Genomic DNA, 54662 nt, shown 5'->3' with positions numbered 1-54662 from the left:
ACATCATTCCCTGGCAAAATATCCTTTATATTTCTTACGTTATGATGAGTTTCACGAAAACAAACTGGATCACTTTTATAAATAAACCTCAGTTGTATTTTGAGTTGTCAGTGAAAGCAGTGGATCATGAACTTTAATTGCCATTTTTCTTTTCCTTAATATACAGCATGAAAAACTAATTACCGTTAACAATATTACGTACAACAGTTGTTGATTGCCCCATGAATTCATCAACCAACTCATCAATTTGATCTGTTGGAACACCATTAGGAAAGCGTTTAACTATTTGCTGATAAAATTCACCACGCCATGTCTTACCATGTAATTGAAACCGTTCACGTAAAATTTTGACAACATCAACCGGGTTCATAAGCTGTTCAATTCGTGGACTATGTACCGTAGAGGCTTGTCCACGTTTTGGCATATACGTTGGTGCATCATTACGTTCAATATCCAAATATGGATCAAACCGACCATTGAGGGGAAGTGTTTTCAATTTACGTGCTATTTCAGTTTCAGCCGTGTTGTTTGTCCCCATGATTTTCTGTTCAACTTCGGCTAAATTACATTGTGCAATTGTTTGAGGAATGGCTTGGAATTCACTACCAATTACAGGTGCGCCGATGGCAAAGCCGTACTCATCTTTAGTGACTTCATTAACAAGATGGAAAGCCTCAAAGCCATCTTCACCAGTAATGACTACCTGTGCCTCTTCGTCACGCCACGGATTGCGGGTGATCATGATAGAATCACCAACACTCACGCTAGGAACAGTACTGACGTCATACTCACGTCCCCTGAAAGATACTCGCAAGGTTGCCTGTATTTTACGGCTTTCTGGGGTGCTAATTGCCAATTCACGACAAATGTTAATGGCAGGTGCTTTTACTAACTGTTCTGCTGTGATTTTTAGCCAGCAATCTGTACGGGTTTGTCCATGTCGGCTATGTATTGCACTGCGATTAAACTTCATACGCCATAGCCGTGCCAGGCGGTTAAGTTCATCAATATCATCAACCTGTCGAAAGCGTAAACCAGATTCGAAATTGCGTTCGATGATGTCACGTGCTTTTTCAACAGACCCCGTAGCACGGGCGTTACGGGCCTTGTGTTGTATCATTTGAATGCCTAGGGCCTTACACAAGTTACGTAGTGTAGGTGCTGTCAAAGCAGAACCGGGGTCAGTAAATAAAATTTGGGGTACACCGTGTAATACATCTGCGTCACCACGATCTTGCATTGCGTTAATCAACACAGAAGTAAAATTCTGACTGGTTTCACCGCCAAATAAGTATTCAACATATATCCAGCCACTTGTGTGATCTGTTAATTCAAACGACCAGACGCGATCATTAATGATACGAGCCAGATTTTTCGGCTTATTTTTATTAAATTCAGCCACAGGCATCATGCGTAATCCACTGTCAACCCCATTGTTTTTATTAGGGTTTTTTAGGTAATACAACACACAAATTGAGGCGTCTAATTCCCAGACATGATTGGGATGCAGGCTAGCCAATTGTAGGCTGGGCGCAGGCATTTTCAACTGTTCAGGATGAAGTTTGTACTGGCGTAATGCACGACTAATAGCGTCAATGGATAACGGAGAAAATTCACCTGTTTCGGTATCAATATGGCCTGCATTAATCAGGCCATTTGAACGCAGATCATTAACGGCCTGCTCGAGGCTATATAACCGTTTCCCTGTATTACGAGTGGCCTCCATCAATACCCCTGAGATCAAAGTTGCTTCTTCACGTGTCAGCGCGCTATTACCTGCATCAGAACGTTTCTTGCGTGGCTTTTTGCCAGAAACTTCACCAAGTTTTTTAATCAATGTTGAACGTGACATACACAGCTCTTCACAAGCCGCCCGATATATTGCTTCTTTACTGCCATGTCCGGCTTTATGTGCTGCCTGTGCAATAGAAACTAATCGTTCGGTCATTGTGGTATTCATGTTATTGCCCTTATTTCTTCAATTTCTTTTCAAGCATTTTTTTCAATTCAGATTTATTCATGTGCCTCTTCCTTATCCATCCATTCTGGTCGTTCGAATCTTTCCTCTTCTGCTTCCGCACCTTCTTTAGCCCAATCAGGAACAATGCTGTGTTCTCTGTACTCAGGCAGATTAAAGTGATTACGTAGGTTACGAATTTTGACTTCAAGGTCATCGAGTACGCCTGCCATAAACCCAACATGACTAATATCGGTGCGTGTGGTATGGTCATTAAGCGTTTCAAATCCATTGAAAAGATTGGTGATAGCGGCATCAATAGCAAAAGACAATGAATTAACCTCTTGTGTCAAAGCTGCACCTTCTTCTTCCGGTTTTTCATGATTGATTCGGCGCTGAAGTTTGTGCTGGATTTCAGATTTCTCCTCAATCAAACTACTAACAAGTTCCTTTTTTTCTTGTACCGTCTGACGTGAAATATCCAGATCAGCACGTGTATCACGCAGGGCTTTACGTAGTTCGCGGACAGACATGCGATCAATATCATCTAATGTCAGACCAGCTACAGTGCCACCTTCAGCCAATTCAGACAGTTCATCATCGTCTTCAAGCATCAATTCATACAGTTTGGAACGTCCCAAAAGCGAAAACGTTTTCGCTTTTGTTTCTAATCCAGGTGAAAGAAATTTGAGTGCAGCTTGTGCCATTTTTTGGGCAATACGGGGTTCCAGACCGAGTTGATCCTTAACGATGTTAACAAACTCGCCATGAGGTTCATTCTCTTTAAGAATAATGAGGCGCTTCCCAGCTTCTAACATCGCTTCAGCACTCTGAGCCATGTAGAAACGGGTTTCATGGACGATGCGATCACGTTCATACGGCAAACCATCACCAAACTGTTCCATGATTTGCAGACGGTGTGTTGTCATAGCGTTGAGATTGACCTGTAGATCGTCGGCAAGTTGAACATCTTCGGCCAGTTTTACTGATGTTGTATTTTTTGAGCGTGCCATTATATAAATCCCCTGTTAATTAATTTCTGCTATCCGCTAGAACGCGCTGATTCATTTCTGTAATTCTGGCTTGAGTGTTAGCCATTTCATTAGAAAACGATTGTGCTATTTGCAGTAATTGCATACCTGGTGCATATCTGCCGCTACTCAGTTTTTGCGCCAGCCCTTCTTCTATTAATGTATTTAGTGCACGATTAATATTTGCGGGATATTCCCCCAGTAATTCCGCTAATTCACCATTACTCAGCCCAGACAAGGAATGACCACGTAGAGCCTTAAGAACCCGTAATATGCGCGTACCAGAACTGGAAACGTTAATTTTGCGCATGTCACACTCTCCCTTTTCAATATGTGATAATCTGTTACATAAAGTGATAAAATAGTTAGGCTAAATTTAAATGCCTAAACTTGGCGTTTTCAAACCTAGCTTTACAGCTATTTCATGGGCCTTTCCGTAATTAGCTTTGGATTGTCCATTAAGAACTCGGTATACAGCTTCGCGGGAATACCCGTTCTCCTGTGCCCATTGGGTAATAGTGATGCCGTGTTGATGAAAGCGGCTTTTAATTTTCTCGGGTGTCATGCTATGGCCTCCGGTAATGCAATGATGTTTGTACAATACATGACATTATTGTCCCATTAATGGGACTTGTAAAGGGTTTTGGTGACAAAAATGTCTCTTGGTGAGAGATTAAAAAAAGAGCGTGAGCGATTGGGGTTTAGTCAGTCCGATTTCGCAGAGATGGTTGGCGCATCAAGAAAATCACAGATAAGGTGGGAAAAAGACGAATCTGCACCAGGGGCTGATGCTATAAGCCTTTGGGCAAAAGCTGGTCTTGATGTGTTGTACCTAATAACAGGGCAAGTTCAACAGTCAGCCTCTACCATTTACAAAAACAGTGAGATAGATACAGAATTACTGGGAAAAATTGTTCATAAACTAGATTCGATGGCACAACAGGCTAATCGCCGCTGGACGCCCGATGAACTCGTCCTGCAATCATCAAAAATATATAACTTTTTAATTAAAGAGTCGGTTGTCGATGACAGTAGAATTGACAGAGTATTAAAGCTAGTTGTTAATCATTAAAAAAAGTAAAGGATTTGCATGAACAGAAGAGATGAAGAATTACAAACATTAGCAGAACAAGTTTTTGATAGCCTTAAACAACTTCCCCAAGATGGGCAGGAACGACAAATAACCATCAGCGTTGGTGGCAACAATCATGGTTCTATTCATGTAGGTTCAGTCGTCAATATTAACCCCATGCCATCTCGCCCGCGTGAGCTTCATGAAAGGGATAGTCGGGAGTTACTTGCTATAAAACGAGAACTACTTATAAAAAATAAAGATGCTAAATGGCGTTATTACATAAATACACCTTGCCTGCTATTACTTAGCCTCGTGCTTATAGCATTCACGTTTGCCCTATGGAACGCTTATATGATGTTTTTCGGTGGAGGATTTACTAATGTATTGGTACTTAATGATAAGTCATTGATAATCTTTATTTCTTGGGTCGTGTTGATAACGCTTTGTGGAAAAAAAATGGACAAGCACAGGAAGATAGAAAATAGAATAATAGATGAAAATCAGAATGTTATTGATACCATAGATGTCATCTTACAACGTAGAAGTTCTTAAAAATATAGTTATTTTCTATTTCATATAAGGGTATGGACTGTGCGTAACTTATTAATTCCCACAAATGCCAAACTTCCCAATGATTATATAGCTAATGGAAATAATTGTTTTCTTGATATAGAGGATAACGAAACAGTTTTATCTATACCCGCTTAACTTGAAGATGCAGGATTCAAAACTTGGAAGTTGTCATTAATACGGCACGACAGGTTCCCGGCAAGTTCCGGTAATATTTCCGTAAAAAAGCGATGTATTGCCTGCCTGAACAAGGCCGTCGAGGCGAAATAATGGTTATTTCTGACCTGTTCATTCATCACCTTCCACAGCCTTTCTATCGGGTTCAGATTCGGGCTGTATGGCGGTAAATAATGAAGGTCGATATTCATTACATAAGCCCAGTCTTTTACCAGCCTACTCCGGTGGTAACCGGCTCCGTCAAGGATAATATGAATCTTCTGACTGACCGGATAGGTTTCACGCAGGGCAATGAAAAACTCGGCGATGTGATAACTGTCGATACGGTCATATTCGCGCACCACCGTTTGACTGATATCGGCCAGATTCAGGGCCCCCATCAGGTTCAGACGGGTATGGCTGCCCGTTGTTTTCACCGTAGTTTTCTGGCCTTTGCGCATCCAACCATAAGCGAGTTTTGTCCCCTGTGTGGGATGGACGCCATCAATGAACAGGATAGGCTCATGGTCTCCGGCTTCCTGCTTCAGTTTCCCGTAGGCTTCCATAAAGGCCCGTTGCTGTTCCGCATTGAATTTGTGTGGTACGCCGGTCGGTTTTTTATAGCTGAAGCCATTGTGGTGCAGCCATTTATTCATGCCGGGAACGGTGTAACTGATATCCCACCTCTCTTCGACAAGACGGGTAACCGCCTGTGTGGTGGGCAGAAGATTGGCGGTCAGATAAGCGATAAGTTCCTGAGTCTGTGTTTCGCTGAGATAGCTCTGAGAGCCGCCATTTTCAGGCTTGATTTTGCGGTGATTAAGGTAATCGCTGATATGACGATTAACGGTCGTTTCATGAAGACGCAGGGCCTGAGCGATCATGACTGAACTCCAGCCCTCAGAGGCCAGCAGGACCGCTTTGATGCGATCACACTCTCTCTTATCACGGCAGGTGTGATGGAGGTGTTCAAGTTCGGCCTTTTGTTCATCGGTAATGAATATTTTCATGACTGATACCATGAGCTTCATTTGGGCGAAAATCAAGCAGTTTCAATAATTACGGGTATATATCTATATCAGCTTGCCAATCTGTTTGTTTAGATCAACAGAATGTACCTAGTGGAACGTTGAAATTGAAAATTTAGAAACAAATAGGATATTTATGTCTACTACAAACATAGAAAAGTTTAATGAAATTGTAGGTATTATATTTGGGAAGCTATATGAGTCATTTCCTTTAAAGATAGATCTTTTATCTATAGAGGTAATCGGTGAACCCCTTCAATATTCTGATGGAATATACTCTGACGAACTTTGTATTACAGTAGAAGATCATAGATTCTTTCTGGATACAGTGGATTGGCTTATGACAAATGGTTACTTGGCAGGGACTATGAGCTCAGCAGGTTGTCATAGAGCCGTATTAACTGCTGAGGGTTTAGAAGTTCTCAAAGCAATCCCTGATAGCTTAGAAACCCCATTAGGTGATCGCATTAAGGAAACATTGAAGACTGAAAGTAAAGAAGCGTTAAGGTCTTTAGTGAGCCAAACTCTCGGAATAGGCTTACAGTTTGTATCCCGTTCTATTGGCTTAGGTTAAAGGTAAAAAATGGCAAAGCAAATATATTGCCTTGCCATTCTCGGTTATTAGAAATTACAAATAATCAGCTCTTTACTCTGTTTAGCTTTCCCCGTAACTTTCAAGTTGTAACCGATATTGACTACTTGCGTTTTCAATCCTTTGAATGCCTTACGCATTTCTGGAATATCGTTCACCGAAATTACCATTTCCCCTCGAATGGTATGTGCTAGTTCTGCTAATAGATCATAGTTCTCAAGTCCGAAATCTATGCCATATCCTTCGGTACCCCAATACGGCGGATCACAGTAAAACAGCGTATGTGGCCTGTCGTACCGTTGGACGCATTGTGCCCAGCTCATATTTTCAATGATCGTTCTTGCCAGTCGCAGGTGGGCCATTGATAGCTCTTCTTCTATTCTGAGTAAATTAAATCGCGGTGGGCTGGTGGTGGAAGTACCGAAAGTATGTTCAGCAACCTTGCCGCTAAACGCCTGCTTTTGGAGATAGTAGAAACGTGCTGCTCTCTGAATATCGGTTAGCGTTTCTTCGGGGGTCATCTGCAACCATTTATAAATTTGGCGACTGACCAATGCCCATTTAAATTGCCGGACAAACTCTTCCAAATGATGTTTTATCACGCGATAAAGATTCACCAACTCACCATTAAGATCATTAATCACTTCACATTTGCTCGGTACTTTTAGGAAATACAGCGCGGCAGCACCACAGAACGGTTCGACATAACAGGTATGCTCAGGAAATAACGGTAAAATATGTTTTGCTAATCGGCGTTTACCACCAATCCACGGAACGATAGGTAAAGATTGTTCTTTCATTATCCGTAAGCCTTTTCCATTAGTTGAAAATGAGTTCGGCTTTCCCGGTCATCAATAATCAATAACTGAAAGAGCCTCGGTTGACTCACAGTACATACCTGTGAGTTGATAGCCTACCCAGTATTCGAGTGTTAGGCAGGTCGCTCTTATCCTGTCTTTTACTTTTCTGATGCGCTCTTAACGCCCTTTAAAATCCTTTTCCCGATAAATTGGCAAAACTGTTTCCATCAACGACTACGGAGATAGTTCAGTGGAAACTTTCAAATCGTTTGTATCACTTATCAAAAAATTACGCCTCGGTGGCTGGTTGTTAACAGCTGTTCTATTGCTGATCACTATCGGTTTAGTTTCCCCTCAACAAGTCCCTGTTGTGATCTACAAATTGTCGCTTATTGCTCTGTCTGTTGTCTTGGGGTACTGGCTTGACCGCAGTTTATTCCCGAAAGCAAGGCCCGGTCAGTATCTGAAATATGATGAAATACTCATGAAAGAAGGAAAATACCCCGTTCAGGCTAGCTACCATATGGTGTTTGCAGCCGTTCTGATACGCCGTGCACTGATTGTTGCCGCCACCTGTCTGAGCGTAGCTACAGGGTTGTGATTATGAATTGGCGGCAGATTATCGGAATTGTTCTGTTGTGGTGTAGCGGTATGGTCAGCCCAGCATTGGCTGACGAACTGCCACACCGTTCGCGGCAATACCGCAATGACCTGATACGTGCTTCTCGTGTGATCTGGGGATTGAATGCGCCTGTAGCTGATTTTGCCGCTCAGTTGCATCAGGAGAGTGACTGGAAATCACGAGCTATTTCGCCTATTGGTGCTCAGGGTATGGCCCAGTTTATGCCCGCAACAGTGGATTGGATTAGTCAACGCATTCCTGAATTATCCAATAAAGATCCCTTCAACCCAGTCTGGTCTATACGGGCAATGGTTCACTATGACCATTGGCTATGGCAACGCATTAAAGCTGCCGATAAGTGCCAAAGAATGGCGATGGTGCTGTCTTCCTATAATGGAGGCTTAGGCTGGTTACTACGGGATAAGAAGAAAACCGAGGCAGTTGGTCTCAATCCGTGGGTCTGGTTCGGTCATGTTGAATCTCAGAATGCTGGGCGTAGAGCGTCAGCATGGAAAGAAAATCGACATTATTCCAAACGCATATTACTGGAACTCGCGCCTCGTTATTTGGCTTGGGGAGGTACCAGCTGTGCCAATTAAATTATGGGCTAAACCTGTTGTATTGATTTTGTCGCTAATTGGCATGTTCGCTTTGGCCTACTGGAGAGGCCATACCATAGGCTTTCAGAAAGCAACGGAGACAGGAAACACCGCATTAGCACAGCAGAAAACTGAATTTCTTCAGCTGGAAAAGCAACGGACAGAGCGGGAACTGTCAGCACTCAATGCCTTGCAGCAACGTTACCAAATGCAGGTCAACTCAGCGCATCAGGCAGAATCCAATTATCTCAACGATATTGAACAACTCCGCACTCAAAACCAACAACTGAAGAGGAAAATTGGCCATGTTACCCAGAGTTGGATGGATGAAAAACAACAGTTTCATCCTGTTAATTGTGTGTTTACTCGTGGCTTCATGCAGCAATACAACGCTGCCCTCGGCCTGTCCAGTGAACAAACTCGCTCTGCCTCCGTTACCTCCGGCGCTGATGAAACGTTCCGTGGAAATGAAAGCTCTGATGCCCAACTACAGCCATCCGGTATCACGCAACGAGATATCCTCGCCAATATCATTGACAACGGAGAACAGTGTCTTGCATTGAAAGCGCAGGTCAATGGCCTGCTGGATTACATCGAAGGACTACAACAATGACACTACAGATTGAATTTTGGGCTGCCGTAGGTTTTCTGCTCTCTTTCCTCGGTTTCGTTTTTGGTATCGCAAAGTGGTTATTCAGCAAAGCCGAAGAGCGACAGGAGGAAAGACATACCTCATTAGAACAGGCGCTTAAGAATTCCGTAGACAATTGGTCTCAACTCGAACGTGAGTTTATGCAGTTTAAGGCTGACTTGCCGCTGAATTACGTGCGCCGTGAAGATTACATTCGTGGTCAGACAGTAATTGAAGCCAAGCTGGATGCTCTTTACAGCAAATTAGAGGTGGTGCAGCAGCACCGAATTGCCGGAGGTAAAAATGATTGATGTTGCTCGTGTTCGTCGTGAATCATTGCGCTGGAGTCTGTTGGTCGCACTGAATAAAACCCGCCCATATACCGCCAGTGAAACTCTGTTATTGGATATATCTCGCGCGATTTATCCTGACGTCACTGCATTGGAATTACGGAAGGAGTTGGATTATCTGGCAGACCGTAAATTAATTGACCTCAATAAACAGCCATCGGGTAGTTGGTTTGCTGACTTAACTCGTATTGGTGTTGATGTTGTTGAATATACGATCGAATGCGGCCTTGGTATTGCTCGTCCTGAAAAGTACTGGAGTGAATAATGGCGCGTCGAAGCACAATCGATAAACTCCCAGAAGACGTTCGGCGTTGGTTGGAACGGGCGTTGACTGAATCAGGGTTTAGTGGATACCAGGAACTTGAAACCTTGCTACGTGATCAAGGTTATGTAATCAGTAAGTCCGCTATTCACCGCTATGGACAAAAAATATAAAAGCGATACGGTGCAATACGGGCGGCAACAGAAGCAGCACGGATGCTCACAGAAGGTGCAGTGGATGATCAAGATGCACGTTCTGAGGCAGTGATTGCTTTAATTCAGACTGAACTTTTTGAAAGTATTATTCAACTTCAGGAAGCTGAAGACGGAGAAATTGCGCCAAAAGAGCGTGTCACACTGCTTTCAACGGTGGCAAAAAATGTAGCTACACTCTCTCGCGCTAGCGTGAATCTGAAAAAATTCCAATCTGAAGTCCGGGCACGGACTGAAGCTGCCGCAAGTAATGCAGAGAAAATTGCACGCAAAGGTGGATTATCTGCCGAAGCAGTTGCTGCATTACGTCGGGAAATATTGGGAATTGCTACATGAGTCAGCTTGCACCTGTTCTACCAGATACTTCCTCAATAGCAGCACCTGTTGTCTTATTGCCATACCAGCAACGATGGGTGGCCGACTCGTCTCCTCTTAAAGTCAATGAGAAGAGTCGTCGAACGGGAATTACTTGGGCTGAAGCGTCAGATAATGTACTCATCGCCGCATCTTCTGCCGCTGCGGGTGGTATGAATGTGTATTACATCGCCTATAACCAAGATATGACCATTGAATATATTCAAGCCTGTGCAATGTGGGCTCGTGCTTTCAACTATGCGGCCAGTGAAATTGAAGAAGGGTTCTGGGAAGAAGACGAAGATGATAAGCACATCAAAACTTTCACTATCAAATTTCCAGATTCTGGATTCCGTGTAGTGGCGCTTTCTAGCCGTCCGTCTAATTTGCGTGGCCGTCAGGGGATCATTGTCATTGATGAAGCTGCTTTCCACGAACAGCTCGATGAATTACTGAAAGCGGCGCTAGCCATGCTTATCTGGGGCGGTAAAGTGCGAGTGATCTCCACCCATAACGGGGATAGCAACTTGTTTAATGAGTTGCTGAACGATATTCGGGCAGGACACAGAGACGGCGTTATCCACCGTATTACCTTTAAGGAAGCTGTGGTTGAAGGACTATTCCACCGTGTCTGCTTACGTACCGGACGTGAATGGTCACAAGAGGCTGAACAACAGTGGATGATGTCGGTGTACAAGTTCTACGGAGCTGGAGCATCAGAAGAATTGGACTGTATTCCTGCTAATGGTGGTGGAGCATGGTTGTCCCGCGCTCTGATTGAATCTCGGATGTCTCCCGATACGCCACTGCTGCGACTGACTTGTCCGAAAGGATATGAGCTTAAATCCGATGAAATACGCCGCACAGATACCGAAGAGTGGCTAAAAGCCAACCTGAAACCGTTGCTAGATGCATTGCCTTCTGATGCTCGTTCGTTTCTGGGACGCGATTTTGGCCGCAGTGGAGATTTGTCCGTGGATTATCCATTGCTGCAACAAAGAAATCTGGTACGTAGAGTGCCGTTCGTGCTGGAGCTGCGCAACGTGCCATTTAAACAACAGGAACAAATCACTTGGTATCTAATGGATGGACTTCCTAATCTGCTGGGTGCAGCCTTTGATGCCCGTGGTAACGGTGCTTATCTGGCCGAATATGCCATGCAAAAATATGGCGCCAGCCGTGTGCAGCAAGTCATGCCCACAGAAGGTTGGTACCGTGACAATATGCCCCCGGTGAAGGCTGCGCTGGAAGACGGCAATCTGGAGGCACTGCCAAAGGATGAAGACACTTTGGATGACCTGAGAGCAGTACAGGTCATTAACGGTGTTCCCCGTGTACCTGATCAGCGCTCAAAAGCAAAAGCGGACGGCGGCAAGCGCCACGGTGATGCAGCGATAGCCCTTGCCCTAGCATACTTCGCCAGCCGTGAAATTAACAAAGGTCCGGTGAAGGCAAGTTCCCGCCGACGCCGTCAGTCTGCACGTATGCTGGAGGGATACTAATGGCACGTGGTATCTGGGTTTCACCAACAGAATTTATTAACTTTTCCGAATCAAAGCAGTTGTTCACTGAGCAAATTGCATCACGTAGCCGTTCCATTGACTTCTACGGTCTGGGGACATATCTACCTAACCCTGATCCTATTCTCAAAGCCCAAGGGCGAGATATTCGTATCTATCGTGAATTACGTACTGATCCTTTAGTTGGTGGATGTATTCGCCGCCGCAAGGCCGGAGTGAAAGCACTGGAGCGTGGTGTAGAACGCAGCAATGCCCCTGTGCAAGTCTTTAACTTTATCCGCGACATGCTCGCGGACTTGGATATGTCACGTATCATTGGCGAAATGCATGACGCTGTTCTATACGGCTATCAGCCTTGTGAATTGATGTGGAACCAGAATCAATCATGGTCAGTGACGGATATTGTTAGCAAACCGCCTGACTGGTTCCACTATGACCGTGATAACCAACTGCGTTTTCGTGCCCGTGATGCAGGCGTTGAAGGAGAACTGGTTCCTCTCTATAAATTTGTAACACCACGTCAAGATGCTACTTATGACAACCCTTATGGATTTCCAGATTTATCCATGTGTTTCTGGCCCGTCACCTTTAAGAAAGGCGGCATGAAGTTTTGGGTGCGCTTTGCTGAGAAGTATGGTTCACCGTGGGTGATTGGAAAGCATCCACGAGGTACGCCACAAAGTGAAATTGATCTGTTATTGGATTCGATGGAAGCGATGATTGATGATGCAGTTGCCGCCATTCCTGATGATTCCTCCGTTGAGATTAAAGAAGCAGCAGGTAAATCAGACAGCAGTGATATTTACCAGAATTTAATTACCGTTGCTCGCAGTGAGATCTCCATTGCGTTACTGGGACAAAACCAAACGACCGAAGCAAACAGCAATAAAGCCTCTGCACAAGCGGGATTGGAGGTAACGGATGATATTCGTGATGCTGATGTTGACGTTATCACCAGCGCCATTAATCAGGCTATACGCTGGGTCGTAGAACTGAACTTCGGTAACGTTGAATGTCCAGTCTATCGTCTTTGGGAACAGCAATCGGTTGATGAAACACAGGCTAATCGTGACGTTAAGTTGAGTCAGGCTGGTGTCAGATTTACTCCGCAATACTGGAAACGCGAATATCAATTGCAGGATGGGGATATTGATGAAACGACCTTGTCAACCACACCTATTCCATCACTCCCACTGGCGTTCTCTGAAGCTGTTCACGCAGATTTAGCAGCACAAGACACCTTAGATGAAGCACTGGATATTTTGATGAATGAAGGATCATTGAATGAATCATTGGAATCTCTGCTGCTCCCTTTGTTCCATCGTATTCAAAACGGTGTTAATCCCAGCGATCTAATAGGAGAGTTAGCCGAGCTTTATCCACAAATGGACGCAGAGGGTTTGCAAGAGCGGCTAGCACGGGTTTTGTTTGTGTCTAACATCTGGGGGCGCTTGCATGAACATAACCACGCCTGAACTGGCGTATTGCATGACATTACCTCCCAAGCGAGCCATTGGTTATCTGCAATCTAAGGGTTACAAGATAACGTGGGATTGGGAAGAACTTTGGCAAGAGACTCATGCCCGTGCATTCACGGTGGCGAAAGTCACGCGTCTGGATATTCTGGAAGATATTCGCCAGGCGCTACAGCAGGCACTGGATGAAGGCAAGACTGATCGTTGGTTTCGTCAGAAGCTGGAGCCAACATTAAGACGTAAGGGGTGGTGGGGAACGAAAGAAACCGATGACCCCGTTACAGGGGAACGTGTCACTGTTCAGCAAGGTAGCCCGTGGCGCCTTGAGACTATCTTTCGTACCAACATGTCGGTGCTGTACAGTGCGGGCCGTTGGGCCGAACAAATGGAAAATATTGATGACCGACCGTACTGGATGTATACAGGGATCAACGATAACCATACACGCAAGAGCCATCTCGCATTGCATGGTTTGGTATTTCGCTCTGACGACCCATTTTGGCAAGCCTTCTACCCTCCTAATGGCTGGCGTTGCCGTTGCAGTGTAATTGCCCTCAGTCATGATGATGTTCGTGCCAGAGGGATAAAAGTTATGCATTCAGGTAAAGCAATGGGCTGGGAGTTGAAATTGGTTTCACAAAAAACAGGTGAGATGCAGCCCGTTGTTACATTCAACACCGGCATAACAAAAGTGGCGACTGATGTAGGTTGGTCATATTCGCCGGGGGCAGCATATCGTCCCGATTTGGCCAGGTATCAGGGGGAGCTATCTGGACTGGCCCGCCGCGAACTGAGAGGACAGAATGAGTAATATCACTGTCACTATTAATGATGGAGACCTAAGACGTGGACTGCGGGCATTAGAATTGGCTACTAATGATCTGACACTTGCCATGCGTAAAATTGCTGGAACATTGTCAGCAGAAACCGCTTTTAACTTTGAAGCTGAAGGACGCCCTGCATGGATACCCTCTGTGGCTGCAAAGGAACGTGGTGGTCAGACACTGCAAAAAACTGCTCGTTTGATGCGTTCAGTCAGTACCCGATATGATTCCCACACGGCAGTTGTCGGTACAAACTTAGTTTACGGGCGTATTCATCAATTGGGAGGTAAAGCTGGCCGCAATCAATCTTTATTGCTACCAGCCCGGCCTTATCTGCCCGTAACAGAACAAGGCGAATTATCACCAGAAGCAGTAAGAGCCGTATTAAGTACCATTCAACGACATCTTGAATCAGCGGCGCATCGTTAAACTGTGCTTCCCTATGCGGGTGATTTATCATTCTCATCCGCAAAAAACTTTATAAAGCGTTTACAGACTCAAATTTTCGGTATCTAATTGCATGCAGTTCTCCACTTTTCTATTTCCTTCCCCAATCCTTTTCTAAAGCAGATTAAAAGTCGTTTTTTCTGATTGTAGTGAAACTGTCTCTATTAACGTAATAGAGGCAGTAAAATGAAGTCACTTCACATTTTCAAATCCGGTACACATACCGATATGAATGGCAAACAATTGCCGTTCAGCCCCGCAGATTTGCAAGCTTGTGCAAAGGCTTATGACTCATCGTTGCATGAAGCACCGATTGTGATTGGGCATCCAAAAGACAATTTACCTGCCTATGGTTGGGTTAAATCGCTGACGTCTTCTGGTGATGACTTGATTGCAGAGCCTCAACAGGTTGATGTTCAGTTCGCCGAACTGGTCGATGCAGGCCGCTATAAAAAAATTTCTGCTTCTTTCTATTTACCTGATTCCCCAAACAACCCTAAACCCGGCGTGCTCTATTTGCGTCATGTCGGCTTTTTGGGGCGAAGCCGCCCGCCATTAAAGGATTGAAACAGGTTGAATTTAGTGAACAAGAATATGGTGTCGTCGAGTTCTCTGATTGGAGTGATATCACCAACGCCTCACTTTGGGGGCGTTTGCGAGAATTTTTGATTAGTAAATTCGGTATGGACGAAGCAGACAAAGCGCTTCCTTCTTGGCAGGTGGATTCATTACGTGAAGAAGCTTATAGCACGACTCAGCCTGCTCCTGCCTTTCATGAACCCAATAACACACATCAACATGAGGAAAACATCGTGACAAATGAAGAAAAAAAGGCGCTCAAAGATGAAAACACTCGCCTGAAAGAACAGCTTGTTGCCCGTGATGTTGCCGACGCAAAGCGCAAACAAACTGAGCAACATGCTGGAAACATGGCATTTGCCGAAAAGCTGATCGCAGACGGCAGATTGGCACCTGCTGCTCAATCTGTCGTGGTCGCCTTGCTGGACGCTATAACCCAAGGAGATTCCCCTGTCGAGTTTGCTGAAGGTTATGTGAAAAAACCATTGGCTACTGCGTTTAAAGATCTGCTGAGTTCTACCCAGCCTATTATTGATTTTGGTGAACATGCAACAAAAGACCGGGTTGACCAAAACACATCATCAGATATTGCTGAGTTTTCTGATGCAGATCCTGAACGTCTGGCGTTGCATCAAAAAGCCATCGCTCTGGCGAAGAAAGAAGGTATCAGTTACGACGTAGCCGTTACCCGCTGCCTGTAACACTGTGACCGTAACTATTGAGGAGAGATAAGTGTCTGATTATTTGAAAGGCAAACGTATTGTTGACCCTGTGCTAACCAGCGTGGCGCGTGGCTATAAAAATGCGGTGTTTATTGGTGAACATATTTTTCCCATTGTCGAAATGGAGAAAGAAGGTGCTAGTGTGCCGACATTTGGCAAAAGTGCTTTTGTGGAATATGACACCACGCGTGCCGTTGGTGCCAACAGTAACGTTTTGATCCGTGAGAAAGGCTCTTCGTTAGATATCGTGCTCAACGAACATGATCTAGCTGCACCTGTTGATTATCGTGAGAAATCGGAATCTTTATTTAATGAAGAAGCAAAGGCAATCCGTCGTTCCACCAATGGCGTGAATCTCAAGCGTGAACTGTATGCCGCTCGATTGGCACAAGACCCTGAAGTTTATCTTAATGACTCGGTGAAGAATCTGACAGCTAATGAACGTTGGGCTGGTGGCAAAGGTAATCCAATCAAAGTCATTGAAGCTGGAATTGATGCTGTTCGTACTACCATTGGTGTACGTCCAAACCTCATGACAATGGGGGCTAGCGTGATGTCACTGTTAAAATTTCATCCTGAAATTCAGGCAGCTATTGGAGCCAACGAACGTAAACGTATCACAATAGAAATACTCAAAGACCTTTTCCAAATCCAAAACGTTGTCGTTGGTGAACCTGTTTCTACCCCAAGTATTAAAGAAAATCCCGTTGATATCTGGGCTGATAATTTGATGTTGCATTACGTATCACCTCCGCAGGCAGGAGCAGAAAGCGCTGATGAATATGAACCCTCCTTTGGCTATACATTTCGCCGCAAAGGGATGCCTGTAGCGGATAAATATGAAGGTGTGGGCGGTAAGGTCAATTACTGTCGTTATACCGATATTTATAAAGTTGCGGTTGTTGGCGGTGATGCCGGCTATCTGATTACCAATATTGTGAAGTAAGGGAGACATCACCATGGCAGTAACACAACAATCCGTATTGACGACAACAATTATCGCCAGTGCAAACATCATCCAGCATCGTTTAGTTAGTACTGATAATGCACCGTGTCAGGCTGGAGCCGTTGCACTTGGTATAGCAGAGGTGGATGCGAAGGCTGGTGATGTCGTTCCAGTTAATGTCTTGGGCATTATTGCTGTTGAAGCTGGTGGGCCAATAACCCGTGGGCAAGTCGTACAGTCGGATAAGGATGCCTGTGCAGTACCACTGAGTTCGGCTGAAAATGCTGCCGGCACATCTGTCGGGTTTGCGCTGGATGATGCCATAGCGGCAGGTAATATCATTCGCATCTTACGTGGCATATGACATGTATTGCTCATTGAAAGACTTGCAAGAGCAGATACCAACGCAATCATTGATATGGCTGTCCAACGAAGAGCCTAATGCCCAGACAATCAATGAGACTGTGGTTAACAATGTCATTCGCTATGCCGATGAACTTATCGATGCCCATTTACGTGGACGTTATATCCTGCCTCTGGCGGAAGTTCCCACGGTATTACGTGATGCCGCCATTACGTTAACACGCTATCGGCTGTATGCCCGCCGTCCAGAGGGTTCTATTCCTGAAGCCGTGATAGATGATTACAAAATTGTTTTGCGCCAACTGGCTGACATCCGAGATGCCAAACTGACACTGGGCCTGCTTTCCACAGGAAAAGATACCCCTGAACCGGGGGAGTTTCGTGTTCGGGCGCGTCGTCCCACCTTTGGGGGGAGTAAAGGAATGTTGGAGAAATACTGATGGATGTTTCGCCGATCATTGATGCCATTGTCATGAGGCTAAGAGAAAAACTACCTGGCTTACAGGTGGAGTATTTCCCTGAAAGACCAACTGAATTCAGGCTGAACCATCCGGTAGGAGCCATTTTAATCAGCTATCCCGGTTCTCGCTTCGACAAGCCTGAAGATGTTGGGGCGGTATTGCAGACACAAACTGTCATGCTCAATGCCACCATAGTTTTTCGTCAGCTTAATGGACGTCACGGTGCCGTTGCCACATTAGATGATGTATGCCGGGTTCTCGGCGGATTCCAACCACCGAACTGCCAACGAAAATGTTGGCTGGTACGGGATACATTTCTCGGTGAGATAGCTGGTTTGTGGCAATACACGCTGGATTTTGCGCCTGAAAGTGTATTTATCGAAGACTGTGAGTTACCGAATGGTTCGCCGTTAGCCCAAATCAATTATGAGGGAACTGAACAATGAAATACCTCTATACAGGCCCAGCAAGCGGCGTCACTTTAGCTGATGGCACTGAAGTCTTGCTCTGGTCAGGAAAAACTGTTGATTTACCGCAGCAGCATGATTATGTGAAGACATTGATAGCGCTGCGATATCTTCATCCACTGTCAGAACAGCAAAAAAATATTCTGAAGAAAGAAAAGCCTGAGGAGGTCACTGATGGCCGCTAATTATTTGCATGGCGTCGAAACTATCGAAGTCGAAAAAAGCTCACGTCCTGTCAAGACAGTGAAATCCGCCGTGATCGGCTTAATTGGTACTGCACCGATAGGGCCAGTAAATGCAGTGACACTTTGTCTGTCAGAAAAAGATGCCGCTCAATTTGGTACTCAAATGAATGGTTTTACCATCCCACAAGCACTGGATGCTATTTATGATCATGGGGCGGGAACTGTGCTGGTTATTAACGTTCTTGATCCTGAGGTGCATAAAGCTAATGTTGCCAGTGAAAGCATTAGCTTTGATAAAACCACAGAAACAGCGAAACTGGCTAATCCCGTGGTCAGTAATGTCTTACTAAAAGCCACCTCTGGTAGTGCCCCTTATGTAGAAGGGCAAGACTATTCTCTGGATGCTCAAACAGGCAGCCTCAAGAATATCGGTAAAAACATTGCTGCCGGCGCAACCGTGATTGCCAGCTATGACTTTGCCGACCCTACATTAGTGACGCCTGCTGACATTATTGGCAGCATCAATGCAGCGGGTAATCGTACAGGTATGAAGTTGCTGAATGATACTTATAACCTGTATGGGTTCTTTGCCAAGATTTTGCTGGCTCCTGTCTACTGTACCCAGCTAAGTGTGACAACAGAACTGATTGCCCTTGCAACTAAATTGGGTGCTATGACTTATATTGATGCCCCGATAGGCACCACTTTTGTTCAGGCTATCAGTGGCCGCGGCCCGTCTGGCACAATCAATTTTAATACCAGTTCTGATCGTGTCCGGCTGTGTTACCCACACGTCAAAGTCTATGATGCGGAAAGCAATAGCGAGCGCTTGGAACCCTTGTCATCTCGTGCAGCAGGGCTGCGTGCCAAGATTGATGCAGACAAAGGTTTTTGGTGGTCATCCTCCAATCAAGAAATTATAGGGATCACAGGTATTGAGCGCCAGCTATCCGCCATAATTGACGATCCACAAAGTGAAGTGAACCAGCTCAATGAACAAGGGATTACTACAGTGTTCAATAATTATGGCTCTGGTTTGCGCTTATGGGGCAACCGTACCGCCGCATGGCCAACTGTGACACACATGCGTAACTTCGAGAACGTGCGCAGAACGGGCGACGTGATTAATGAATCCCTGCGTTACTTCAGTCAGCAATATATCGATATGCCGATCACGCCAGCGCTGATAGATGCCCTGACAGAATCTGTGAATGCCTATGGTCGTAAATTGATTGCTGATGGCGCTTTGTTGGGATTCAAATGCTGGTTTGATCCGACCCATAACGAAGAAACGGAGCTGGCATCAGGTCATCTGTTACTCAGTTATAAGTACACACCTCCACCACCACTGGAACGGCTGACATTTGAGACCGAAATTACCTCTGAATATTTGCTGAATTTAAAGGGAAATAATTAATGGCCGGAAAAATAGAGATTAACCGCATCACCAACGCCAATATTTATATTGACGGCAATAACCTGTTGGGACGTGCTGAAGAAGTGAAACTGCCAGACGTTTCCATGACCATGCAGGAGCATAAGGCGCTGGGGATGGTCGGCAAAGTAGAGCTACCGGCAGGCTTCGATAAGCTGGAAGGCGAGATCAAGTGGAACAGTTTCTACCGTGACGCTATGTTATCCGCAGCCAATCCCTATAAATCTCTGGCATTACAGTGCCGTTCCAGCGTCCAGAAATTCAGTTCACAGGGGCGCATTGATGAAGTGCCATTGGTGACATATCTGACCATTTTATTTAAGAAGAATCCGCTGGGCACATTTAAACAACATGAAAATGCTGATTTTTCCAGTAGCTTTACCAGTACCTATATTAAGCAAGTATTGGATGGGGAGGAACTGTTAGAACTGGATTATCTGGCCAATATCTTCCGTGTTGGCGGCATTGATCAACTGACCGATTATCGCATCAATATTGGAGGTTAAACTAAATAATGACTGCACTCGCTCCAAAGCCAGAAAGCTTGCCGACTTGATTGATAAGTGGATTCCTCCGGAAGGTTGGTTTTCCGATATCGGTGCAGCGAAAGGGAAAGAATATCTGATAGACTTTTTCCGTAACTGTAGAGGCTTTCGCACTCACTAATGACAGGGGCATCAGCCCCTTTCTTCTTTAATCCCCTTTAATATTTCCGTTTCCATACATGGATGATACTGAATGAAACTTACAGAGGAGTATCATCATGTCAACCACGACTTACCATCTTCAATTTCCCTATACCACGGCTGCTGGCGTTCGCATTGAAGAGCTTCAGTTATCACGTTTGAAAGTTAAAGATATCAAGGCTGCCCGGCGAGCCAGCGAAAATCCTACTGACTGGGATGATATTTTGATAGCACGTTCGACAGGATTGTTACCAGAAGATATCGAACAGATGGATGTCGCTGATTATCTGGCATTACAGAAACGATTTCAGCAAGTTATCGGATTGGATCAGGGAAATAAAAACAGTGTGGCAAGCATCGGCGATGTTGGCACGATGGTTCCGGTTCCAGCCGAGCGAGATTGATAATCTGGCGCTGGATGAATTTGAATGTTGGTTGAATGAGGCTAACACTCAAATCAAACGAGAGAATGAAGACGGTTAATTAATACAGACAAATATTGCCATTAATAGTGTCTGGAATACTGGAAGTGAATTTTTCATTTTATTTCCCATTTAATGAGAGCTTAATTCGTGTCAACAGAATTTTCCATTGGTGTCATTATTGGTGGAGCCATTAGTAGTGCGTTCAGTTCTGCCATGTCTGGTACACGCCGTACTCTAGGAACACTGGGAGAAACGACTCGCCAACTGGAGAACCGACAGCAGGCACTGAACCGTGCTGTTGAACGTTACGGTCAACTTGGTTCCCGTAGTGCCCAGCGTTTGAATGCGGATCTACAACGCATCAGTCGAACACTGGAACAGTTGAACCGCCAGCAACAGCGCTTACAGTCTGCGGCTAGTATGAGTGATGCAGCCAAAACGAATCGTATGGCGCTATATGCACGGGGAGCCGAAACCTATGCATTAACTCGCACGATATCCTCTCCCGTTGTTCAGTCCGTAACAAAGTATGCCTCTTTTGAATCAGGATTAAGGGATATAGCTGTCACGGGCAATTTGTCTCCGAAAGAAGAGCAAAAAATCGGAATCATCTTGCGCCAGAACGCCAAGCAAACAAACCAATTACAAGAAACTCTGCTGGAAGGTATTGGTACATTGGTTGCCGCCGGAAAATCTCCCATGAAATCGACCGATATGAGTAGATTATTGGGCCACGTCGCCACGGCATCCAAAGCTAATATTAATGACTTAGCCAAAATGGCTCTGTCCTTTGAGTCCCTGAAAATTGAAGGCGATCAAGCGCTCAAGGAAGCCTTTAACCGAGCCGTTTTCGGTGCTAAATCGGGTCGTTTTGAATTAAAAGATCTCGCCCAATACTTTCCAGAAATGGCGCAGCAATTTGCTGGTAAGGGAATATATGGTCAGGAGGCAGTTTCACAGATTATAGCCAGCTTGGAAGTTGGCCGTGAAGGCGCAGGAACGGAAGGTGAAGCAGCTACCAATATGAGGAACTGGCTAGCTTCAATGGGACGTGGTGATATTGCCAAAAGATACGCTGAAGCTGACGTCGATTATCAAACCTCAATGAGCAGATATGTTTCTTCGGGGTACTCACAATATGAAGCTTCAATCATGATCGCAGACCGCTTTATCAAGAGTAAAGGCGCTGATCTCATGAAAGAGTGGAAAAAAGCGGGAGCCAGAGGTGATGAAGATGCACAGCGTATGCTCATGGAATCCTTCGGGCTATCCTCTATTTTCACCGACGTACAGACAGTCAACCATCTCTTGGCCATGCGGCAACGTTGGGGAGATTATCAGCGTATCAAAACAGGCATGGGGACTGATTCGGCACAAAAATCTGTTGATACCGATTTTGATAAACAGAACGATACCTTAGAAGCACAGTGGCGGCGTACTCAAATTGAGTTTAATGATTCGGCTATTAGCATTGGTCAGTCGCTGCGTCCAGCATTAATACAGTTAGCCGAAACCTTTATTCCATTGATGGACAAGACCGGAAAATGGCTGGCCGCTAATCCTGAACTCATCAGCAATGTTGTCACGTTGGTCGGCGGGTTCTTGGCATTCAAAGCAGCTTCAATCGGTGTCAGATTAGGTCTTAATCTTTTGCTTTCCCCTATAACTGATATCTGGAAAGGCGCAATGTTAATGCGCACACGGTGGTTACTGTTTCGAATGGCTATCGGCAGTGGCGGTAGATTTGGTGTCGTTGCAAACATCTTGGGAAAAATAGCCGGAGCAGCTCTCTGGTTGGGTAGAATCCTCGGTAGTGCTCTCTATAAGGGCTTGATGTTAGCTGGCAGAGCTATTTTGTGGATTGGACGCACACTATTAATGAATCCTATCGGATTGATCATCACTAGTATTGCAGTGGCCGCTTATCTTATCTATCGCTATTGGAAGCCCATCAGTAATTTCTTTAAACGGCTTTGGGTCTTAGTAAAATTCGCTTTCCAAATGGGATGGCAGGGAATCAAAAATATTTGGTCTAACGTCAAAGGTTGGTTTACAGCTCGATGGAATGACATTACTAATGCGTTTGATGGCGGAATATTTGAGGTCAGTAAATTAATTTTAAATTGGTCGCCATTGGGATTGTTCTATAAAACATTCGCTGACGTTATGAAATGGTTTGGCATGGATATGCCCGATAATTTTACTGACTTTGGTAAAAATATCGTTAATGGGTTGGTTAATGGTATTTCTAATATGCTGACCACGGCTAAGGACACCATTAAAAACTTTGGTGGCAAAGTTTCTAGCTGGTTTAAAGAAGCATTAGGTATTCAATCTCCCAGTCGGGTATTTATGGGATTTGGCGATAATATTGTGCAAGGTACGGTTGTTGGTATTGATCGTACTACGCCGTTGGCTGCTCGTGCCTCTCAGCGTCTGACTGAGGGAATGACCCCTGATGCCCCACAAATCTCACCTCCTGAGATGATGTCGGGCAATCCAATTAAACGAACAGGTTATAAAGATGCCAGCAACAGCAATAATGGTTTTTCTATCTCTTTCGCCCCGCAAATATACATTGGTGATAAACAACAAACGGCTATACCCGATATTAGTCAAGCCTTAAACCTGAGTATGCGTGAATTAGAAAAACTGCTGGAGCGTATTGTTATTCAGAGAGAACGCCGGAGGTACGGATAATGTTTGCTGTATTAGGTGATATTGAATTTGAGCTAATCACATATTGGGATGGTTTTGATGTAACGTTTGGTGTTGATTATGCTGAACATGCCCGAATTCAGGGTAAGCCCGGCTTGCAGTTCGTAGGTGAGAAACTGGATGAAATTCAAATTAGCTTGGTCTTTCATCAACATTATTGTGCGCCGGATATTGAATTGAATCGGCTGCGTGAAGCAATGCGGAAACATCAAGCACTCGCGCTAATATTCGGAAATGGTGATTACCGTGGCTGGTTTGTTATTACTGATGTGACAGCCTCCAGTGAACAAACGGATTCAGTAGGTAATATATTTGCCCTCAATGCCTCGGTGACATTACGTGAATATATCGGTGATCCTAAAAAACCACTGAAACCGCCTGCCATTAAATCTCATGTCCCGAATACAAAGGCGTTGTCTAATGCAATACCGAAACCATCAGGTATGGCTAAAAAAGTCAGGGATGGAGTGAATTATGCCAAACAAGCACAATCAGCACTGCAAACGACTATCAGTGCGGTACGTATTGCACAGAAGATGAAAGACAACCCGGCCGTAGCGTTAACCCGCGTACCAGGTCTTCTTACCGGACTCAACAATATTGCTGGTCCATTAGGGAAAAGCTATCCGGCTTTTCAATCACTCAGTGACTCATTGCCAGATGCAATTCAATTGACCAGAGCAACGGGGCAAGCAGTAACATTTGTTAACAATGCTCAATCGTCATTAAGCCGTGCAGATAACAGTAATATCTCTGCTGCATTAGATTCTGTATCAGCTCAACTTGAATCGGCAAGTTCAACATTTACATCAATATCACCCGCGCTCAGTAAGATGGCCGCGCAAATTACCACAAGGACACTTTGATCATGTTTCTTGAACACATAACGAAAGAGGGAGATAGATGGGATTTATTGGCTCACCATTATTATGGTGACTCTTTAGGTTATGCTCGCATAATTGCTGCCAATCCGCACGTTGCAGTTACACCTGTATTGCCATCTGGGATCGTATTGTTGATACCTATCATTGACGCTGACAATGTAGTAACTGAAGAGGATACACCACCGTGGCTGAGATAATTTATCCTAAGCAAACACCATCTATAACGGGTGTCTCAGAGATTTTAAGTCCAACATTCACGTTACGATATTTGCAAAAAGATATCACAAATGACATCACTCCTTATGTCACTCGTGTCAGCTATACCGACAACATCAAAAGCGAATCTGATGAAATAGAGGTAGAGTTGGATGATACTGATGGTCGCTGGTTGGATAAATGGTATCCGGGCAAAGGTGATACGTTGACATTGAAGTTGGGCTATTTCGGAGAACGATTACTGAATTGTGGCTCATTCTATATTGATGAAATTGAAGTCAGTATCCCTCCTTCTATTGTATCTGTTCGAGGTGTAGCAACGTCTATCAATACAGCATTGCGTACCAAATCTAACCGTGGATTTGAGAATACAACTCTGGCAGCTATTGCTAACCGCATCGCTAAGAAACATCAGTTAAAGCTGATCGGCAGTATCGAAATCATCAAGATTGACAGGGTGACACAATATTCTGAAACCGATGTGGCGTTCTTGAAACGACTGGCCGGTGAATATGGTTATGCCGTTAAGGTTGTCAGTGAACAGCTAATTTTCTCCCACTTAGCCAGTTTGCGCTGCCAAGAACCCATAAAAAAATTACACCCTCGTGATGTTACCCAATTTTCACTGCGGGACACGATTAATAAAATCTATAAAAAAGCTAAAGTGAAGCACCAAAAGGCTGATGATAAAAAGTTGATTGTCTATGAAGCTGATGGCACGACCAGTGTAAGTAATCAGTCCAATCCAAAAGACAAAAGTAGCGGTAAAGAAACCAGCGCAGATACCTTAAAAGTAAACAGCCGGGCTGCTAACAAAGATAGCGCTGAAATAAAGGCCACGTCAGCACTGGATTCACATAATGAGTACCAGCAGAACGGCTCACTTTCATTGGTGGGTACCCCTCAGTTAACCGCCGGAAATAAAATTGAGTTGGTTGAATTTGGCAAGTTATCTGGGCAATGGTTAATTACCTCAGCTCACCACTCTTTTGATCGCAACAGTGGATATATAACCGAACTTGAAGTTGCTCGTGGCCCTGTTACATCAAGTAAATCTAAGAAAGGTAAAAGGGGTAAGACTCAGAAATTGGTTGTATATAAGCCCGATGGTTCTTCCGACACAATCATCAAGGAGGAATCTAAATGAGCAGCATAACTCGTCAAGTCGGCACAATTAGCGCCGTAGATCCTGCTACTGTTCGTGCCCGCGTGCGATTGCCTGAATGCGATAATATGCGTACTAACTGGCTGAATGTGTTGCAGCGTAATACCCAGAATAACAAGGACTATTGGTTGCCTGATGTTGGAGAACAGGTTGAAGTACTATTGGATGCCAATGGTGAAGATGGTGTTATTTTAGGTGCTATCTATTCCAGTATTGATAAACCGCCACCAACTAACAATAAAGACGTTCGTGGTATGACTTATGCAGATGATGCAGCTTTTTACTATGATCGTACCTCACACACCCTGACTATTAATGGTGGCATTCAGCACATTAAGATCGCGGTGGGAGCCAATGTTGTTATTCATGCACAGCAGGCAACTATTGATGCGCCGGAAACAATCGTAACCGGAAATATGTTAGTGAAAGGTCAATTAACTTACCAAAATGGACTGTCGGGTTCTGGTGGTAATGGTACTACGAACATTCAGGGTAATGTCAGCGTCGATGGCAACATCCATGCAACAGGTAGCATCATGGATGAAGGCGGTAACTCGAATCATCATTCTCATGGGTTTCTTTAAACGTCTTTAATATTAGATATACCTACAGGGGATGATACTGTTCCCCATGAATACGAACTCACACTCTGTTTTTTGGCAACCCGCTCTCCAGAACTCAGGCAAAATTGCCTGTGGGCTGGATGATATCGCCCAAGCAATATTCATTATTCTACGTACACCACGTGGCAGTGATCCACATCGACCAGAATTCGGCAGTAACTTGCACCTTTATATGGATTACCCAATAGACCGCGCTATTCCCCACGTTGTCAGGGAATCTGTTGATGCTATTACACGTTGGGAACCTCGTTGCCAGTTGTTATCGGTGAAACCGAATGTTGAGGCAGAGCACCTGACTCTGCGTGTGAATTGGACAGCAGTTGATGGCATTACACAATCTACGGAGTTGCTATGGCGCTGACAGAACCTGATTTTATCGAGCGTGATGTAGAGAAAATCACAACCGAAATGATCGCAAAGTATGAGGCTGATGTAGGTAAGACTTTGTACCCAGCACAGGCAGAACGCCTGCTGATCAATTTATTTGCATATCGTGAAGCACTGACCCGAATGCAAGTTCAGGAAGCCGCCAAGCAAAATCTGGTCGAGTTTGCCCGTGCGCCCATTTTGGACTACTTAGGGGAATTGGTCGGAGTATATCGGCTACCCGCCCAGCCTGCACATACAACACTGCAATTTAGTGTTGATGAAGCATTAGAGCAAGATGTACTCATTCCAGTTGGAACTCGTGTTAATGCATCGGACAGTATTATTTTTGCTACTAATACAGATGCTGTTCTGAAAGCAGGCACACGTTTCGTTAATGTCACAGCTACTTGTACAGATGCTGGATTATCAGGGAATAGCTGGCAACCAGCACAAATCAGTACATTGTTGGATGAAATCGACGACATTGACCTGCAAGTGATCAACACAATAGTGAGTAGTGGTGGTTCGGCAGAGGAAAGTGACGAGAGGCTACGTGTACGAATCAAGATGGCCCCTGAATCGTTTACTAATGCGGGCAGTCGTCAGGCTTATCGATTTCATGCCATGCGTGCTCACCCCAATATTGTTGATGTTGCAGTCAGGTCTCCCATTCCGGGTGTTGTTGAACTGTTTCCACTATTGGCAACAGGGTTGCCAGATGAAAGCATTTTAACGCTGGTGAAAAGTTTTTGTTCTGATGAAAAAATCCGCCCGCTGACTGACACTGTATATGTAAAACCTCCCGTGAAGGTTGATTATACCATCAAGGCGAAACTAACCTTGTACAGTGGCGTTAATGCACCTGGTATTCAATCAGCAGCAGAACAAGCCATACAAACATGGGTAGCTGAACGAGCAACAACGCTAGGGAAAGATATTGTTCCCAGCCAAATCATCTCAACACTGTCTGTTTCTGGCGTTTATCAAGTCGTACTGGAGTCTCCTACGTTTCAGGTTGTAGGTGAAAATGAATGGGCGAACTGTATCGGTATCACTGTTGTGATCACTGGAGTCGCTGATGGTTAAGTTACATCTACCACCTCCACTAGAAGCTGATATCAGTATGCGTGCATTAGGTCAGTTGGCCTCCCGTTTTGATGATATCGATTTAACCCAATTAATGGTTTATCTCATTGATACTGTCGATAGCAGCGCGCTGCATTGGCTGGCAAATCAATTCTCCCTATTTAGCGATGGCTGGGAGCTTGTCGAATCAGACAATGCTCGCCGCACGTTAATCAAGTCGGCTATAGAATTGCATCGGTATAAAGGCACACCGTGGTCAATTCGTGAAATTATCCGTCGTTTTGGGTTTGGTGAGATTGATTTAATTGAAGGCACTGGTCAAATCAATTATGACGGTCATGCCAGCCATAATGGTAATTATGTTCATGGAGATTCAACATCTTGGGCAGTTTATCGCGTCATACTTCAGCAACCTATCACTAATGATCAAGCCTCGCTACTGCGTGGCACACTGGCAGCGTTTGCGCCTGCACGCTGCCACCTTGCCAGTTTGGAATATCAGTCTGTATCAATTCGTTACAACAATACTGTCAGTTATGACGGTAGTTACAATTATGGGAGCAGTTAAAATGGCTAATTTGCCGGAAACCCCACAGTGGTCAGAGGGAGTGTATCAAATAGAAACCTCAGATCCCGTGTTAGGCGGGCCTGATGGTATTTCCAATCGGCAGGCTAAACAGTTGGTCAACCGCACAAGTTATCTTAAACAAAAACTAGAACAAAATGGAAATGAGTTGAGGGAACATTCTGAGGTGCAAAATCCGCATACTCAGTATGCACCGAAAGCCAGTCCCATTTTCACAGGAACGCCAATCGCCCCCACACCTGCTAAAAACGCTAATAATACTCAGATTGCAACAACAGCATTTGTGCAATCACTGACGGATACGGCGAATCAAAGTGCTATAGCAGCAAATAACAACGCTAATAGCCGAGTACCATCCATTCGTAAAGTGAATGGGAAAGCGTTGTCATCTGATATTTCATTGAATGCCGGGGATGTGGGAAGTTATGCTAAATCTGAGAGCGATAACACTTTCTTGCGTATTTCTAGCGATAAAACTGCAACCGTTGGTAGTTTATTAATTGATAGTAAAACTCCTTTTCCTGAGCTACGTTTCAAATCGAAAGATGGGTATGTGGTAGGAATTAATGGTTCGGAAGGAAAATTGTTACATATTTATTCTAACGATCCGAACAATCAGCGACGTTATAATATATTAATACCTGAGCGAAGCGGTACGCTCGCATTGCAAAACGCAGCTATAAAATCTGAAAATGGCTGGTGGCAATGCGGGGATACGGGAATAATTATTCAATGGGTTAAAGTTGCATCAAGCCAACAGTCATGGGTAAAAATCAATTATCCAATTTCTTTTAAAAATCAGTTTATTGGCTATGTCGCAAGCATGTCGAGTATAAATACATCAACAGGTCATACATTAGTACGTAATGCAACATTATCGACGTTTGAATATCAAGCTGGCACTCCCAACAACAATGAGAATCCAGGCAAAGTTGTTCATATATTATTTTGGGGGGTATAAATGGTTTATTTCTCCAGAAAAGAAGGCGCTTTTTATAGTGACTCTCATGAAGAATGTGTTGAAATAACCGCAGAAAAACACAATGAATTACTTACAGGGCAGTCACACGGTTTGTCAATTGTCAGTAATAAAGAGGGTTATCCAGTGCTTACTGAACGCGCTCCGTCCGTTTATCATAAATACGATGGTGAAAAGTGGATAATATCAGAAAGCGGTGTGATAAAACTTAGGCAGGAACAGCAGCAACAAGCAGAACATAAGAAACAGCAACTTATGTTCACTGTAAGTAAACAGATAGCTCCGTTACAAGATGCTGTAGATTTGGGGATGGCGAGTGATGAGGAAAATTCTCGGTTGACCGCTTTGAAAAAATATAGGGTATTGCTGAACCGTGTTGATGCTAACTTAGCGCCAGATATTTATTGGCCCGAAAAACCCAAAATTATGGAATAAGGGCCCAATGGCCCTATTCTTATTGTAGATCATGGGATTGCAAGTGGAAGCGGTTGGAGTAGTGGGCGTTAAGCTATTTCATAATTAGGGTCGCGTAGTTGAGCCTCTTGATTAGCTTTTTGATATAGGGTAAACAACATCGGTAATAACGAACTGATGGCAACCAGACAGTGACCCAATTGACAAAGACTTTCTGGGGTAAATTCCACCACGTCATTCATGGCAAAAGTAACAAGCGTATCTCCTAGAAAATGCAACCCGTGGCAGATCCCTGCACTGTTTGCTTCGCAGACCTCCTCCAGTTGTTCAATAGCTTGTTCACTCATATTCGTCATTTCCAGTCTGGACATAGCGTTCGCCATGTCGGAGTAAAAGATATCCCAGTGGTTCTCGGTATTAAGCATGGTTCAGTTCCTTCAGTGGTTTGCATGAGACAAATACCAAAGGAAAGCCTGCTAGCAAAGTACAAGCTTCTATTTTCGTGGTAGTTAATATTGAAATCATGTGTAATGGGTGAAGTTCGATTATCAGTCGGTTAGAACGGGCGTTAATAAATATGTAGGGTTTTGAATGCGCGTGTATGTTACTATTAGCGTTAGCCATAGCATTAGTTCCAATAATGTTGTGGTTAGAAGCCCGGTTAGTGGTGAGACACTACCGGGCTCCGTTGTTTTTGAAACCCTTTGAATATACACTGGTATATACAGTAACATTAAATCATGGGGTATATACCTTGTCAATGCCAAATAAAAGATCTCCTCAATTTCCGATGAGATTAACAGAGGAATTTCGTCTCCAGCTTGAAGTGGAAATGAAGAAAGATGGTGATACGTCTTTGGCAACATGGATAAAACGAATTTTGCGTAAAGAACTGCTGGCACGTGGTATTGAACCGAAAGGTTGAATCATTTTGAATACCAAGAGGCACCCATTCTAAGTGCCTCTTATTGTAAATTATCCTAATAACTTTAATATGCGCGTCTTAACCTACCGTAATCTGAACAGGTTTCCCTATACGGGTTAACATATTAACCAATGCGTCAATGGTGAATTTATTCTTCCATATGAAAGGTTAAAACCACCGACTTTAGTCGGTCAGCTTTAGCTGAGATACTGTGTTGCATGGGAGGTGCAACATGGATTACAGATACGGTAGTCACACAGTATTTCAGATTGAATACCATTTTGTGTGGGTAACGAAATACAGGCACAAAGTGCTGATAGGTGAAGTAGCAATACGGGTGCGCGAGTTAGTTCGTCAGACATGTGAAGCATTTGAAATCAGGATATTAAAAGGGGTCGTGAGCAAAGATCATGTTCACATACTGGTGAGTAGTCCCCCGACATTATCTCCCTCAGAAATCATGAGGAGACTGAAGGGAAGGACAGCGAGTAAGTTGTTTGAAGAGTTTTCGCATCTAAAGAAACGCTACTGGGGTCAGCATTTTTGGGGCAGAGGCTATTTTTGTGCGACGGTGTGTCAGTTAACGGAAGAGATGATAAAGGCTTATCTGGAGCATCATTTTGAACCAAACCCGGATGATAACTTCAGGATGGACAATTGACGCATCGTTCAGCCGATGCGTATCCGGACTTTCAGTCCGTTAATCACTAACCCACCGACTTTAGTCGGTGGTTGTTGAGTTACTTTTTTATTCACAACATCAGATACTCCTAGACGAGAAATGTGCAACACTGTTGCTACTTCAGTTTGTTTTATTTTTTTATCTACAATCCATAGGGTAATTTCTCCTATTAACCGTTCTTTGATTTGCAGTGTGTTTTCTATTTCTCGTAAAGAGGTTATATGAAGTTGTTGGGCCTCTTGCTCGGTAAAACCTAATTCAGAAAATATATTATGTCCGGCTGGAGTTGCTCTACGAATTTCAGTGTCAATTTTAGTGGTCATTTGATATTTCTCCGTTGCTGGATAACTGCGTTGTATCGCACTTTAGCGATATCTTTGTCCTGTTTATTCGTTTGTTGAGTTTTCTTCTGAAAACTATGCAATACATAAATAGCTTCATCAAATTTAGCAACATACACAATGCGATAAGTACCTGTACTGTCTCTTAGCCGTATTTCTTTTACGCCAGAACCGATGTCAGAAAAGGGTTTCCAGTCTTCAGGATCTATTCCACGTTGTATTCTGTGAAGCTGATAGCCTGCGTCTTTACGTGTATCTATAGGAAAGGCTAACAAGTCTTCATAAGAAGAACCAATCCAGGCAATTTCTTTCTCTGTACCACTCCTGATTTTCGTCATAGTTTTCCTTCCTTATTTAATTGTATGCAATGCTGAAATCATGTGTAATGGGCGAAGTTCGATTATCACCGATAAGAAAGGACGTTATAAATATATAGCGTTTTGAATGCGTGCGTATGTTACTATTAGCGTTAGCCATAGCATTAGCTCCAATAATGTTGTGGTTAGAAACCCGATTAGTGGTGAGACACTACCAAGCTCCATTGTTTTTGAAACTCTTTGAATATACACTGGTATATACAGTAGCATTAAATCATAGGGTATATACCTTGTCAATACAAAATAAAAGATCTCCTCAATTTCCGATGAGGTTAACAGAGGAATTTCGTCTCCAGCTTGAAGCAGAAATGAAGAAAGATGGTGATACATCTTTAGCAACATGGATAAAACGAATTTTGCGCAAAGAACTGCTGGCACGTGGTATTGAACCGAAAGGTTGAATCATTTTGAAATACCAAGAGGCACCCATTCTAAGTGCCTCCTATTTTAAATTGTTAATATATGTGCCTTAACCCACCGTAATCTGAACAGGTTTCCCTATACGGATTAACATATTAACCAATGCGTCAATGGTGAATTTATTTACTTTTTTATTCACAACATCAGATACTCTTGGACGAGAAATGTGTAACACCTCTGCTACTTCAGCTTGTTTCATTTTTTCATTCACAATCCATAAAGTAATCTCTTCCATTAACCGTTCTTTAATTTGCAGTGTATTTTCTATTTCTTGTAAAGAGGTTGTATGAAGTTGCTGAGCCTCTTGCTCAGTAAAACCTAATTCAGAAAATATATTATGTCCGGCTGGAGTTACCCTACGAATTTCAGTGTCAATTTTAGTGGTCATTTGATATTTCCCCGATGCTGGATAACTGCGTTGTATCGCACTTTAGCGATATACTTGTCCTGTTTATTGTCATCCTTAAACCACCTCCTAGGGAGGTGGTGATTGTCCCTGTGAGGCTCTAGCCTGAAGGAAACCCATGTTGGAATATATCCACTTACTCACCACAAGTAAGAAGGAAATCACCATCATGGGTCTCTATATCACCATCATGGGTCTCTATAGAAGTTCATCACATGTATTTTGGCGTTGCAAATATCACTTGGTCTGGACCCCGAAGTATCGATTTAAGATACTTCGGGATAAAATAGGCAAGGAGCTTTATAGATCAATTTATATACTTTGCAACATGAAAGATTGTGAGGTATTGGAGTTAAATATTCAACCGGATCATGTTCACTTGGTTGTGATGATCCCGCGGAAATTATCGATATCGACGTTAATGGGAGTCCTGAAAGGGCGTAGTGCAATAAGGCTTTATAATAAGTTTCCGCATATACGTAAGAAGTTGTGGGGGAATCATTTTTGGGCGAGGGGTTATTTTGCGGATACAGTAGGCGTAAACGAAGAAATAATCAGACGGTATGTAAGGCATCAGGATAAAAAGGACCAAGAGTTTGACCAACAAATGGAGTTGTTACAGGATTAACTCGGATATAGCCCCCTTTTAGGGGGCCCAATGTAAAGCCACCTCCTAGGGAGGTGGTCTTTTACTTGTTTGTTGAGTTTTCTTCTGAAAACTATGTAATACGTAAAATAGCTTCATCAAATTTAACAGCATACATAATGCGATAAATACCTGTACTGTCTCTTAGTCGCATTTCTTTTACACCAGAACCGATGCCAAAAAAGGGTTTCCAGTCTTCAGGATCTATTCCATGCTGTATTCTATGAAACTGATAGCCTGCGCCTTTAGTGCGATCTGTAAGGAAAGGCTAACAAATATTCACAAGAAGAACTAATACAGGTAATTTCTTCTCTAGTACTGCCCCTGATTTTTATCATAGCTTCCTTCCTTAATTTGATTGTATAAAATTTTATACCACTACGCACAAAATTGCAAATGAAGAATTGAAGGAATTTGAAGCCTAGCGAGGAGAAAATGTGCGATAAGTATGTTTCAGGCCACTAGCCCTATGTTGCCCAAGCCATACGCAGACACTATAAATGGTTCATGTCACAACAGCATGAAAGAATCGAGTGTCCGAGGCAAAGGCGATCCAATCCAAGCATTGCAAGAACGATCAACCAAATACTGGCGAATGAAGAGCCCAAAGTTGTTACCAATCCACGGTTTCTGACATGGAGAAGCCTTGGTCGCGGTTTGAAACTGTCTTCCCTCAAATATTATGTTGAGGCGACTGGTAGTAAGTTGTGTCTCGATATCAAGTTGCCTTACAGGCTCGTACTACAGATTCAAAAGAAAAATGGGTAGATTGGATAAACTACAGTCATATCTATGACGGTTAGTTATGTAAAAACTTTTCAATAGATGAAACGCAATTACCGCTTCATTTATTGAGCGGGTGAGGGAAATTTATCGCGCACGGCATCATAATATCGGCGGTATGCCAGTCTTTTTTCATATTCCTGCTTACCTCTTTGGTGGTGGCGATTCAAACAGGGTTCGCAGTACTGGGATTCATCAACCAGAGAGACGTTAGTCTCCCCTGCCTGAACCGCCATATAAGGTGCGATAGCAGGCACACTGGTAAACAATCTTTACCAGTGTTGATGAATCTCAAGGCTGCGACCCCTTGACCATCGGATTTTGCCGATGGCGATACTACTTTAACCGATTGTATTATCTGACTCAAGAATCAAATAAATACCTTAGTGACGGTTTGTTTCGCTGCGCTTATGACGAAATAAGTGAACTTATGGCGAAAACGGCACTACACCGCACCCGCCTGCACGTTTTGGATCAAAAAAATTTTTCAGTTTTAAAATCCTACAAGGCAAACAGCCAGACTGCGACAACACTAGCGGAGCGAGAGAAGCCGTAAACTGAAATGATTGAAAAGATTTTCAGGAAATTTCAGTTTTTGGATCAAAAGGTGATCACGGATAAAATTTCAATGCAATGATATTAAAGGAAAAATTATATTTTGCGTGGAAAATAAAATCACGGAGGAAAGCGGTGCTTTATCATAGAAATTAGATAAGGCCGGTTTTACTGGATATACAGAACTGAAATTATTTTCTCCTTTTGCATTATGACAAGGAGAAAGTGAAAGTATTAAAGTGAGCTTAATTCATTAATAAGCGAAGGGTTACGTTCAAGCATCTTAAGTAGTTTCAGTGATGAACTAGAAGGAATGCGGCGGTGCAGGTAGTGTCCATTGATGCCCATAAAAATAAAATAGATGGACGTAAAGTGGACATTGGGCAAACAAAAAGGGCTACACTTTAGTGTAACCCCTTGATTTATTTGGTGGAGCTGGCGGGAGTTGAACCCGCGTCCGAAATTCCTACATCCTTGGTACTACATGCTTAGTCTAATCTTTACATTCGCTTGCCAGCTGCGGACAGACACGCCACTCACAAACTAGCCTGATTAGATTTAACGCTTCAACCCCAGGCAAGGCATCCACGCGATCTCTTTTGGGTTTGACCTCTCTTGATCCCCGTCCTAAGAGCGGAGGCTAGGGAGAGAGGGCTCTGCGCAGGTTATTAAGCTGCCAGTGCGTATTTTTCGTCGTTTGCGACTATTTTTTTGCGGCTTTTTACGAGGCCAACCGCCCCTCGGCATGCACCTTGGGTTTCGCGAATCCCGTCGAATCCAGAATCAGCCCCAAGTGTCTTAAAAGCAAGTATATCAGAATACTAAACTGTAATGCCAGAATTTATCGCCCAGCATTCTTCATAATACGTGCTTTGTCTAATTTCCATTCACGTTCTTTAATGTCCGAACGTTTGTCGTGCGCCTTTTTACCTTTTGCTACGCCAATCTTGACTTTGCACCAAGCGTTTTTCCAATAAAGAGATAAGGCAACAACGGTATAACCATCACGATTGACTCGACCATATAATGAGTCAAGTTCGCGCTGATTAAGTAAGAGTTTGCGTGAACGCATTGGATCACAGACGACATGGGAAGAAGCTACATTTAACGGGGTGATGGTGGCGCCAAAAAGATAAGCGTCTCCATCTTTGAGCAAAACGTAACTGTCGCTGATGTTGGCTTTACCAGCGCGCAGTGATTTGACTTCCCATCCTTGTAACGAGAGACCCGCTTCAAATTCTTCTTCAATGAAGTATTCGTGACGAGCTCGTCTATTCATGGCAATGGTTGCCGAACCGGGTTTGTGTGCTTTTTTCTTTGTCATAGTGTATGCATTATACTGAATGCTTTGGTGAAAGAAATCTTTTCCCGCACATATTTGCTGATTAATGAGTGTTTATTGCATTATACGCTGACAGATTTTTCTTTGATCACGTATAGGTGATATTATTCGCTACAATTAAGCCTTACAGGAAATGATATGCCACAGATTAGTCGCTCTGCGTTAGTACCATACAGCGTGGAACAAATGTACAAATTGGTCAATGATATCGGTTCTTACCCGGATTTTTTGCCGGGATGTGTCGGCAGTCGGGTACTGAGTGTTAGCAATAACGAAATGACTGCATCAGTCGATGTTTCGAAAGCGGGTATAAGTAAGACTTTTGTTACCCGGAATATTCTGGCCGATAACCAAAGCATTAATATGCAACTGGTCGACGGGCCTTTTCGTAAGTTAATGGGAGGTTGGCGGTTCATCCCTCTGAGTGAAGATGCCTGTAAAGTTGAGTTACAACTTGATTTCGAATTCACTAATAAGCTGATTGAATTAGCTTTCGGTAAGATTTTTAAGGAATTGGCGGGGAGTATGGTGCAGGCTTTTACTCTGCGCGCGCGCGAGGTTTATCGTGTCTGATATCAATGTCGAAGTTGTGTATGCATTGCCTGATCGCCAATATCTGCGTACGGTGAAATTGGCTCAAGGCGCAACTGTTGAGCAGGCAATAGTTGCATCAGGTTTGCTGACTTTGCGTAATGATATTGATCTGCAAAAGAATAAGATTGGAGTTTATAGCCGTCCTGTTAAGTTGACGGATATTTTGGAAGAGGGTGATAGGGTGGAAATTTACCGCCCATTATTGGCTGATCCAAAAGAAATGCGTCGTAAGCGTGCTGAACGGGCTAAAAATAATGCTCAATGATTATTATAGACAGTCAGTCATCTATTTTTTTGACTGACTGTCTATATTTCTTTGGTTATTGAAGATCTTCGGTAAGTGAATTTTCGTTTTTAATGTCAGTCAGTACACCATTACTGTCAAATGTCAGTGTCAGAGTTTGCTGAGTCACTTTTTCGTGCCCAGGTTGCTGACGAAATACATAAAACCACGTTTGAGTTCCAAACGGGTCTTGTAACATTGGTGTTCCTAATGTGTAAGCTACCTGTTGCTGGGTCATTCCCTTGTGAATTTTTGATACACTAGTCGGTGTTAGGTAGTTCCCCTGATTAATGTCAGGGCGGTAAACAGCCCGTTCCAACGTAGAGCAACCCGCGGTCAGCATGACAAATGATACAGCAGCGGCAGTCAACATTTTACAGCGCATGGTAATTACATTCCTTTAGGAGTCAGGGTGTTGATAATAATAAACCTTGACGAGATTGAAAACCTTTATACCCGTTATCTTTCAAGTTGCCTCTTTGTTGGCTGCGCTCACTCACCCCGGTCACATAGTTACCTATGCTTCCGGGGATTAGTTCCCTTGCCGTCGTGATGCATCTTGAAATCCATAGGGTATACAAGCTTTACTATGACCTTAAATATACGCAAAAGTTGTGTCAAATTATGCTGCTAACAGCTCTTTGGCATTCGCCAGGGTATTTTTTGTCACTTCACTGCCTGCGAGAAGCCGCGCCAGCTCTTGTAATCTGGCTTTTTTATCCAGCAATTGCATTTGAGTTTCAGTTTCTTCACCGTCAGTCTGTTTACTGACATAAAAATGTTGGTGTCCACAACCGGCTACTTGGGGCAGGTGAGTGACGCACATAACCTGTGTAGATTCGCCTAATTCGCGTAACAGACGGCCGACTATTGCGGCTGTCGGGCCGCTGATACCGACATCCACTTCATCGAAAATCAAGGCGGATGTTTCCATTTTCTTAGCTGTTATAACCTGAATTGCCAGCGCAATACGGGAAAGCTCACCACCGGAAGCGACTTTTGCCAGAGATTGGTGTGGCTGACCAGGGTTAGTGGTGACATTAAATTCAACTTTATCTGAACCATCAGCATTCAGATGTTCAGGTGCAAAAGAGACATCGATAGTAAAGCGGCCATGAGGCATAGCGAGTTGATGCATGCTGCGAGTAATGAGCTCACTTAATTCTTTGGCATATTGCTGGCGAACTCGGTGCAATCTTTCTGCGACTTCCAATGCTTGTTTATGGTGTTTATTAACCTGTTCACTAAGGTGGGTACAGTCATCTTCTTGTTGCGCCAGTGATTGCTGCTCTTCCAATAATTGTTGATGTAGCGAAGGAAGCTCTTCTGGGACAACGTGATGTTTACGGGCCACCCTAATTTGTTGTGAAATTTTTTGTTCCAGTTCAAAGAGACGATTTGGGTCCATATCCAGTTGATCACCGTAGTGGCGGAGTTCATCGCTGACTTCATTAATTTGAATGGATGCTTCTTCCAGCATAGTGAGTAACTGGTTGAATTTATCATCCATAGTGATGAGTTCTGCCAGCTCGTGTTTAGCGTAATTCAGTAGGCTGATAATATTTTGTTCATCGTTATCACTGAGTAGCTGGAGTGCGGTTTGGCTGACAGAGAGTAACTGACCTCGGTTTGCTAGCCGTTTATATTCATTATCTTGTTCCTGATATTCACCTGGTTGCGGTGCCAACTCATTAAGTTCTTTTAAGTGATATTCCAGCAACTGCTGACGAGATTGGCGCTCAAGCGCCTGTTGTTGGAATCGAGCAAGATCCTGACAACTTTGGTGCCATTGCTGATATGCCTGTTTCATTTCATTTTGTAGATTGGATTGATTAGCGTAAGTATCAAGCAGACGTTTTTGGTGACCATTATTCAATAGTAATTGGTGAGCGTGTTGACCATGAATTTGAATAAGATGGGTACCTAGTTCACGTAATTGGGAAAGCGGTACGGCAGTGCCATTGATAAAGCCTCTGGAACGGCCATCTGACGTTATTGTGCGGCGTAGTAAGCATTCATTGCTGTCATCAAGTTGGTGTTCTTCTAACCATTGACGAGCAGAAGGAGTATCAGAAAGAGCAAACCGGGCGCAAATATCAGCACGAGAAGCCCCGCTACGCACCATATTGGCTTCACCACGATTACCCAGACATAAACCTAATGCATCAATTGCGATGGATTTACCCGCGCCAGTTTCACCTGTGATGGCTGTCATACCTGGCTGGAAGTCAATTTCAAGCTCCCGAACAATGGCAAAATTGCTAATGGTTAACTGGGTGAGCATCACACTTCTCCTGTGTATAAAAACACCTCTGTATCTTCATACAGTATAAACTGGTTTTTTATACAGTAAAGTGGTGAAACCTAATTTTTTTAGAACATTTTTTAGACCAGCTTAGTTTTGTACTTAATGTATTGAAATAATTATAGTCTTTAGGATGAATGAGATTGAGCTTCTGTTCGCTGCGGCTAATAATCACATCTTCTCCATCCTGTATAGGCAGAACGATTTGGCTATCGCAACTGACTTCATAATCATTGCTATTTTGGGAAAATTTCAATCTTATATTGCTTTCGCTACTGATAACCAGCGGCCGGGAAGACAATGTATGTGGAAACATCGGTACCAGGACGATAGCGTTTAGGTTAGGTGTCAGAATTGGCCCACCTGCGGAAAGCGAGTAGGCTGTGGAACCCGTTGGCGTTGCGATAATCAGTCCGTCAGAACGTTGGGAAAAGGCAAAACGTTCATCGATATAGACTTCGAATTCAATCATATGTGCTACTTTCCCCGGGTGGAGTACGATTTCGTTGATTGCGGTACTGATACGGGGTTTTTGGCCGTTTCTTCTGACTTGGGCTTCTAGCAGGAAACGATGTTCGTTCCGATATTCGCCATCTAATACTTCAGAAAGTTGCTGTAGGGCATTATCAGGATCTAAGTCTGTCAGAAAACCCAGATTGCCTCGGTTAATGCCAATGACTTTAATATCATAACGGGAAAGGACCCGGGCGGCGCCCAACATGTTGCCGTCACCACCAACAACGACAGCTAAATCAGCTTGTTGACCAATTTCGGTCAGACCACCAATTCGTGCATCTTTTAAACCGATGTCTTTGGCAACTTGACGATCAATAATGACAGAGTAACCTTTGGATTTTAACCAATGATAAAGCATCTCATGAGTAGCAAGTGCTTCTGGGTGGCGAGGGTGACCAACAATACCTATGCATTTGAATTTTTTATTCATCGTTGTAATTTCCTTCTAGCAAGAGGTTTTATCCTCACAATACGGCGGGTTCCCTTGAATCCCCAGTTTAGATCCCCATAATAGGCTAAGTAGCGAGATTAATGCCAAATACGCGGAGATATTCATGAGTAGTAAAGAACAAAAAATGCCTGACGAGCAAGTCTCGGAAGATATGGAAGTTGTATCTGAACAGCAAAACAGTGCGGATAAAGCAGAAGCATCAGAGACTGAAAGCGTTGTTGATCCGCGTGTCGCAGAGCTGGAAGAACAGCTCAAGCAGGCGCAACAGCGTGAACGTGATGCCATTTTGCGTGCTAAGGCTGAAGTTGAAAATATCCGTCGTCGTACTGAGCAAGATGTAGAAAAAGCCCATAAGTTTGCGTTAGAAAGATTTGCCAATGAACTGTTACCAGTGATTGACAATCTTGAGCGCGCTTTGGAGGCCGCAGATCGCACTAATACCGAAATAGCACCTATGATTGAAGGCATCGAGCTGACGTTGAAGTCTTTCCTTGGGGCTGTGGGTAAATTTGGTATTGAAGTTGTTGGCGACACAAATGTTCCTTTTAATCCTGAAATTCATCAGGCCATGACCATGATGGAATCCGATCAGCATGAACCAAATCATGTCATGATGGTCATGCAGAAAGGGTATACCTTAAACGGCCGTTTGTTGCGCCCGGCAATGGTAGCCGTATCGAAGTAATTTTAGTTTAGTAGTGGTTTTAGTTTAGTAATAAGTATCAATGCCGCTCCAACAGGGGCGGCATTTTTTTATTGTGGCAACTCAGGTGTCCAGTTAATTGGCGCGATGCCTTGTTTTTCTAGCAATGCATTGGCCTTTGAAAAATGTTTGCAGCCAAAGAACCCTCGGTGGGCAGATAGTGGAGATGGATGGGGTGCTTTGAGAACGTGGTGTTTATTAGCATCAATAAAGTAGCCTTTTTTCTGAGCATGGGAACCCCAAAGCAGAAAAACGACGCCTGAACGGTGCTCATTGATAGCGGCAATGACTTTATCAGTGAAAGTTTCCCACCCCAGATTCGCGTGGGAGTGTGCATTACCACGTTCTACGGTAAGTACGGTATTGAGTAGTAACACCCCTTGTTTAGCCCAACTGACTAGGCAACCGTGATTTGGATGCTGGAAGTCAGGTATATCGGATGTCAGCTCTTTGTACATATTCACCAGCGAAGGTGGCGCGGGAATACCCGGTTGTACAGAAAAAGAGAGGCCATGTGCCTGATTGGGGCCGTGGTAAGGGTCTTGCCCAAGTATCACCACCTTAATATCAGCCAACTCGGTGTAGCGGAATGCATTAAATACATCCTGTTGTGGCGGATAAATGGTTTTACCTGCCTGACGTTCTTTTGCGACATAGGTCAGTGTGTCGAGAAAATAGGGTTGTTTTTTCTCGTTACCGATTACGTCGTGCCATGTGAGAGGTGCGGACATAGTAAATCCTTTTTATAGATTACCAAATGGATGTTAGCTTACCGATTACAAAATCAGAGGAAAACCTTTGATGCACACTAAAACTAAATTCTTGATAACTATTTCAATGTTGTAAAGTATTTTTGAAAGTTTATCCAAAGAATTGCTTTGTGGTTAGCTATAGAAACTTATTTAAAACATAAGGTAGCAATATGTTTTATAGTAACTATATGAAATTAACTGTTCTGAATCAATGAGTATCCTCATTTGTGTAGATATATAGGAATGAGGCATATTGCTTTGACTAAATAACTAAGATAACTCATTGATAATTTAGTTTATTGTGCGAATGTATAGATAGAAGTGATTACGGGTATTCAATACCGTGAAGGGCCAGATTGTGGTTAAGGATAAGCTGGATCGTTTGAATATCGTATAAAGCCAAAACAGATTTGTTGTAAGTAGTCAGTTCACTTTGACTCTTTTCTGGCTATTTATTGACAAATAATAGGTAGAAATTTCTCTGTTATCAGAGAGAAGAGTCGCAGTTGAGTAATTTTGTTAACATAATTTAAACATTTATTTAACTCAATGACATTTCCTGCCGATAGATTAGTTGTACTAATTAAATCGTCGATTATTTTCAGCTATCCTTAGGGGAATTTTATGAGTTTATCAATTGAAATGAATCTATCAGTCGATTCAAGTTTTCCCATTTTAAATAATCTTCAACTTGTTACACCACCTTCTGTTCCAGGCCAGAATATTGAAAAAGCGACCACAGAAGTTTTTTCCCTCTCGGAAACAACTAAACAAAGTAATAGAGTCTATCAATCATTAATTAATGAGCAGAGTATTAACATTAATTTAAAGTCAATCACAGGAATTAAGTCTGAACAAATTAGGGGTAAGCAATCTCATGAAATTGATTATATGTTGACCTTAATTTCTGATGATGTCTACATACGCACCATTATGGGAATAGGTGATTATGTTCGTCTTTCTGATGATGAATTATTAAAGGCAGGAATAGAACCGGCAAATTTAAGGGATGAAACAACAGGCTTTCAGGCCGGTATTTATCGGAATGATGATCTCTATATAGTTGCTTTTGTGGGCACTAATGATTTGAAGGATATATTAACTAATTTACGACAAGGTTTTGGATTTGATGAAGCTCAATATCATCAAGCCATTGATTTAGCTCGTGCCGCCAGAATGGCATTTGGCGAAAACTTATTATTTACTGGACACTCTTTGGGAGGGGGATTAGCAGCGACAGCCGCATTATCAATTGGAAAGCCTGCGGTAATATTTAATTCAGCCGGTGTTTCTGACAATATGATGAAAAATTTGGGTTTTTCACCCCAAGAGGGTAGGGCTATCGCTGAAAATGGATTGGTACGTCATTATGTTGTGGAACATGATTTGCTTGATGTATTACAACAGAAACTGCCCGTATCTCAGCCGATAGGACATAAAATCTTACTGAAATATAATGATAATTCAGGAGAATCAGATCAAGGGTTTCCTCATAATCTGATACGTGGACTAAAAGCACATTCTCTTAAAAAGATGTTGGAATTATTAACAATATACAAACCTTGGTCGTCTTTAAATGATGAACAGCAAGAAGAATCTCTAGTCATGCTTGATGAACCGGAGCTGAATGTTTCCGCATAATTAAAGAGAGGCGCGATGAAAATTGGCGAAGTAATTGAGCCTGAATTGGAACTGGATTATCAGCGGAGTGAAGAAAATATAACTCCGTTACAATGGGCTATATTCAATCAGCGAATGGATGATGTTAATAATTTGCTGAAAGAGGGGGCTGATCCTACTCAACCTGGATTGCAACAAGAAAGTGCTTTACATACGGCTGCAAAAATCAACAACCCTGATTATCTTAAATCTTTATTATCAGTTGTGCCGGATGTGAATATTATACATCCCATAACCTTAGCAACGCCTTTACATGTTGCGGTTCAGGTAGGAAGAAGAATGCAGATTGAATTACTGTTGGCCGCCGGTGCTAATCCCAATCAGGCTAATCGGATTGGAGATACTCCGTTACATATTGCAGCCAAAATTAATTCGCCGGAACTGGTGCTGATATTGTTGAAGTCAGGCGCTGATCCTAAATTGCGAAACAAGCAACAATCAACGTTCCAGATGTATCTCAATCTCACACCGCTAAAAGCGCGGAGCCGTGAGATGCAAGCTGAATATGATAAGGTTAATCACTGGCTGAAAGCTCGGCAAGTCAGTCGATATTATTTGAAATAAGATAGAAACGGGCTATTTGGCCCGTTATTTTTTTTCTTAAATATCAAACAATTAAGTGAAAGTTTGAGTGTTAATGCTAACCTAATAGATGGGCATTTGTTTATAATTCACCTTGAGGCGCTAAATTTGCTATTATTATGATAATTGATGAGAAAATTAATAGCTTATTAGACATTTTATGTAGTGAATTTTTACATGATTGAGAGTATCAGCCATTGGCAGGGAATGAGTGGTATCGAAGGTACACTATCTATGTAGATGATTTTCCAATATATTTTATTCTCATCAAACGCAATGAAGAATGAATAAATATTATTGATATTGAATTTATGAAAAAATTAGGGTGTTTTATAATTGAAGGAAAAGATATAAACTAGTTTTATAGAATTATACTGTTCTTAATGAAGTGCTTGTAAACTAAGGGTAAAAATTAATGTTGGAAATCTTGTTGAAAGACTTATTTATTACAGCGACTATACTTATTAGTTCAACTTCATTATTCCTTTCAGATAGGATAGAGAATGATGATTCATTTCTTAGCAAAGATGAGATTATGTTGTCTTTTGAAGATACAGGTAGCTTTGGGCATGAAATGGGGGGAGTGACTAGGAGTATTAATGACGTTAAAATATCTCCGGGAGGGGAGCTTTCTTTCATGAAATTACTTATGTCAGGCTCTGATTACTCTCTCACTTTATTGTCAGACCTTAAAGAATCTGTTGAAGTCGATGTATTTAATAATGATTATACGATAGGGCGTTGGGTGATGGGAATTTATCGTCTTGATTGGGGAGGAACAAATGAAATAGTAAGAATCAAATATCCTATTCATTATATTGTCGGTAAGCCTCTTACTACATATGGTACTTTGCCAAAAGGTAAAAATGGAATTAAGGAGTGTAAGTTTGTAGATGCTTCTAAACCAACTTTATTGAATGTGGGTACCCATGTATTGAAAAAAATAGAAACATTTGGAAAGTTAAATTTCGAGACAGGTCTTTTTGATTTTACTATTGGGTTTTCTATCGGTAATAGAATGGTTGAGTTTAAAAAGAGTTCTGATATTGGTGAGACAACGACGGATATAACTAATAATGATGCCAGATATTCTCTTTATGCTTTTGGTAAAGATCCAATTTCCCCTTTTATTGGATTGAACTATATGTTTCGATATATGGAAAATAATACAATTGCAACAATTGAAGGTATTATTGTTTATAAGTGCGATTAGATTTTATATGGCATATTTGATATCGAATCAAAGAAATTTGATATGCCTTTAATAGGGTTTTCGTTTCACTTTAATAGAGTTTATATATTGAGTCATAATATCCAGACTTTCATATCGACTTCATTAGTTATAAAGTAAATTATGATTTTCAAAAAAGTATAAAGAAAGTAGATCTAGAAAAATTATTTAAAGTCATTTCATTATTTTTGTGTTCGTAACGAGGTTTTTAGGTAAAAAATTTACTTACATAATAACCGTGTAATAACAGATTTTTTGCTTATAAAAAACTCATTTTGGTATTGTCAGAGAAGAATCTGATGTATTCATGGATATTGATACCTTTATGTTTGAAGGGCATCAGGTTCTTGGACGAAAATTAACTTAACGGGCCAATTGGCCCGTTTAAAGATTTACGCATTGCTATTGGTTGGCGCTTCCGGTTTTGGATTACCGGAAGGTTTACGGCGTTTACCGATATTTTTGCTGTCTCGATGACGTATTTTGGCTTTTTTCTTCGATTCTTCCGCTTTCTTTTTCTCTTTGCGTTTAGCCAATACTTTTTTCGATGGCTTATTGTGGGCTTTGTCACTTGGTGCTTTGGTTGTTGGGCGAAGTTCATCAACCATCCGCGACTTTAGTGGTTCATTCAGATAACGACTGATTTTGCCTAATAAAGAATGATCATGCGCTTCCACTAAGGTAATTGCAGTGCCTTTGCGACCTGCGCGAGCTGTCCGGCCAATACGGTGTAGATAAACATCGGCGGTACGCGGTAAATCGAAATTGAAAACATGGCTGATATCATCAATATCCAATCCACGGGCAGCAACGTCTGTTGCAACCAGAACAGTGACGCTGCCATCATTCAGGAGCTTAACCGCTTCCGTCCTTTTAGCCTGTACCATTTCCCCTTCAAGGAACCGGGCTTTAATGCCGGCTTGATGCAATTCACCCACAAGTTCGTGTACACGTTCACGTTTGCGAACAAAGATAATGGATTTAGTGACATCGGGTTGTTTCAGTAAATGGCAAAGCAGGGCTGTTTTGTGTGCCAAATTGTCTGCACGGTAGTAAAATTGCTGGATTTTTTTGCGTTCACGGCGTGATGGTTCAGCATCAATCTCAACTGGATCTTCCAGTAAGCGCTCAGCAAAATCACGAATGGCTTCCCCTTCCAGAGTGGCAGAGAACAGCATGGTCTGTTTACGCCAACGAGTTTCACCCGCGATGGTTTCAATATCGTTGGCAAAACCCATATCCAGCATACGATCGGCTTCATCAAGGATCAGTGTTTCAACTGCCCGGCAATCAAAGTTTTCTTCCTTGATATATTGCAGCAGACGGCCTGTAGTGGCGACGACAATATCTTGATTTTCGCTGAAAATTTCTGCGTGATTCATATAGGCTACGCCACCGGTAATGGTAGCGATATCCAAATTGGTATGCGCAGCGAATTCTTTTGCTTGATCTGCCACTTGCATGGCTAGCTCTCGGGTGGGCGTCAGGATCAGAATACGTGGTGGTCCAGATTTTTTACGTGGAAAATCCAATAAATGTTGCATAGCTGGCAGCAGGTAAGCTGCGGTTTTACCAGTACCGGTAGGCGCCGATCCTAGTACATCACGCCCGTCCATTGCGGCTGGAATAGCCGCAGCCTGAATTGCTGTCGGGCGGGAGTAACCTTTATCATTCAGGGCGTCAAGCAGGCGTTCATCAAGCTCAAGTTCAGAAAAGTTTGTTGCAGTCATTATATACCTCTGTTTAGGCCGCCGATTATAAACAGGTTGGACGTATTGTTCATCTATTAAAGCGGTCAGTTAAGAGTAGATAGCTTTTATCGAAACATAATAACCCTTATCCTGTAGCGAAATTTATTGTGCTAAATAGATATAGGTTATTAATTTGAAACAGAAACGACCTTTACGCCGGGATGGATTTACTTTCAAGCAGTTTTTTGTTGGTCATGATCGGTGTGCGATGAAAGTCGGGACTGATGGCGTTTTATTGGGAGCATGGGCTCCGGTGAGTGACAAAAAAGCGATTTTAGATATCGGCTGTGGCAGTGGGCTGATTGCGTTGATGTTAGCACAGCGTACGAATGAGAATACCAAAATTGACGCAGTGGAGCTGGATACAGCGGCTGCATTGCAGGCGCAAGATAATGCGGAACAATCTCCCTGGCAGAGAAAAATAGATGTTTATCAGCAGGATATTGGTGATTTCGCTGAACAGTATTCGCAATGTTATGACTTAATTGTCAGCAATCCTCCCTATTTTGAGCCGGCTGTTGCTTGTCGAAATGAGGCGAGGGAACAGGCTCGTTATACGGGGTCGCTGACTCACCGGCGATTATTGCAATATGCAGAGAAGTTGATTACAGCGGATGGTCTGTTTTGTGTGGTATTGCCATATGCCATTGGTGAGGAATTTGAAACAATGGCATGTCGTCTGGGCTGGTTTTCTCATCATCGGGTCAATATCCGCGACAGGCAAAGCAAGCCATTGCATCGGATGCTATTGGCATTTTCCCGTAAGGAAAAAACCGGTTTGATCAGTGAATTGACTATTCGTCAGCCAGATGGTGCATATACGCAAGAATTTCAGCAGTTGGTGACGGATTTCTATCTCTATTATTGAATTATTTATTGAGTTATTGAAAGAACCACGCCGGAGCGTGGTCATGCAGAGATTTTGCCAGCAAAGATCAGGGTGTCAAAATCGTTGGTTTTGACTCTGGCAGTAAATCGGGATAATCCAGTGTGAAATGCAGACCTCGGCTCTCTTTTCTTTCTAACGCACAACGCACGATTAATTCAGCGACTTGCACCAAATTTCGTAATTCCAGCAGATTGTTAGAAATCCTGAAATTGGAATAATAGTCGTGAATTTCCTGTTGCAGCATATTAATACGGCGCAGTGCTCGTTCCAGGCGTTTGGTTGTACGTACAATACCGACGTAATCCCACATAAATAGACGTAATTCGTGCCAGTTGTGCTGAATGACGACTTGTTCATCTGAATTGTCAACACGGCTCTCATCCCAGAAGGGGAGTTGCGGTATTTCTTCTATTTTTTCAATCTGTTGTTGGATATCCTCCGCAGCAGACCAACCATACACCAGACACTCCAGCAGAGAATTAGACGCCATACGGTTTGCACCGTGTAGGCCCGTATAGCTGACTTCACCGATAGCATATAAGTTGTTGAGGTCAGAGCGTCCCTGGTGATCGACAACAATACCGCCGCAGGTGTAATGCGCAGCAGGAACGATTGGGATCGGTTCTTTTGTTAAATCAAAGCCCAGTGTCAGCAATTTTTCATAAATCATTGGAAAATGCTGGGTAATGAAATCCGCTGGTTTGTGGCTGATATCCAGAAACATACAGTCAGCACCAAGGCGTTTCATTTCATGGTCAATTGCTCGCGCTACGATGTCGCGAGGGGCTAGTTCAGCGCGTTCATCAAAATCAGGCATAAAACGGCTACCATCCGGTCGTTTAAGATATGCGCCTTCACCTCGCAGAGCTTCTGTCAACAAGAAATTGCGTGCCTGAGGATGGAATAGGCAGGTCGGGTGAAACTGGTTAAATTCCAGATTGGCGATACGGCAGCCCGCACGCCATGCCATTGCAATGCCATCACCGGATGAGATATCGGGATTTGTCGTATATTGATAGACCTTAGCCGCACCGCCTGTTGCCAGTACCACGACCTTAGCGCGATAAGTTTCCACCTGTTCTTGCTGACGGTTCCAGATATAAGCGCCGACGACTCGGTTCTCACCATCTAACCGGGCTTTATTTGAAGTAATTAAATCAACCGCATTGCAGCGCTCTCTCACCGTGATATTCGGATGAGAAATCGCTTTATCAACCAGTGTCGTTTCTACCTCTTTGCCCGTTGTATCAGCATGATGCAGAATACGCCGATGGCTGTGACCACCTTCACGGGTCAGATGATATTGTTTTTCTCCCTCTTTGCTGGTTTCTGTATCAAACATAACACCTTGATCAACCAACCATTGCACGCAAGGACGGGCATTGCTGGTGATAAACTCAACAGCGCTTTTATCGCAAAGCCCAGCTCCGGCGATAAGGGTATCTTCAACATGAGATTCGATACTGTCTGTTTTATCAAATACAGCGGCGATACCGCCCTGTGCATAATAGGATGCCCCTTCGCTGAGAATACTCTTACTTAATACAGTGACTTTATATTGTGAGGCCAGCCGTAAAGCCAGAGATAGGCCGGCGACACCGCTGCCGATAATAAGTACATCGCTGTAATGTTGTGAGAATAATGATTGCATAATTGATGATGTATGAAGAAGATGGGTAAAAATCATGTTAGCCTATCAGATATGAGAAAGGCGATGATTGCAACAAAATGATGGCGGAAATTGAACTTCGCAGAATTTTATTACTCAAAGCCATGCTTGCTTGGGAATAGGACATCATGGTTAGTTCAGTAAATATCAATGTGGAGCTTTGCTTCGGGAGATTTAACCTCGGATGAGCGAGCAGTTAACGGATCAAATGCTGGTTGAGCGAGTGCAGAAAGGTGACCAAAAGGCGTTTAACCTACTGGTAGTCAGATATCAGCATAAAGTAGCGAGTCTTTTATCCCGCTATATTCCGCAGGGTGATGTTCCTGACGTTGCTCAGGAAACATTTATTAAAGCCTATCGGGCATTGGCTTCGTTTCGTGGTGATAGTGCTTTTTATACTTGGTTGTACCGTATAGCAGTAAATACTGCGAAGAATTATCTGACCGCTCAAGGGCGCCGTCCTCCGTCCAGTGATTTGGATGCCAGTGACGCGGAAAATTATGAAATTTCGAATGGATTAAAAGAAATTTCGAACCCTGAGAACTTAATGTTGTCAGAAGAATTGAGGCAGGTGGTTTTCCGCACCATTGAATCTCTTCCCGAAGATTTGCGAATAGCAATAACGCTGAGGGAATTAGATGGGTTAAGCTATGAAGAAATAGCTACCATTATGAATTGTCCGGTAGGTACGGTTCGTTCTCGTATCTTCCGTGCAAGGGAAGCCATTGATGATAACATTCAACCACTGATTTAAAATTAAAAATAGTGGAACAATACTGAAGGGTACTTTGACATGCAAAGAGAAAAACTTTCCGCATTGATGGATGGCGAAACTCTTGATAGTGAAGTCGTTAGTATTTTGTCTAAAGATTCTGTAATGCAGAAACGCTGGGAAAATTACCACTTGATCCGTGACACATTGCGCGGTGATGTGACAGAAGTATTGCATCTGGATATTGCTAGTCGGGTTGCATTGGCGCTTGAAAAAGAGCCAGTTCATTCCATTGCTGGGGCTATTCCTGAATCCCAACCTGAACCAGAGAGCTGGCAAAAAATGCCGTTCTGGCAAAAGCTTCGCCCTTGGGTGAGTCAAATGGTTCAAGTGAGTGTTGCAGCCTGTGTTTCGCTGGCAGTATTGGTTGGTGTACAGCAGTACAACAGCCATAGTGTTGAGGATCTTGAATATCAATCTGATACGCCCGCATTTAACACTTTGCCAATGATGGGATCGGCTTCTCCGGTGAGTTTGGGAGTGCCTTCCGGTGATGATCTGTTTGGCAATGATCAGCGCATTCAAATGCAGGAACGTAATAAGCGTATTAACATCATGCTGCAACAATATGAACTCGATCGCCGTGTGCATTTTAAGCAAAATGACGAACGGGGAATTTCACCACAGGTTGCTATTCCGGTTCCCGGAACGCAATCTTTAGGAACACAATAGCAGTAATGAAACGTATTTGGTTTTCTGTCTGTTTGCTGGCAGGCTGCTTGTTTGCTCCTTTACAAGCTTCGGCGCAGCTTAGCAGCGCTGAGGTTTTGTTGCAGGAGATGGGTAATGCTACTCAGTCTCTGACTTACGAGCTTGCTTTTATTAATCTCAACCAGCAGTCTATCGTCTCAGTTCGTTATCGCCATGCCGTTATCGATGATATTCCAATTGCTCAGATTATGCAGATGGATGGTTCTCGTCGGGAGATTGTCCAGCGTGGTAATGAGATCAGTTATTTTGAACCCGGATTAGATGCTTTCAGTCTTAGCGGTAATCATATTATTGATTATTTACCGGCCGTCATTTTTGCTGACTTCAATCAGTTGAAAAAATACTACAATTTTATTGATGCTGGTCGTACCCATATCGGTGATAGGCCCTGTAGGGTTGTACGCATCACCTCTAAAGATGAAGTGCGTTATAATTATATTTTACTGATCGACGAAGAGACTCATTTACCATTACGTATTGATTTACTTGATCGTGATAGTGAGGCGCTTGAACAATTTAGGGTTGTTTCTTCCACCATCGGTGGGGGCGTCAATGATGCAATGAGTGTGATTACTCGCTTAAATATGCCGCCAATGCTGGTCATTCCACCGTCAGAGAAGGTTGTATTCAATTGGAAAGTGGGTAAATTGCCGGCTGGTTTCGTTGAGGTTTCACGTAATCGTCGTAAATTGTCAAATAGTGACTCACTTGAATCCATTATGTTTAGCGATGGCTTATTTAGCTTTTCTGTGAATGTGACTAATGCTAATAAAACCGGTAAGTTGGAATATCCTTTCCGTGGTGGGCCTCGAACGATTTATAGTGTGATACGTGGAGCAAATGAGGTGACAATTATTGGTGAATTACCATTGGCAACCGCCAAGCGTATCGCCGCTGGCGTCGCATTTATAGGAGTTGACTGATGGTCAAAGAGTGGGCAACAGTAATTCACTGGCAGCAGGGACGGGCATTATTACGTTATGGTTCCTCTTCTGGCTGTGGCAGTTGTCAGGCGCGAGCAACGTGTGGTTCTTATTTACTCAATAAATTAGGGTCTGATGGCATACATCAGCTTGAACTGGAGATTTTACAGCCATTACAACCGGGGCAAAAAGTGGAAGTTGGTATCCCGGAAGGGAGCTTGCTGCGTTCGGCGTTGCTGGTTTATCTGACTCCGCTTATTGGGTTATTCCTTGGCGGGGCGCTTTTTCAGTTATGGGTGACCAATCAATTGTGGGTGTTTTGTGGCGGTGTTTTAGGAGGCGCATTAGGATTCTTCTTTGCCCGCAGAATCGCTACTTACTGGGATAATCGGCAGGAATATCAACCTGTCGTTTTGCAAATTGGCTTGCCTCCTGATGCCATTCACATTCAGCATCGGGAATAAATCTATTTTAATCATCCAAAACGTTTAACAACTCATACTCTAAAGCCGCAGGCATGACTAGGTTTTCGTAGATTTGGCATGTAGAATACAGCCTTTCAGGCCGGTGGCCGACCTAATAAACCGTCGCTTTATGTCCCTCGTGTGTCCATTAGGCGAATGACTCAGAAATATCAAGGCAGAAAAATATTTATAATGAAGCAAATACGAAATTTCTCCATTATTGCTCACATTGACCACGGTAAGTCGACGTTATCTGACCGTATTATTCAAATTTGTGGCGGCTTAACAGATCGTGAGATGGCAGAGCAAGTGCTGGATTCTATGGATCTTGAGCGTGAGCGTGGTATCACCATTAAGGCCCAAAGTGTTACCTTGGATTACAAGGCGAATGATGGGCAACTCTATCAATTAAACTTTATCGATACGCCGGGGCATGTTGATTTCTCATATGAAGTTTCCCGCTCACTAGCTGCCTGCGAAGGGGCGTTGCTGGTGGTTGACGCGGGACAGGGAGTAGAAGCCCAGACGTTGGCTAACTGTTATACCGCGTTGGATATGGATCTAGAAGTTGTTCCTGTTCTGAACAAAATCGATTTGCCGGCGGCAGAGCCTGAGCGTGTAGCGGAAGAGATCGAAGATATCGTCGGTATTGATGCTACTGATGCAGTGCGTTGTTCAGCCAAAACGGGTGTCGGCGTACAAGATGTCATTGAGCGCTTGGTTAAAGAGATTCCTGCGCCGGAAGGCGATCCTGATGCGCCATTACAGGCTCTTATCATTGACTCATGGTTTGATAATTACCTTGGTGTTGTCTCCCTGGTGCGGATTAAAAACGGCACTTTACGTAAGGGTGATAAAATCAAGGTGATGAGTACCGGTCAGGTGTATAACGCCGATCGCCTTGGCATTTTCACCCCTAAGCGTGTTGATCGTGATGTATTAGATTGTGGCGAAGTGGGCTGGTTAGTTTGTGCAATTAAAGACATTCTTGGTGCGCCTGTCGGGGATACCTTGACATTGGCCCGTCAACCTGCGGAAAAACCACTTCCGGGCTTTAAAAAAGTGAAGCCGCAAGTTTATGCAGGGCTGTTCCCTGTTAGTTCTGATGACTATGAAGCGTTCCGTGACGCACTAGGTAAATTGAGTCTGAATGACGCTTCACTATTTTATGAACCAGAAAGTTCTTCTGCATTGGGTTTTGGTTTCCGCTGCGGTTTCCTTGGTCTGTTGCATATGGAGATTATTCAAGAACGCCTGGAACGTGAATATGATCTCGACCTTATTACCACGGCGCCAACGGTTGTGTATGAAGTGGAGACAACTAGCCGTGATATTCTCTATGTGGATAGCCCCTCTAAACTACCACCGCTGAATAATATTGAAGAGCTGCGTGAGCCAATTGCTGAGTGTCATATGCTGTTGCCTCAGGAGTACTTGGGGAACGTCATAACGTTATGTGTTGAGAAACGCGGGGTGCAAACCAACATGGTTTACCACGGTAAACAGGTTGCGCTGACTTACGAAATACCGATGGCAGAAGTGGTTTTGGACTTCTTCGATCGATTGAAATCGACCTCTCGCGGTTATGCTTCACTGGATTATAATTTCACTCGTTTCCAGTCATCTGATATGGTTCGTGTGGATGTATTGATTAACGGTGAGCGAGTTGATGCATTGGCGTTGATTACTCACCGTGGTAATGCGCAGTACCGTGGCCGGGAGCTGGTGGAGAAGATGAAAGAACTTATTCCTCGTCAGCAGTTCGATATCGCAATTCAGGCTGCGATTGGTAATCATATTATTGCTCGCTCAACAGTGAAGCAATTGCGTAAAAACGTCTTGGCGAAGTGTTATGGTGGTGACGTCAGCCGTAAGAAAAAGCTATTGCAGAAACAGAAAGAGGGTAAGAAGCGTATGAAACAAGTGGGTAACGTTGAGTTACCACAGGAAGCTTTCTTAGCCATTCTTCATGTTGGTAAAGACAATTAATAAGCTTGTAAGGAGTCTAAATGGCTAACACTTTTGCCCTGATCCTAACGTTGGCAACGTTAGTCACCGGCATTATTTGGTGTATTGATCGTTTCAAATGGGCACC

General features: G+C 43.4%; 66 protein-coding genes, 1 other RNA gene and 3 pseudogenes (1 of these 70 running past the window's edge). 50 read left to right on the top strand and 20 right to left on the bottom strand.

Annotated features, from left to right (window positions below; all coding sequences use genetic code 11):
* Positions 1-175: 175 nt before the first annotated feature.
* The 4 genes from B0X70_RS17370 to B0X70_RS17355 form a co-directional block, all read right to left on the bottom strand.
* Positions 176-1960: a DDE-type integrase/transposase/recombinase gene (locus B0X70_RS17370; RefSeq protein ID WP_217469937.1), complete on the bottom strand. Its 1785-nt coding sequence runs from the start codon at positions 1958-1960 to the stop codon at positions 176-178.
* A gap of 53 nt (positions 1961-2013) precedes the next feature.
* Positions 2014-2970, bottom strand: a complete 957-nt coding sequence (locus tag B0X70_RS17365; protein ID WP_036777233.1) for a hypothetical protein — start codon at positions 2968-2970, stop codon at positions 2014-2016.
* Positions 2971-2989: 19 nt separating this feature from the next.
* A complete protein-coding gene (locus tag B0X70_RS17360) occupies positions 2990-3298 on the bottom strand; it encodes a helix-turn-helix domain-containing protein (protein ID WP_217469936.1) in 309 nt (102 codons plus the stop codon).
* Positions 3299-3364: 66 nt separating this feature from the next.
* Positions 3365-3553, bottom strand: a complete 189-nt coding sequence (locus tag B0X70_RS17355) for a BcepMu_gp16 family phage-derived protein (protein ID WP_036777229.1) — start codon at positions 3551-3553, stop codon at positions 3365-3367.
* 90 nt (positions 3554-3643) lie between these two features.
* Between B0X70_RS17355 and B0X70_RS17350 the strand changes: the two genes are divergently transcribed.
* The gene (locus B0X70_RS17350; RefSeq protein WP_082301050.1) at positions 3644-4060 is read left to right on the top strand and encodes a helix-turn-helix domain-containing protein; all 417 of its coding nucleotides are present in this window, start codon (positions 3644-3646) and stop codon (positions 4058-4060) included.
* Between the two features lie 18 nt (positions 4061-4078).
* Positions 4079-4615, top strand: coding sequence for a hypothetical protein (locus B0X70_RS17345; RefSeq protein WP_217469935.1), 537 nt, complete (start codon positions 4079-4081; stop codon positions 4613-4615).
* A gap of 152 nt (positions 4616-4767) precedes the next feature.
* On the opposite strand, the gene B0X70_RS17340 is transcribed toward B0X70_RS17345, so the two are convergent.
* Positions 4768-5799: an IS630 family transposase gene (locus B0X70_RS17340; protein ID WP_217469783.1), complete on the bottom strand. Its 1032-nt coding sequence runs from the start codon at positions 5797-5799 to the stop codon at positions 4768-4770.
* A gap of 154 nt (positions 5800-5953) precedes the next feature.
* Here B0X70_RS17340 and B0X70_RS17335 point away from each other — a divergent pair, with 154 nt between their 5' ends.
* Positions 5954-6391 (top strand): hypothetical protein, encoded by a 438-nt coding sequence (locus tag B0X70_RS17335; protein ID WP_105397952.1) that lies wholly within the window; start codon positions 5954-5956, stop codon positions 6389-6391.
* 47 nt (positions 6392-6438) lie between these two features.
* Here B0X70_RS17335 and B0X70_RS17330 read toward each other — a convergent pair whose 3' ends face one another.
* Positions 6439-7209: a DNA adenine methylase gene (locus tag B0X70_RS17330; RefSeq protein ID WP_217469934.1), complete on the bottom strand. Its 771-nt coding sequence runs from the start codon at positions 7207-7209 to the stop codon at positions 6439-6441.
* Positions 7210-7459: 250 nt separating this feature from the next.
* Here B0X70_RS17330 and B0X70_RS17325 point away from each other — a divergent pair, with 250 nt between their 5' ends.
* The 30 genes and pseudogenes from B0X70_RS17325 to B0X70_RS17180 all read left to right on the top strand — a co-directional run bounded on the left by B0X70_RS17325 (position 7460) and on the right by B0X70_RS17180 (position 29835).
* Positions 7460-7810 (top strand): putative holin, encoded by a 351-nt coding sequence (locus B0X70_RS17325; RefSeq protein ID WP_217469933.1) that lies wholly within the window; start codon positions 7460-7462, stop codon positions 7808-7810.
* Between the two features lie 2 nt (positions 7811-7812).
* Positions 7813-8430, top strand: coding sequence for a transglycosylase SLT domain-containing protein (locus tag B0X70_RS17320; RefSeq protein WP_040153018.1), 618 nt, complete (start codon positions 7813-7815; stop codon positions 8428-8430).
* Positions 8420-9043, top strand: coding sequence for a hypothetical protein (locus B0X70_RS17315; protein WP_217469932.1), 624 nt, complete (start codon positions 8420-8422; stop codon positions 9041-9043). Before B0X70_RS17320 ends, B0X70_RS17315 begins: the two co-directional genes overlap by 11 nt.
* Complete coding sequence (locus tag B0X70_RS17310; RefSeq protein WP_040153014.1) at positions 9040-9372, top strand: hypothetical protein; 333 nt, start codon at positions 9040-9042, stop codon at positions 9370-9372. Before B0X70_RS17315 ends, B0X70_RS17310 begins: the two co-directional genes overlap by 4 nt.
* Positions 9365-9676 carry a hypothetical protein gene (locus B0X70_RS17305; RefSeq protein ID WP_040153013.1) on the top strand — a complete coding sequence of 104 codons (312 nt, stop codon included), beginning with the start codon at positions 9365-9367 and terminating at the stop codon, positions 9674-9676. Before B0X70_RS17310 ends, B0X70_RS17305 begins: the two co-directional genes overlap by 8 nt.
* Positions 9676-10221: pseudogene (locus B0X70_RS17300) on the top strand (DUF3486 family protein). The gene B0X70_RS17305 and the pseudogene B0X70_RS17300 overlap by 1 nt, the downstream one beginning before the upstream one ends.
* Complete coding sequence (locus B0X70_RS17295) at positions 10218-11741, top strand: hypothetical protein (RefSeq protein ID WP_217469931.1); 1524 nt, start codon at positions 10218-10220, stop codon at positions 11739-11741. Before B0X70_RS17300 ends, B0X70_RS17295 begins: the two are co-directional and overlap by 4 nt.
* Entirely contained in the window at positions 11741-13234 is a 1494-nt protein-coding gene (locus tag B0X70_RS17290) for a DUF935 domain-containing protein (protein WP_040153005.1), read from the top strand. Before B0X70_RS17295 ends, B0X70_RS17290 begins: the two co-directional genes overlap by 1 nt.
* Complete coding sequence (locus tag B0X70_RS17285) at positions 13215-14045, top strand: phage head morphogenesis protein (RefSeq protein ID WP_217469930.1); 831 nt, start codon at positions 13215-13217, stop codon at positions 14043-14045. The genes B0X70_RS17290 and B0X70_RS17285 overlap by 20 nt, the downstream gene beginning before the upstream one ends.
* On the top strand, positions 14038-14487 hold the full coding sequence (locus B0X70_RS17280) for a phage virion morphogenesis protein (protein ID WP_065389182.1): 450 nt from the start codon (positions 14038-14040) through the stop codon (positions 14485-14487). Before B0X70_RS17285 ends, B0X70_RS17280 begins: the two co-directional genes overlap by 8 nt.
* A gap of 204 nt (positions 14488-14691) precedes the next feature.
* A pseudogene (locus B0X70_RS17275) lies at positions 14692-15785 on the top strand (peptidase).
* 31 nt (positions 15786-15816) lie between these two features.
* Positions 15817-16752, top strand: coding sequence for a hypothetical protein (locus B0X70_RS17270; protein ID WP_040152997.1), 936 nt, complete (start codon positions 15817-15819; stop codon positions 16750-16752).
* Positions 16753-16765: 13 nt separating this feature from the next.
* The gene (locus tag B0X70_RS17265) at positions 16766-17116 is read left to right on the top strand and encodes a DUF2190 family protein (RefSeq protein WP_217469929.1); all 351 of its coding nucleotides are present in this window, start codon (positions 16766-16768) and stop codon (positions 17114-17116) included.
* A gap of 1 nt (position 17117) precedes the next feature.
* Complete coding sequence (locus B0X70_RS17260) at positions 17118-17555, top strand: gp436 family protein (protein WP_040152993.1); 438 nt, start codon at positions 17118-17120, stop codon at positions 17553-17555.
* On the top strand, positions 17555-18022 hold the full coding sequence (locus B0X70_RS17255; RefSeq protein ID WP_217469928.1) for a Gp37 family protein: 468 nt from the start codon (positions 17555-17557) through the stop codon (positions 18020-18022). The genes B0X70_RS17260 and B0X70_RS17255 overlap by 1 nt, the downstream gene beginning before the upstream one ends.
* On the top strand, positions 18019-18228 hold the full coding sequence (locus B0X70_RS17250) for a hypothetical protein (RefSeq protein ID WP_040152989.1): 210 nt from the start codon (positions 18019-18021) through the stop codon (positions 18226-18228). The genes B0X70_RS17255 and B0X70_RS17250 overlap by 4 nt, the downstream gene beginning before the upstream one ends.
* A complete protein-coding gene (locus tag B0X70_RS17245; RefSeq protein ID WP_217469927.1) occupies positions 18218-19645 on the top strand; it encodes a phage tail sheath subtilisin-like domain-containing protein in 1428 nt (475 codons plus the stop codon). Before B0X70_RS17250 ends, B0X70_RS17245 begins: the two co-directional genes overlap by 11 nt.
* Positions 19645-20169 (top strand): phage major tail tube protein, encoded by a 525-nt coding sequence (locus tag B0X70_RS17240; protein ID WP_011147613.1) that lies wholly within the window; start codon positions 19645-19647, stop codon positions 20167-20169. The genes B0X70_RS17245 and B0X70_RS17240 overlap by 1 nt, the downstream gene beginning before the upstream one ends.
* Before the next feature lie 257 nt (positions 20170-20426).
* A complete protein-coding gene (locus B0X70_RS17235) occupies positions 20427-20753 on the top strand; it encodes a phage tail assembly protein (protein WP_011147612.1) in 327 nt (108 codons plus the stop codon).
* The gene (locus B0X70_RS25815) at positions 20713-20832 is read left to right on the top strand and encodes a GpE family phage tail protein (protein ID WP_112896749.1); all 120 of its coding nucleotides are present in this window, start codon (positions 20713-20715) and stop codon (positions 20830-20832) included. The genes B0X70_RS17235 and B0X70_RS25815 overlap by 41 nt, the downstream gene beginning before the upstream one ends.
* A gap of 89 nt (positions 20833-20921) precedes the next feature.
* Positions 20922-23474 carry a phage tail tape measure protein gene (locus B0X70_RS17225; RefSeq protein ID WP_217469926.1) on the top strand — a complete coding sequence of 851 codons (2553 nt, stop codon included), beginning with the start codon at positions 20922-20924 and terminating at the stop codon, positions 23472-23474.
* Complete coding sequence (locus tag B0X70_RS17220; RefSeq protein ID WP_040152980.1) at positions 23474-24358, top strand: phage tail protein; 885 nt, start codon at positions 23474-23476, stop codon at positions 24356-24358. The genes B0X70_RS17225 and B0X70_RS17220 overlap by 1 nt, the downstream gene beginning before the upstream one ends.
* A gap of 2 nt (positions 24359-24360) precedes the next feature.
* The gene (locus B0X70_RS17215; protein WP_088776127.1) at positions 24361-24573 is read left to right on the top strand and encodes a tail protein X; all 213 of its coding nucleotides are present in this window, start codon (positions 24361-24363) and stop codon (positions 24571-24573) included.
* Entirely contained in the window at positions 24561-25739 is a 1179-nt protein-coding gene (locus B0X70_RS17210; RefSeq protein WP_217469925.1) for a phage late control D family protein, read from the top strand. Before B0X70_RS17215 ends, B0X70_RS17210 begins: the two co-directional genes overlap by 13 nt.
* Positions 25736-26341 carry a phage baseplate assembly protein V gene (locus B0X70_RS17205; protein WP_217469924.1) on the top strand — a complete coding sequence of 202 codons (606 nt, stop codon included), beginning with the start codon at positions 25736-25738 and terminating at the stop codon, positions 26339-26341. Before B0X70_RS17210 ends, B0X70_RS17205 begins: the two co-directional genes overlap by 4 nt.
* Positions 26342-26387: 46 nt before the next feature.
* Complete coding sequence (locus B0X70_RS17200; protein ID WP_023043985.1) at positions 26388-26741, top strand: GPW/gp25 family protein; 354 nt, start codon at positions 26388-26390, stop codon at positions 26739-26741.
* Entirely contained in the window at positions 26732-27835 is a 1104-nt protein-coding gene (locus tag B0X70_RS17195; RefSeq protein ID WP_217469923.1) for a baseplate assembly protein, read from the top strand. The genes B0X70_RS17200 and B0X70_RS17195 overlap by 10 nt, the downstream gene beginning before the upstream one ends.
* A complete protein-coding gene (locus B0X70_RS17190; protein ID WP_394341416.1) occupies positions 27828-28403 on the top strand; it encodes a phage tail protein I in 576 nt (191 codons plus the stop codon). Before B0X70_RS17195 ends, B0X70_RS17190 begins: the two co-directional genes overlap by 8 nt.
* Before the next feature lies 1 nt (position 28404).
* Positions 28405-29382, top strand: coding sequence for a gp53-like domain-containing protein (locus B0X70_RS25335; protein ID WP_246593330.1), 978 nt, complete (start codon positions 28405-28407; stop codon positions 29380-29382).
* Positions 29383-29835: a tail fiber assembly protein gene (locus B0X70_RS17180; protein WP_217469922.1), complete on the top strand. Its 453-nt coding sequence runs from the start codon at positions 29383-29385 to the stop codon at positions 29833-29835.
* A gap of 68 nt (positions 29836-29903) precedes the next feature.
* On the opposite strand, the gene B0X70_RS17175 is transcribed toward B0X70_RS17180, so the two are convergent.
* Positions 29904-30239 carry a hypothetical protein gene (locus tag B0X70_RS17175; protein ID WP_217469921.1) on the bottom strand — a complete coding sequence of 112 codons (336 nt, stop codon included), beginning with the start codon at positions 30237-30239 and terminating at the stop codon, positions 29904-29906.
* Positions 30240-30415: 176 nt separating this feature from the next.
* Here B0X70_RS17175 and B0X70_RS17170 point away from each other — a divergent pair, with 176 nt between their 5' ends.
* Positions 30416-30739: a hypothetical protein gene (locus tag B0X70_RS17170; RefSeq protein WP_217471807.1), complete on the top strand. Its 324-nt coding sequence runs from the start codon at positions 30416-30418 to the stop codon at positions 30737-30739.
* A gap of 232 nt (positions 30740-30971) precedes the next feature.
* On the top strand, positions 30972-31400 hold the full coding sequence (gene tnpA / locus B0X70_RS17165; protein ID WP_217469920.1) for an IS200/IS605 family transposase: 429 nt from the start codon (positions 30972-30974) through the stop codon (positions 31398-31400).
* An 8-nt stretch (positions 31401-31408) separates the two neighbouring features.
* On the opposite strand, the gene B0X70_RS17160 is transcribed toward tnpA (B0X70_RS17165), so the two are convergent.
* Positions 31409-31744, bottom strand: coding sequence for an XRE family transcriptional regulator (locus tag B0X70_RS17160; protein WP_246593329.1), 336 nt, complete (start codon positions 31742-31744; stop codon positions 31409-31411).
* Positions 31741-32100, bottom strand: a complete 360-nt coding sequence (locus B0X70_RS17155) for a type II toxin-antitoxin system RelE/ParE family toxin (protein ID WP_040152962.1) — start codon at positions 32098-32100, stop codon at positions 31741-31743. Before B0X70_RS17155 ends, B0X70_RS17160 begins: the two co-directional genes overlap by 4 nt.
* Positions 32101-32216: 116 nt before the next feature.
* Between B0X70_RS17155 and B0X70_RS17150 the strand changes: the two genes are divergently transcribed.
* Complete coding sequence (locus B0X70_RS17150; RefSeq protein WP_036843602.1) at positions 32217-32540, top strand: hypothetical protein; 324 nt, start codon at positions 32217-32219, stop codon at positions 32538-32540.
* A 68-nt stretch (positions 32541-32608) separates the two neighbouring features.
* Here the strand turns inward: B0X70_RS17150 and B0X70_RS17145 are convergent, their stop codons facing one another.
* A complete protein-coding gene (locus B0X70_RS17145) occupies positions 32609-32947 on the bottom strand; it encodes a helix-turn-helix domain-containing protein (protein ID WP_040152958.1) in 339 nt (112 codons plus the stop codon).
* A gap of 208 nt (positions 32948-33155) precedes the next feature.
* Here B0X70_RS17145 and tnpA (B0X70_RS17140) point away from each other — a divergent pair, with 208 nt between their 5' ends.
* The gene (tnpA, locus tag B0X70_RS17140; RefSeq protein ID WP_217471759.1) at positions 33156-33593 is read left to right on the top strand and encodes an IS200/IS605 family transposase; all 438 of its coding nucleotides are present in this window, start codon (positions 33156-33158) and stop codon (positions 33591-33593) included.
* A gap of 45 nt (positions 33594-33638) precedes the next feature.
* On the opposite strand, the pseudogene B0X70_RS17135 reads toward tnpA (B0X70_RS17140), so the two are convergent.
* The 4 genes and pseudogenes from B0X70_RS17135 to smpB form a co-directional block, all read right to left on the bottom strand.
* Positions 33639-33949, bottom strand: a pseudogene (locus tag B0X70_RS17135) (type II toxin-antitoxin system RelE/ParE family toxin).
* Positions 33950-34459: 510 nt separating this feature from the next.
* Positions 34460-34663: a hypothetical protein gene (locus tag B0X70_RS17130; protein WP_217469919.1), complete on the bottom strand. Its 204-nt coding sequence runs from the start codon at positions 34661-34663 to the stop codon at positions 34460-34462.
* 713 nt (positions 34664-35376) lie between these two features.
* Positions 35377-35740, bottom strand: a transfer-messenger RNA (tmRNA) gene (ssrA, locus tag B0X70_RS17125).
* Positions 35741-35790: 50 nt separating this feature from the next.
* Positions 35791-36273, bottom strand: a complete 483-nt coding sequence (smpB, locus tag B0X70_RS17120; protein WP_036777830.1) for an SsrA-binding protein SmpB — start codon at positions 36271-36273, stop codon at positions 35791-35793.
* Positions 36274-36429: 156 nt separating this feature from the next.
* Between smpB and B0X70_RS17115 the strand changes: the two genes are divergently transcribed.
* Together B0X70_RS17115 and B0X70_RS17110 are read left to right on the top strand one after the other, a co-directional pair.
* The gene (locus tag B0X70_RS17115; protein ID WP_036810511.1) at positions 36430-36864 is read left to right on the top strand and encodes a type II toxin-antitoxin system RatA family toxin; all 435 of its coding nucleotides are present in this window, start codon (positions 36430-36432) and stop codon (positions 36862-36864) included.
* On the top strand, positions 36857-37150 hold the full coding sequence (locus B0X70_RS17110) for an RnfH family protein (RefSeq protein WP_036810509.1): 294 nt from the start codon (positions 36857-36859) through the stop codon (positions 37148-37150). Before B0X70_RS17115 ends, B0X70_RS17110 begins: the two co-directional genes overlap by 8 nt.
* A gap of 55 nt (positions 37151-37205) precedes the next feature.
* Here B0X70_RS17110 and bamE read toward each other — a convergent pair whose 3' ends face one another.
* From bamE to nadK, 3 genes are all read right to left on the bottom strand, one after another.
* Positions 37206-37553 (bottom strand): outer membrane protein assembly factor BamE, encoded by a 348-nt coding sequence (gene bamE / locus B0X70_RS17105; protein WP_011147559.1) that lies wholly within the window; start codon positions 37551-37553, stop codon positions 37206-37208.
* A gap of 237 nt (positions 37554-37790) precedes the next feature.
* The gene (gene recN / locus B0X70_RS17100) at positions 37791-39452 is read right to left on the bottom strand and encodes a DNA repair protein RecN (protein ID WP_217469918.1); all 1662 of its coding nucleotides are present in this window, start codon (positions 39450-39452) and stop codon (positions 37791-37793) included.
* Positions 39453-39510: 58 nt separating this feature from the next.
* Positions 39511-40419, bottom strand: a complete 909-nt coding sequence (gene nadK / locus B0X70_RS17095; RefSeq protein ID WP_217469917.1) for an NAD(+) kinase — start codon at positions 40417-40419, stop codon at positions 39511-39513.
* A 124-nt stretch (positions 40420-40543) separates the two neighbouring features.
* Here nadK and grpE point away from each other — a divergent pair, with 124 nt between their 5' ends.
* On the top strand, positions 40544-41125 hold the full coding sequence (gene grpE, locus B0X70_RS17090) for a nucleotide exchange factor GrpE (protein ID WP_036810500.1): 582 nt from the start codon (positions 40544-40546) through the stop codon (positions 41123-41125).
* 68 nt (positions 41126-41193) lie between these two features.
* On the opposite strand, the gene ung is transcribed toward grpE, so the two are convergent.
* Complete coding sequence (ung, locus tag B0X70_RS17085; RefSeq protein ID WP_036810497.1) at positions 41194-41874, bottom strand: uracil-DNA glycosylase; 681 nt, start codon at positions 41872-41874, stop codon at positions 41194-41196.
* A gap of 645 nt (positions 41875-42519) precedes the next feature.
* On the opposite strand from ung, the gene B0X70_RS17080 reads away from it, so the two are divergent.
* The 3 genes from B0X70_RS17080 to B0X70_RS17070 all read left to right on the top strand — a co-directional run bounded on the left by B0X70_RS17080 (position 42520) and on the right by B0X70_RS17070 (position 45370).
* Complete coding sequence (locus tag B0X70_RS17080) at positions 42520-43536, top strand: Tle-like phospholipase domain-containing protein (RefSeq protein ID WP_217469916.1); 1017 nt, start codon at positions 42520-42522, stop codon at positions 43534-43536.
* Positions 43537-43551: 15 nt separating this feature from the next.
* Positions 43552-44139 carry an ankyrin repeat domain-containing protein gene (locus B0X70_RS17075; RefSeq protein WP_036810490.1) on the top strand — a complete coding sequence of 196 codons (588 nt, stop codon included), beginning with the start codon at positions 43552-43554 and terminating at the stop codon, positions 44137-44139.
* Positions 44140-44572: 433 nt separating this feature from the next.
* A complete protein-coding gene (locus B0X70_RS17070) occupies positions 44573-45370 on the top strand; it encodes a hypothetical protein (RefSeq protein ID WP_217469915.1) in 798 nt (265 codons plus the stop codon).
* Between the two features lie 410 nt (positions 45371-45780).
* Here B0X70_RS17070 and srmB read toward each other — a convergent pair whose 3' ends face one another.
* Positions 45781-47118 (bottom strand): ATP-dependent RNA helicase SrmB, encoded by a 1338-nt coding sequence (gene srmB, locus B0X70_RS17065; RefSeq protein ID WP_110086324.1) that lies wholly within the window; start codon positions 47116-47118, stop codon positions 45781-45783.
* A gap of 154 nt (positions 47119-47272) precedes the next feature.
* On the opposite strand from srmB, the gene trmN reads away from it, so the two are divergent.
* Positions 47273-48007, top strand: coding sequence for a tRNA(1)(Val) (adenine(37)-N(6))-methyltransferase TrmN (gene trmN / locus B0X70_RS17060; RefSeq protein WP_214039291.1), 735 nt, complete (start codon positions 47273-47275; stop codon positions 48005-48007).
* A 67-nt stretch (positions 48008-48074) separates the two neighbouring features.
* Here trmN and nadB read toward each other — a convergent pair whose 3' ends face one another.
* Positions 48075-49715, bottom strand: coding sequence for an L-aspartate oxidase (gene nadB / locus B0X70_RS17055; protein ID WP_036810479.1), 1641 nt, complete (start codon positions 49713-49715; stop codon positions 48075-48077).
* Between the two features lie 166 nt (positions 49716-49881).
* Between nadB and rpoE the strand changes: the two genes are divergently transcribed.
* The 6 genes from rpoE to lepB form a co-directional block, all read left to right on the top strand.
* Positions 49882-50451 carry an RNA polymerase sigma factor RpoE gene (gene rpoE / locus B0X70_RS17050; RefSeq protein WP_036777809.1) on the top strand — a complete coding sequence of 190 codons (570 nt, stop codon included), beginning with the start codon at positions 49882-49884 and terminating at the stop codon, positions 50449-50451.
* Positions 50452-50490: 39 nt separating this feature from the next.
* Complete coding sequence (gene rseA, locus B0X70_RS17045; RefSeq protein ID WP_036777808.1) at positions 50491-51141, top strand: anti-sigma-E factor RseA; 651 nt, start codon at positions 50491-50493, stop codon at positions 51139-51141.
* Positions 51142-51146: 5 nt separating this feature from the next.
* Positions 51147-52103, top strand: a complete 957-nt coding sequence (gene rseB, locus B0X70_RS17040; RefSeq protein WP_217469914.1) for a sigma-E factor regulatory protein RseB — start codon at positions 51147-51149, stop codon at positions 52101-52103.
* Complete coding sequence (rseC, locus tag B0X70_RS17035) at positions 52103-52567, top strand: SoxR-reducing system protein RseC (RefSeq protein WP_105397991.1); 465 nt, start codon at positions 52103-52105, stop codon at positions 52565-52567. The genes rseB and rseC overlap by 1 nt, the downstream gene beginning before the upstream one ends.
* 192 nt (positions 52568-52759) lie before the next feature.
* A complete protein-coding gene (gene lepA / locus B0X70_RS17030; protein ID WP_217469913.1) occupies positions 52760-54556 on the top strand; it encodes a translation elongation factor 4 in 1797 nt (598 codons plus the stop codon).
* Positions 54557-54576: 20 nt separating this feature from the next.
* Positions 54577-54662: the start of a signal peptidase I gene (gene lepB / locus B0X70_RS17025; RefSeq protein ID WP_217469912.1), read on the top strand. Its footprint extends 895 nt past the window's final position; 86 of the gene's 981 nt are visible here — the first part of the coding sequence; it begins with the start codon at positions 54577-54579; its stop codon lies off the right edge, out of view.

Origin of the sequence: Photorhabdus akhurstii (genome assembly GCF_019090985.1) — a bacterium.
GTDB lineage: Bacteria > Pseudomonadota > Gammaproteobacteria > Enterobacterales > Enterobacteriaceae > Photorhabdus > Photorhabdus akhurstii.
This window is presented reverse-complemented; position numbering and strand designations above follow the sequence as displayed.

What these genes read in the sequence shown, in the direction of transcription:
- B0X70_RS17180 (WP_217469922.1), top strand. Translation starts at nt 29,383, where the DNA reads ATGGTTTATTTCTCCAGAAAAGAAGGCGCTTTTTATAGTGACTCTCAT.
- nadB (WP_036810479.1), bottom strand. Translation starts at nt 49,715, where the DNA reads ATGATTTTTACCCATCTTCTTCATACATCATCAATTATGCAATCATTA.
- B0X70_RS17150 (WP_036843602.1), top strand. Translation starts at nt 32,217, where the DNA reads ATGTTACTATTAGCGTTAGCCATAGCATTAGCTCCAATAATGTTGTGG.
- ung (WP_036810497.1), bottom strand. Translation starts at nt 41,874, where the DNA reads ATGTCCGCACCTCTCACATGGCACGACGTAATCGGTAACGAGAAAAAA.
- B0X70_RS17240 (WP_011147613.1), top strand. Translation starts at nt 19,645, where the DNA reads ATGGCCGGAAAAATAGAGATTAACCGCATCACCAACGCCAATATTTAT.
- rpoE (WP_036777809.1), top strand. Translation starts at nt 49,882, where the DNA reads ATGAGCGAGCAGTTAACGGATCAAATGCTGGTTGAGCGAGTGCAGAAA.
- B0X70_RS17260 (WP_040152993.1), top strand. Translation starts at nt 17,118, where the DNA reads ATGTATTGCTCATTGAAAGACTTGCAAGAGCAGATACCAACGCAATCA.
- B0X70_RS17290 (WP_040153005.1), top strand. Translation starts at nt 11,741, where the DNA reads ATGGCACGTGGTATCTGGGTTTCACCAACAGAATTTATTAACTTTTCC.
- B0X70_RS17205 (WP_217469924.1), top strand. Translation starts at nt 25,736, where the DNA reads ATGAGCAGCATAACTCGTCAAGTCGGCACAATTAGCGCCGTAGATCCT.
- nadK (WP_217469917.1), bottom strand. Translation starts at nt 40,419, where the DNA reads ATGAATAAAAAATTCAAATGCATAGGTATTGTTGGTCACCCTCGCCAC.
- B0X70_RS17255 (WP_217469928.1), top strand. Translation starts at nt 17,555, where the DNA reads ATGGATGTTTCGCCGATCATTGATGCCATTGTCATGAGGCTAAGAGAA.
- B0X70_RS25335 (WP_246593330.1), top strand. Translation starts at nt 28,405, where the DNA reads ATGGCTAATTTGCCGGAAACCCCACAGTGGTCAGAGGGAGTGTATCAA.
- tnpA (WP_217469920.1), top strand. Translation starts at nt 30,972, where the DNA reads ATGGATTACAGATACGGTAGTCACACAGTATTTCAGATTGAATACCAT.
- B0X70_RS17295 (WP_217469931.1), top strand. Translation starts at nt 10,218, where the DNA reads ATGAGTCAGCTTGCACCTGTTCTACCAGATACTTCCTCAATAGCAGCA.
- B0X70_RS17170 (WP_217471807.1), top strand. Translation starts at nt 30,416, where the DNA reads ATGTTACTATTAGCGTTAGCCATAGCATTAGTTCCAATAATGTTGTGG.
- tnpA (WP_217471759.1), top strand. Translation starts at nt 33,156, where the DNA reads ATGGGTCTCTATAGAAGTTCATCACATGTATTTTGGCGTTGCAAATAT.
- B0X70_RS17190 (WP_394341416.1), top strand. Translation starts at nt 27,828, where the DNA reads ATGGTTAAGTTACATCTACCACCTCCACTAGAAGCTGATATCAGTATG.
- B0X70_RS17145 (WP_040152958.1), bottom strand. Translation starts at nt 32,947, where the DNA reads ATGACCACTAAAATTGACACTGAAATTCGTAGGGTAACTCCAGCCGGA.
- B0X70_RS17340 (WP_217469783.1), bottom strand. Translation starts at nt 5,799, where the DNA reads ATGAAAATATTCATTACCGATGAACAAAAGGCCGAACTTGAACACCTC.
- bamE (WP_011147559.1), bottom strand. Translation starts at nt 37,553, where the DNA reads ATGCGCTGTAAAATGTTGACTGCCGCTGCTGTATCATTTGTCATGCTG.
- B0X70_RS17075 (WP_036810490.1), top strand. Translation starts at nt 43,552, where the DNA reads ATGAAAATTGGCGAAGTAATTGAGCCTGAATTGGAACTGGATTATCAG.
- rseA (WP_036777808.1), top strand. Translation starts at nt 50,491, where the DNA reads ATGCAAAGAGAAAAACTTTCCGCATTGATGGATGGCGAAACTCTTGAT.
- B0X70_RS17080 (WP_217469916.1), top strand. Translation starts at nt 42,520, where the DNA reads ATGAGTTTATCAATTGAAATGAATCTATCAGTCGATTCAAGTTTTCCC.
- B0X70_RS17070 (WP_217469915.1), top strand. Translation starts at nt 44,573, where the DNA reads ATGTTGGAAATCTTGTTGAAAGACTTATTTATTACAGCGACTATACTT.
- smpB (WP_036777830.1), bottom strand. Translation starts at nt 36,273, where the DNA reads ATGACAAAGAAAAAAGCACACAAACCCGGTTCGGCAACCATTGCCATG.
- B0X70_RS17350 (WP_082301050.1), top strand. Translation starts at nt 3,644, where the DNA reads ATGTCTCTTGGTGAGAGATTAAAAAAAGAGCGTGAGCGATTGGGGTTT.
- B0X70_RS17115 (WP_036810511.1), top strand. Translation starts at nt 36,430, where the DNA reads ATGCCACAGATTAGTCGCTCTGCGTTAGTACCATACAGCGTGGAACAA.
- B0X70_RS17335 (WP_105397952.1), top strand. Translation starts at nt 5,954, where the DNA reads ATGTCTACTACAAACATAGAAAAGTTTAATGAAATTGTAGGTATTATA.
- B0X70_RS17365 (WP_036777233.1), bottom strand. Translation starts at nt 2,970, where the DNA reads ATGGCACGCTCAAAAAATACAACATCAGTAAAACTGGCCGAAGATGTT.
- B0X70_RS17220 (WP_040152980.1), top strand. Translation starts at nt 23,474, where the DNA reads ATGTTTGCTGTATTAGGTGATATTGAATTTGAGCTAATCACATATTGG.
- srmB (WP_110086324.1), bottom strand. Translation starts at nt 47,118, where the DNA reads ATGACTGCAACAAACTTTTCTGAACTTGAGCTTGATGAACGCCTGCTT.
- B0X70_RS17215 (WP_088776127.1), top strand. Translation starts at nt 24,361, where the DNA reads ATGTTTCTTGAACACATAACGAAAGAGGGAGATAGATGGGATTTATTG.
- B0X70_RS17330 (WP_217469934.1), bottom strand. Translation starts at nt 7,209, where the DNA reads ATGAAAGAACAATCTTTACCTATCGTTCCGTGGATTGGTGGTAAACGC.
- lepA (WP_217469913.1), top strand. Translation starts at nt 52,760, where the DNA reads ATGAAGCAAATACGAAATTTCTCCATTATTGCTCACATTGACCACGGT.
- B0X70_RS25815 (WP_112896749.1), top strand. Translation starts at nt 20,713, where the DNA reads ATGTTGGCACGATGGTTCCGGTTCCAGCCGAGCGAGATTGATAATCTG.
- grpE (WP_036810500.1), top strand. Translation starts at nt 40,544, where the DNA reads ATGAGTAGTAAAGAACAAAAAATGCCTGACGAGCAAGTCTCGGAAGAT.
- B0X70_RS17345 (WP_217469935.1), top strand. Translation starts at nt 4,079, where the DNA reads ATGAACAGAAGAGATGAAGAATTACAAACATTAGCAGAACAAGTTTTT.
- B0X70_RS17320 (WP_040153018.1), top strand. Translation starts at nt 7,813, where the DNA reads ATGAATTGGCGGCAGATTATCGGAATTGTTCTGTTGTGGTGTAGCGGT.
- B0X70_RS17305 (WP_040153013.1), top strand. Translation starts at nt 9,365, where the DNA reads ATGATTGATGTTGCTCGTGTTCGTCGTGAATCATTGCGCTGGAGTCTG.
- B0X70_RS17265 (WP_217469929.1), top strand. Translation starts at nt 16,766, where the DNA reads ATGGCAGTAACACAACAATCCGTATTGACGACAACAATTATCGCCAGT.
- B0X70_RS17355 (WP_036777229.1), bottom strand. Translation starts at nt 3,553, where the DNA reads ATGACACCCGAGAAAATTAAAAGCCGCTTTCATCAACACGGCATCACT.
- rseC (WP_105397991.1), top strand. Translation starts at nt 52,103, where the DNA reads ATGGTCAAAGAGTGGGCAACAGTAATTCACTGGCAGCAGGGACGGGCA.
- B0X70_RS17160 (WP_246593329.1), bottom strand. Translation starts at nt 31,744, where the DNA reads ATGACCACTAAAATTGACACTGAAATTCGTAGAGCAACTCCAGCCGGA.
- B0X70_RS17280 (WP_065389182.1), top strand. Translation starts at nt 14,038, where the DNA reads ATGAGTAATATCACTGTCACTATTAATGATGGAGACCTAAGACGTGGA.
- B0X70_RS17250 (WP_040152989.1), top strand. Translation starts at nt 18,019, where the DNA reads ATGAAATACCTCTATACAGGCCCAGCAAGCGGCGTCACTTTAGCTGAT.
- B0X70_RS17200 (WP_023043985.1), top strand. Translation starts at nt 26,388, where the DNA reads ATGAATACGAACTCACACTCTGTTTTTTGGCAACCCGCTCTCCAGAAC.
- B0X70_RS17370 (WP_217469937.1), bottom strand. Translation starts at nt 1,960, where the DNA reads ATGAATACCACAATGACCGAACGATTAGTTTCTATTGCACAGGCAGCA.
- B0X70_RS17155 (WP_040152962.1), bottom strand. Translation starts at nt 32,100, where the DNA reads ATGACGAAAATCAGGAGTGGTACAGAGAAAGAAATTGCCTGGATTGGT.
- B0X70_RS17175 (WP_217469921.1), bottom strand. Translation starts at nt 30,239, where the DNA reads ATGCTTAATACCGAGAACCACTGGGATATCTTTTACTCCGACATGGCG.
- B0X70_RS17310 (WP_040153014.1), top strand. Translation starts at nt 9,040, where the DNA reads ATGACACTACAGATTGAATTTTGGGCTGCCGTAGGTTTTCTGCTCTCT.
- rseB (WP_217469914.1), top strand. Translation starts at nt 51,147, where the DNA reads ATGAAACGTATTTGGTTTTCTGTCTGTTTGCTGGCAGGCTGCTTGTTT.
- B0X70_RS17245 (WP_217469927.1), top strand. Translation starts at nt 18,218, where the DNA reads ATGGCCGCTAATTATTTGCATGGCGTCGAAACTATCGAAGTCGAAAAA.
- B0X70_RS17195 (WP_217469923.1), top strand. Translation starts at nt 26,732, where the DNA reads ATGGCGCTGACAGAACCTGATTTTATCGAGCGTGATGTAGAGAAAATC.
- B0X70_RS17360 (WP_217469936.1), bottom strand. Translation starts at nt 3,298, where the DNA reads ATGCGCAAAATTAACGTTTCCAGTTCTGGTACGCGCATATTACGGGTT.
- recN (WP_217469918.1), bottom strand. Translation starts at nt 39,452, where the DNA reads ATGCTCACCCAGTTAACCATTAGCAATTTTGCCATTGTTCGGGAGCTT.
- B0X70_RS17285 (WP_217469930.1), top strand. Translation starts at nt 13,215, where the DNA reads ATGAACATAACCACGCCTGAACTGGCGTATTGCATGACATTACCTCCC.
- B0X70_RS17235 (WP_011147612.1), top strand. Translation starts at nt 20,427, where the DNA reads ATGTCAACCACGACTTACCATCTTCAATTTCCCTATACCACGGCTGCT.